The organism is Bacillus sp. JJ864, assembly GCF_036963045.1.
GTDB lineage: Bacteria > Bacillota > Bacilli > Bacillales > Bacillaceae_G > Bacillus_A > Bacillus_A pseudomycoides_C.
Genome location: NZ_JBALLY010000021.1, coordinates 1 through 56,887, shown reverse-complemented (window position 1 = coordinate 56,887; position 56,887 = coordinate 1). Strand labels below are relative to the sequence as shown.

59 protein-coding genes, 10 tRNA genes and 2 pseudogenes (1 of these 71 cut by a window edge) are annotated in these 56,887 nt (G+C 37.2%); 51 read left to right on the top strand and 20 right to left on the bottom strand.

The features are described from left to right. Positions 1 to 128 carry the 3' portion of a VOC family protein gene (locus tag V7024_RS05175; RefSeq protein WP_335516559.1) on the top strand. The gene continues 253 nt to the left of window position 1, outside the view, so the window shows 128 of its 381 coding nt (coding positions 254–381); its start codon lies beyond the left edge, outside the window; the stop codon is at positions 126 to 128. A gap of 251 nt (positions 129 to 379) precedes the next feature. Further along, a complete protein-coding gene (locus tag V7024_RS05170; RefSeq protein WP_335516591.1) occupies positions 380 to 1,156 on the top strand; it encodes a putative protein N(5)-glutamine methyltransferase in 777 nt (258 codons plus the stop codon). A gap of 77 nt (positions 1,157 to 1,233) precedes the next feature. Here the strand turns inward: V7024_RS05170 and mug are convergent, their stop codons facing one another. Then, positions 1,234 to 1,740, bottom strand: coding sequence for a G/U mismatch-specific DNA glycosylase (gene mug / locus V7024_RS05165; RefSeq protein ID WP_335516556.1), 507 nt, complete (start codon positions 1,738 to 1,740; stop codon positions 1,234 to 1,236). Between the two features lie 353 nt (positions 1,741 to 2,093). Here mug and V7024_RS05160 point away from each other — a divergent pair, with 353 nt between their 5' ends. Then, positions 2,094 to 2,693: an undecaprenyl-diphosphatase gene (locus V7024_RS05160; protein ID WP_335516553.1), complete on the top strand. Its 600-nt coding sequence runs from the start codon at positions 2,094 to 2,096 to the stop codon at positions 2,691 to 2,693. An 85-nt stretch (positions 2,694 to 2,778) separates the two neighbouring features. Here V7024_RS05160 and scfB read toward each other — a convergent pair whose 3' ends face one another. From scfB to V7024_RS05145, 3 genes are all read right to left on the bottom strand, one after another. After that, the gene (gene scfB / locus V7024_RS05155) at positions 2,779 to 4,170 is read right to left on the bottom strand and encodes a thioether cross-link-forming SCIFF peptide maturase (RefSeq protein WP_335516550.1); all 1,392 of its coding nucleotides are present in this window, start codon (positions 4,168 to 4,170) and stop codon (positions 2,779 to 2,781) included. Between the two features lie 114 nt (positions 4,171 to 4,284). Beyond that, on the bottom strand, positions 4,285 to 4,434 hold the full coding sequence (gene scfA, locus V7024_RS05150) for a six-cysteine ranthipeptide SCIFF (RefSeq protein ID WP_081625642.1): 150 nt from the start codon (positions 4,432 to 4,434) through the stop codon (positions 4,285 to 4,287). Positions 4,435 to 4,814: 380 nt separating this feature from the next. Continuing rightward, entirely contained in the window at positions 4,815 to 5,882 is a 1,068-nt protein-coding gene (locus tag V7024_RS05145) for a TRAP transporter substrate-binding protein (protein ID WP_335516546.1), read from the bottom strand. 88 nt (positions 5,883 to 5,970) lie between these two features. On the opposite strand from V7024_RS05145, the gene V7024_RS05140 reads away from it, so the two are divergent. The 4 genes from V7024_RS05140 (at position 5,971) to V7024_RS24350 (ending at position 10,421) form a co-directional block, all read left to right on the top strand. Continuing rightward, complete coding sequence (locus V7024_RS05140; protein ID WP_335516542.1) at positions 5,971 to 7,572, top strand: sensor histidine kinase; 1,602 nt, start codon at positions 5,971 to 5,973, stop codon at positions 7,570 to 7,572. Beyond that, positions 7,562 to 8,260 (top strand): response regulator, encoded by a 699-nt coding sequence (locus tag V7024_RS05135; protein WP_335516539.1) that lies wholly within the window; start codon positions 7,562 to 7,564, stop codon positions 8,258 to 8,260. The genes V7024_RS05140 and V7024_RS05135 overlap by 11 nt, the downstream gene beginning before the upstream one ends. A gap of 122 nt (positions 8,261 to 8,382) precedes the next feature. Then, positions 8,383 to 9,660 carry a C4-dicarboxylate transporter DctP gene (dctP, locus tag V7024_RS05130; protein ID WP_335516536.1) on the top strand — a complete coding sequence of 426 codons (1,278 nt, stop codon included), beginning with the start codon at positions 8,383 to 8,385 and terminating at the stop codon, positions 9,658 to 9,660. 389 nt (positions 9,661 to 10,049) lie between these two features. Then, the gene (locus V7024_RS24350; RefSeq protein WP_438824438.1) at positions 10,050 to 10,421 is read left to right on the top strand and encodes a hypothetical protein; all 372 of its coding nucleotides are present in this window, start codon (positions 10,050 to 10,052) and stop codon (positions 10,419 to 10,421) included. A gap of 61 nt (positions 10,422 to 10,482) precedes the next feature. On the opposite strand, the gene V7024_RS05120 is transcribed toward V7024_RS24350, so the two are convergent. After that, positions 10,483 to 11,127, bottom strand: coding sequence for a glycosyltransferase (locus V7024_RS05120; RefSeq protein WP_335516533.1), 645 nt, complete (start codon positions 11,125 to 11,127; stop codon positions 10,483 to 10,485). A 238-nt stretch (positions 11,128 to 11,365) separates the two neighbouring features. Between V7024_RS05120 and V7024_RS05115 the strand changes: the two genes are divergently transcribed. From V7024_RS05115 to V7024_RS05105, 3 genes are all read left to right on the top strand, one after another. After that, positions 11,366 to 11,890, top strand: coding sequence for a hypothetical protein (locus V7024_RS05115; protein ID WP_335516530.1), 525 nt, complete (start codon positions 11,366 to 11,368; stop codon positions 11,888 to 11,890). A 203-nt stretch (positions 11,891 to 12,093) separates the two neighbouring features. Further along, positions 12,094 to 12,417: a YbjQ family protein gene (locus V7024_RS05110; RefSeq protein WP_272190904.1), complete on the top strand. Its 324-nt coding sequence runs from the start codon at positions 12,094 to 12,096 to the stop codon at positions 12,415 to 12,417. A gap of 1 nt (position 12,418) precedes the next feature. Then, complete coding sequence (locus tag V7024_RS05105; RefSeq protein WP_335516526.1) at positions 12,419 to 12,655, top strand: hypothetical protein; 237 nt, start codon at positions 12,419 to 12,421, stop codon at positions 12,653 to 12,655. A 105-nt stretch (positions 12,656 to 12,760) separates the two neighbouring features. On the opposite strand, the gene V7024_RS05100 is transcribed toward V7024_RS05105, so the two are convergent. Next, positions 12,761 to 13,222, bottom strand: a complete 462-nt coding sequence (locus V7024_RS05100; protein WP_020060769.1) for a YusW family protein — start codon at positions 13,220 to 13,222, stop codon at positions 12,761 to 12,763. Between the two features lie 184 nt (positions 13,223 to 13,406). On the opposite strand from V7024_RS05100, the gene V7024_RS05095 reads away from it, so the two are divergent. Beyond that, complete coding sequence (locus V7024_RS05095; protein ID WP_335516522.1) at positions 13,407 to 13,988, top strand: TetR/AcrR family transcriptional regulator; 582 nt, start codon at positions 13,407 to 13,409, stop codon at positions 13,986 to 13,988. A gap of 52 nt (positions 13,989 to 14,040) precedes the next feature. After that, positions 14,041 to 14,844: a YhgE/Pip domain-containing protein gene (locus tag V7024_RS05090; protein WP_335516519.1), complete on the top strand. Its 804-nt coding sequence runs from the start codon at positions 14,041 to 14,043 to the stop codon at positions 14,842 to 14,844. A gap of 36 nt (positions 14,845 to 14,880) precedes the next feature. Here the strand turns inward: V7024_RS05090 and V7024_RS05085 are convergent. From V7024_RS05085 to V7024_RS05075, 3 genes and pseudogenes are all read right to left on the bottom strand, one after another. Then, a pseudogene (locus V7024_RS05085) lies at positions 14,881 to 15,036 on the bottom strand (ABC transporter substrate-binding protein); the annotation flags it as partial. A 2-nt stretch (positions 15,037 to 15,038) separates the two neighbouring features. Next, positions 15,039 to 15,848, bottom strand: a complete 810-nt coding sequence (gene proC, locus V7024_RS05080; RefSeq protein ID WP_335516516.1) for a pyrroline-5-carboxylate reductase — start codon at positions 15,846 to 15,848, stop codon at positions 15,039 to 15,041. 135 nt (positions 15,849 to 15,983) lie between these two features. Continuing rightward, entirely contained in the window at positions 15,984 to 16,835 is an 852-nt protein-coding gene (locus tag V7024_RS05075; RefSeq protein WP_335516511.1) for a GRP family sugar transporter, read from the bottom strand. Between the two features lie 325 nt (positions 16,836 to 17,160). Between V7024_RS05075 and V7024_RS05070 the strand changes: the two genes are divergently transcribed. Next, on the top strand, positions 17,161 to 17,703 hold the full coding sequence (locus V7024_RS05070) for a GNAT family N-acetyltransferase (RefSeq protein ID WP_335516508.1): 543 nt from the start codon (positions 17,161 to 17,163) through the stop codon (positions 17,701 to 17,703). Positions 17,704 to 17,726: 23 nt separating this feature from the next. Here the strand turns inward: V7024_RS05070 and V7024_RS05065 are convergent, their stop codons facing one another. The 3 genes from V7024_RS05065 to modA form a co-directional block, all read right to left on the bottom strand. Further along, positions 17,727 to 18,215 (bottom strand): NUDIX hydrolase, encoded by a 489-nt coding sequence (locus V7024_RS05065; RefSeq protein ID WP_335516506.1) that lies wholly within the window; start codon positions 18,213 to 18,215, stop codon positions 17,727 to 17,729. Between the two features lie 101 nt (positions 18,216 to 18,316). Then, on the bottom strand, positions 18,317 to 18,991 hold the full coding sequence (gene modB / locus V7024_RS05060) for a molybdate ABC transporter permease subunit (RefSeq protein ID WP_335516503.1): 675 nt from the start codon (positions 18,989 to 18,991) through the stop codon (positions 18,317 to 18,319). Positions 18,992 to 18,999: 8 nt separating this feature from the next. Continuing rightward, positions 19,000 to 19,800, bottom strand: a complete 801-nt coding sequence (gene modA / locus V7024_RS05055; protein ID WP_335516499.1) for a molybdate ABC transporter substrate-binding protein — start codon at positions 19,798 to 19,800, stop codon at positions 19,000 to 19,002. 165 nt (positions 19,801 to 19,965) lie between these two features. On the opposite strand from modA, the gene V7024_RS05050 reads away from it, so the two are divergent. After that, complete coding sequence (locus tag V7024_RS05050; protein ID WP_335516496.1) at positions 19,966 to 20,895, top strand: helix-turn-helix transcriptional regulator; 930 nt, start codon at positions 19,966 to 19,968, stop codon at positions 20,893 to 20,895. A gap of 62 nt (positions 20,896 to 20,957) precedes the next feature. Here the strand turns inward: V7024_RS05050 and V7024_RS05045 are convergent, their stop codons facing one another. After that, positions 20,958 to 21,059 carry a DUF3948 family protein gene (locus tag V7024_RS05045; RefSeq protein WP_306199820.1) on the bottom strand — a complete coding sequence of 34 codons (102 nt, stop codon included), beginning with the start codon at positions 21,057 to 21,059 and terminating at the stop codon, positions 20,958 to 20,960. A 324-nt stretch (positions 21,060 to 21,383) separates the two neighbouring features. Here V7024_RS05045 and V7024_RS05040 point away from each other — a divergent pair, with 324 nt between their 5' ends. Next, positions 21,384 to 21,995: a lysophospholipid acyltransferase family protein gene (locus V7024_RS05040; protein ID WP_335516489.1), complete on the top strand. Its 612-nt coding sequence runs from the start codon at positions 21,384 to 21,386 to the stop codon at positions 21,993 to 21,995. Between the two features lie 348 nt (positions 21,996 to 22,343). Here the strand turns inward: V7024_RS05040 and V7024_RS05035 are convergent, their stop codons facing one another. After that, positions 22,344 to 22,448: a DUF3948 family protein gene (locus V7024_RS05035; protein WP_098916082.1), complete on the bottom strand. Its 105-nt coding sequence runs from the start codon at positions 22,446 to 22,448 to the stop codon at positions 22,344 to 22,346. Positions 22,449 to 22,684: 236 nt separating this feature from the next. Between V7024_RS05035 and V7024_RS05030 the strand changes: the two genes are divergently transcribed. From V7024_RS05030 to V7024_RS05020, 3 genes are all read left to right on the top strand, one after another. After that, a complete protein-coding gene (locus V7024_RS05030) occupies positions 22,685 to 23,041 on the top strand; it encodes a YxeA family protein (RefSeq protein WP_335516589.1) in 357 nt (118 codons plus the stop codon). Positions 23,042 to 23,940: 899 nt separating this feature from the next. Beyond that, positions 23,941 to 24,699: a TatD family hydrolase gene (locus V7024_RS05025; protein WP_335516481.1), complete on the top strand. Its 759-nt coding sequence runs from the start codon at positions 23,941 to 23,943 to the stop codon at positions 24,697 to 24,699. Between the two features lie 350 nt (positions 24,700 to 25,049). Further along, positions 25,050 to 25,583, top strand: a complete 534-nt coding sequence (locus tag V7024_RS05020) for a transglycosylase SLT domain-containing protein (protein ID WP_335516478.1) — start codon at positions 25,050 to 25,052, stop codon at positions 25,581 to 25,583. Between the two features lie 18 nt (positions 25,584 to 25,601). Here V7024_RS05020 and V7024_RS05015 read toward each other — a convergent pair whose 3' ends face one another. Together V7024_RS05015 and V7024_RS05010 are read right to left on the bottom strand one after the other, a co-directional pair. Then, the gene (locus tag V7024_RS05015; RefSeq protein ID WP_335516586.1) at positions 25,602 to 26,333 is read right to left on the bottom strand and encodes a DUF4931 domain-containing protein; all 732 of its coding nucleotides are present in this window, start codon (positions 26,331 to 26,333) and stop codon (positions 25,602 to 25,604) included. 70 nt (positions 26,334 to 26,403) lie between these two features. Continuing rightward, a complete protein-coding gene (locus V7024_RS05010) occupies positions 26,404 to 26,709 on the bottom strand; it encodes a YciI family protein (RefSeq protein WP_335516475.1) in 306 nt (101 codons plus the stop codon). Between the two features lie 472 nt (positions 26,710 to 27,181). On the opposite strand from V7024_RS05010, the gene V7024_RS05005 reads away from it, so the two are divergent. From V7024_RS05005 to V7024_RS04975, 7 genes are all read left to right on the top strand, one after another. Beyond that, positions 27,182 to 27,316, top strand: coding sequence for an RAxF-45 family protein (locus V7024_RS05005; protein WP_090917231.1), 135 nt, complete (start codon positions 27,182 to 27,184; stop codon positions 27,314 to 27,316). A gap of 132 nt (positions 27,317 to 27,448) precedes the next feature. Beyond that, positions 27,449 to 29,308, top strand: coding sequence for a ribosomal protection-like ABC-F family protein (gene abc-f, locus V7024_RS05000; protein ID WP_335516472.1), 1,860 nt, complete (start codon positions 27,449 to 27,451; stop codon positions 29,306 to 29,308). A gap of 463 nt (positions 29,309 to 29,771) precedes the next feature. Beyond that, entirely contained in the window at positions 29,772 to 30,965 is a 1,194-nt protein-coding gene (locus tag V7024_RS04995; protein ID WP_335516469.1) for an ATP-binding protein, read from the top strand. Next, complete coding sequence (locus V7024_RS04990) at positions 30,962 to 31,624, top strand: response regulator transcription factor (protein WP_335516466.1); 663 nt, start codon at positions 30,962 to 30,964, stop codon at positions 31,622 to 31,624. Before V7024_RS04995 ends, V7024_RS04990 begins: the two co-directional genes overlap by 4 nt. Positions 31,625 to 31,762: 138 nt before the next feature. Continuing rightward, on the top strand, positions 31,763 to 32,695 hold the full coding sequence (locus tag V7024_RS04985) for an ABC transporter ATP-binding protein (RefSeq protein WP_335516464.1): 933 nt from the start codon (positions 31,763 to 31,765) through the stop codon (positions 32,693 to 32,695). 12 nt (positions 32,696 to 32,707) lie between these two features. Next, positions 32,708 to 33,904 (top strand): ABC transporter permease, encoded by a 1,197-nt coding sequence (locus V7024_RS04980; protein ID WP_335516461.1) that lies wholly within the window; start codon positions 32,708 to 32,710, stop codon positions 33,902 to 33,904. A gap of 12 nt (positions 33,905 to 33,916) precedes the next feature. Continuing rightward, positions 33,917 to 35,062, top strand: a complete 1,146-nt coding sequence (locus tag V7024_RS04975; protein ID WP_335516458.1) for an ABC transporter permease — start codon at positions 33,917 to 33,919, stop codon at positions 35,060 to 35,062. Between the two features lie 16 nt (positions 35,063 to 35,078). Here V7024_RS04975 and V7024_RS04970 read toward each other — a convergent pair whose 3' ends face one another. Continuing rightward, positions 35,079 to 35,279 carry a hypothetical protein gene (locus tag V7024_RS04970; protein ID WP_335516457.1) on the bottom strand — a complete coding sequence of 67 codons (201 nt, stop codon included), beginning with the start codon at positions 35,277 to 35,279 and terminating at the stop codon, positions 35,079 to 35,081. Positions 35,280 to 35,477: 198 nt separating this feature from the next. Next, on the bottom strand, positions 35,478 to 36,347 hold the full coding sequence (locus tag V7024_RS04965) for a Cof-type HAD-IIB family hydrolase (RefSeq protein ID WP_438824437.1): 870 nt from the start codon (positions 36,345 to 36,347) through the stop codon (positions 35,478 to 35,480). A 284-nt stretch (positions 36,348 to 36,631) separates the two neighbouring features. On the opposite strand from V7024_RS04965, the gene V7024_RS04960 reads away from it, so the two are divergent. The 9 genes from V7024_RS04960 (at position 36,632) to V7024_RS04920 (ending at position 48,611) form a co-directional block, all read left to right on the top strand. Beyond that, positions 36,632 to 36,742 carry a DUF3948 family protein gene (locus V7024_RS04960; protein WP_230317786.1) on the top strand — a complete coding sequence of 37 codons (111 nt, stop codon included), beginning with the start codon at positions 36,632 to 36,634 and terminating at the stop codon, positions 36,740 to 36,742. A 370-nt stretch (positions 36,743 to 37,112) separates the two neighbouring features. Then, positions 37,113 to 38,231 carry a 4-hydroxyphenylpyruvate dioxygenase gene (gene hppD / locus V7024_RS04955; protein WP_335516447.1) on the top strand — a complete coding sequence of 373 codons (1,119 nt, stop codon included), beginning with the start codon at positions 37,113 to 37,115 and terminating at the stop codon, positions 38,229 to 38,231. A 95-nt stretch (positions 38,232 to 38,326) separates the two neighbouring features. Then, complete coding sequence (locus V7024_RS04950; protein WP_335516443.1) at positions 38,327 to 39,283, top strand: fumarylacetoacetate hydrolase family protein; 957 nt, start codon at positions 38,327 to 38,329, stop codon at positions 39,281 to 39,283. Next, positions 39,249 to 40,418, top strand: a complete 1,170-nt coding sequence (locus V7024_RS04945) for a homogentisate 1,2-dioxygenase (protein ID WP_335516440.1) — start codon at positions 39,249 to 39,251, stop codon at positions 40,416 to 40,418. The genes V7024_RS04950 and V7024_RS04945 overlap by 35 nt, the downstream gene beginning before the upstream one ends. Positions 40,419 to 40,720: 302 nt before the next feature. Continuing rightward, on the top strand, positions 40,721 to 42,136 hold the full coding sequence (locus V7024_RS04940; RefSeq protein WP_335516437.1) for an amino acid permease: 1,416 nt from the start codon (positions 40,721 to 40,723) through the stop codon (positions 42,134 to 42,136). 147 nt (positions 42,137 to 42,283) lie between these two features. Further along, positions 42,284 to 43,558 carry an MDR family MFS transporter gene (locus V7024_RS04935; protein WP_335516434.1) on the top strand — a complete coding sequence of 425 codons (1,275 nt, stop codon included), beginning with the start codon at positions 42,284 to 42,286 and terminating at the stop codon, positions 43,556 to 43,558. A gap of 384 nt (positions 43,559 to 43,942) precedes the next feature. Beyond that, entirely contained in the window at positions 43,943 to 45,031 is a 1,089-nt protein-coding gene (locus V7024_RS04930) for a D-alanine--D-alanine ligase (protein WP_335516583.1), read from the top strand. Between the two features lie 61 nt (positions 45,032 to 45,092). Further along, entirely contained in the window at positions 45,093 to 46,469 is a 1,377-nt protein-coding gene (locus V7024_RS04925; protein ID WP_335516432.1) for a UDP-N-acetylmuramoyl-tripeptide--D-alanyl-D-alanine ligase, read from the top strand. Positions 46,470 to 47,051: 582 nt separating this feature from the next. Then, positions 47,052 to 48,611, top strand: coding sequence for a DEAD/DEAH box helicase (locus V7024_RS04920; protein ID WP_335516430.1), 1,560 nt, complete (start codon positions 47,052 to 47,054; stop codon positions 48,609 to 48,611). A gap of 189 nt (positions 48,612 to 48,800) precedes the next feature. Here the strand turns inward: V7024_RS04920 and V7024_RS04915 are convergent, their stop codons facing one another. Next, positions 48,801 to 49,364: a rhomboid family intramembrane serine protease gene (locus V7024_RS04915; protein ID WP_335516427.1), complete on the bottom strand. Its 564-nt coding sequence runs from the start codon at positions 49,362 to 49,364 to the stop codon at positions 48,801 to 48,803. A gap of 88 nt (positions 49,365 to 49,452) precedes the next feature. On the opposite strand from V7024_RS04915, the gene acpS reads away from it, so the two are divergent. The 6 genes and pseudogenes from acpS (at position 49,453) to V7024_RS04885 (ending at position 54,922) form a co-directional block, all read left to right on the top strand. Then, positions 49,453 to 49,812 carry a holo-ACP synthase gene (gene acpS / locus V7024_RS04910; protein WP_335516424.1) on the top strand — a complete coding sequence of 120 codons (360 nt, stop codon included), beginning with the start codon at positions 49,453 to 49,455 and terminating at the stop codon, positions 49,810 to 49,812. A gap of 156 nt (positions 49,813 to 49,968) precedes the next feature. Then, a complete protein-coding gene (locus V7024_RS04905; protein WP_335516580.1) occupies positions 49,969 to 50,916 on the top strand; it encodes a LolA family protein in 948 nt (315 codons plus the stop codon). A 158-nt stretch (positions 50,917 to 51,074) separates the two neighbouring features. After that, positions 51,075 to 51,805, top strand: a pseudogene (locus V7024_RS04900) (alanine racemase). Positions 51,806 to 52,041: 236 nt separating this feature from the next. After that, positions 52,042 to 52,329: an antitoxin EndoAI gene (locus V7024_RS04895; RefSeq protein WP_000004571.1), complete on the top strand. Its 288-nt coding sequence runs from the start codon at positions 52,042 to 52,044 to the stop codon at positions 52,327 to 52,329. Between the two features lie 4 nt (positions 52,330 to 52,333). Then, complete coding sequence (gene ndoA, locus V7024_RS04890) at positions 52,334 to 52,684, top strand: type II toxin-antitoxin system endoribonuclease NdoA (RefSeq protein WP_020063273.1); 351 nt, start codon at positions 52,334 to 52,336, stop codon at positions 52,682 to 52,684. 66 nt (positions 52,685 to 52,750) lie between these two features. Continuing rightward, positions 52,751 to 54,922: a Tex family protein gene (locus V7024_RS04885; RefSeq protein WP_335516422.1), complete on the top strand. Its 2,172-nt coding sequence runs from the start codon at positions 52,751 to 52,753 to the stop codon at positions 54,920 to 54,922. A 91-nt stretch (positions 54,923 to 55,013) separates the two neighbouring features. Here V7024_RS04885 and cmpA read toward each other — a convergent pair whose 3' ends face one another. Continuing rightward, positions 55,014 to 55,127 (bottom strand): cortex morphogenetic protein CmpA, encoded by a 114-nt coding sequence (gene cmpA, locus V7024_RS04880; protein WP_020063275.1) that lies wholly within the window; start codon positions 55,125 to 55,127, stop codon positions 55,014 to 55,016. 107 nt (positions 55,128 to 55,234) lie between these two features. Between cmpA and V7024_RS04875 the strand changes: the two genes are divergently transcribed. From V7024_RS04875 to V7024_RS04825, 11 genes are all read left to right on the top strand, one after another. Continuing rightward, on the top strand, positions 55,235 to 55,681 hold the full coding sequence (locus V7024_RS04875; RefSeq protein WP_335516417.1) for a SprT family protein: 447 nt from the start codon (positions 55,235 to 55,237) through the stop codon (positions 55,679 to 55,681). Between the two features lie 123 nt (positions 55,682 to 55,804). Then, positions 55,805 to 55,879: transfer RNA gene (locus V7024_RS04870), tRNA-Asn, on the top strand. Between the two features lie 8 nt (positions 55,880 to 55,887). Beyond that, positions 55,888 to 55,978 (top strand) — tRNA-Ser (locus tag V7024_RS04865). Positions 55,979 to 55,985: 7 nt separating this feature from the next. Beyond that, a tRNA-Glu gene (locus tag V7024_RS04860) sits at positions 55,986 to 56,060 on the top strand. A gap of 4 nt (positions 56,061 to 56,064) precedes the next feature. Continuing rightward, positions 56,065 to 56,140 (top strand) — tRNA-Val (locus V7024_RS04855). Positions 56,141 to 56,295: 155 nt separating this feature from the next. Then, a tRNA-Gln gene (locus V7024_RS04850) sits at positions 56,296 to 56,370 on the top strand. A 5-nt stretch (positions 56,371 to 56,375) separates the two neighbouring features. Further along, positions 56,376 to 56,451 (top strand) — tRNA-Lys (locus V7024_RS04845). A 14-nt stretch (positions 56,452 to 56,465) separates the two neighbouring features. Beyond that, positions 56,466 to 56,551 (top strand) — tRNA-Leu (locus V7024_RS04840). A gap of 85 nt (positions 56,552 to 56,636) precedes the next feature. Then, positions 56,637 to 56,710, top strand: a tRNA-Arg gene (locus tag V7024_RS04835). A 7-nt stretch (positions 56,711 to 56,717) separates the two neighbouring features. Beyond that, positions 56,718 to 56,794: transfer RNA gene (locus tag V7024_RS04830), tRNA-Pro, on the top strand. A gap of 1 nt (position 56,795) precedes the next feature. Next, positions 56,796 to 56,866: transfer RNA gene (locus tag V7024_RS04825), tRNA-Gly, on the top strand. Positions 56,867 to 56,887 lie beyond the last annotated feature (21 nt).

The following is a 56,887-nucleotide window of genomic DNA, read 5'->3' as shown; positions in this document are numbered from 1 at the left end:
ATAATTTATATAGTGACTTATCAAACAAAAACGTTACAGTCGGAGAAATTGTAAATATGCCTTCAGGTAGAGTATTTAATTTTGCAGATAGTGAAAATAATTACTTTGCAGTAATGGAAAAAAAGTAAATTACAAAATTAAAAACACACCGAAAGAGATATCATGATGACATCTCTTTTGGTGTGTTTTTTTGTAAAGTGTAATAAGAAAAATTTCAGTTCCAACTGTCAGATGAAAATAAAGGTTAAACTGAACTGCAATGTAATTCACTAAGCTAACGAGCAGATTGTGAAGATGGGCAGGAGGGGAATATATGGATTCAAGGAAAGCATCTTTGAGTTTCGAGAAAGCCAAATGTGATGGTTTTCATGGAGGAGCCATGTATACAATCATCGTCAACAGGCTTCAGGCTGCTGGTTGTGTTTTCGCCGAAGATGAGGCCCGGTTGCTTATTTCTGCGGCCATGACGCCGGCGGAGCTCGCCGCTATGGTGGACCGGCGAGTAGCTGGTTTGCCCCTCGAACACGTCATCGGATGGACAGAGTTTTGTGGGTTGCGGATAGCGGTGGACCCGGGAGTCTTCGTACCCCGCTATCGCACAGAGTTTCTCGTCCGCCAGGCTGCCGCCCTTACTAGGCCAGGAGCTGTCGTGGTTGACCTGTGCTGTGGTTCGGGTGCGTTGGGCGCTGTACTAGCCGTAATGCAGGAACGGATTGAGTTATACGCATCTGACATTGACCTCGCTGCGGTGCGGTGCGCTTTGCGCAACGTCACTGCAGCCGGTGGTCGTGTGTACGAAGGTGACCTCTATGAACCATTGCCCGCCATACTGCGGGGCCGCGTTGATGTCCTAGTTGCGAACGTACCCTATGTACCCACCGAGGCAATCGGACTGCTCCCCCCAGAGGCTCGCATATACGAGGCGCGTGCGGCGCTCGACGGGGGAACGGACGGGCTTGATATACAGCGGCGGGTGGCGGCTGAGGCGCCACTTTGGCTGGCACCTGGCGGGCATCTGCTTGTTGAGACGAGTGCGAGGCAGGCGCCTCATACTGTCGAGATATTTACTCGTAATGGGTTGATACCGCATTTGGCCAGTTCTGAAGAGCTGGACGCCACCGTGGTCATCGGAGCGAAGAAGATAAGTGGGGGATAACTGGTCGTAAAAGCCCGATTGGGCAGGATTTCCATCAGCGGGGAGATGAAGAAAGCTTCACTGATGGAAGTTTCACTTTATTTGCATACTAACTCCGCAAGCTGCTTATAAACCTCTACGATTTCTTCAAGCTTTATTCTTACTAACCCACTTGAGGATGGAGCAACAAAATCAATTGTTCCAGGTATGACTGGTTTAGGCTGCTGTCCCCACGGGGCTACTTTTTGCCCGCTATATTCTTGATAAACACCTTTCCCAACAAAACAAACTACTTTTGGCTTTAATCGCATAATTTTTTGTTTTAAAATCTCTTTTCCTTCTTTATACTCTTCTTTTGTAATTTCATCCGCTGCCTTAGTTGGTCTTGCTACTATGTTTGTAAGACCCATATCCAGATCCAACAGTTTATAGTCTTCCGAAGCATCATATTTCTTAGGGGTTAATCCTGCCTCATAGAGAATTTTCCAAAAGCGATTATTCGGATTGGCGAAGTGATGTCCTGTCTCGCTTGAGCGAATGCTTGGATTAAAGCCGACGAATAAAATGTTTAAATCTTCTTTAACATGATCATTAATTGGGTTCAAGGTTAAACCTCCTCTTTTATGGAATTTAAACGTATAAAGTTTTTTTATTTTACCACAAGTTCTGGATTACACTTCTTATTCAAAAGATATAAGGGGCAGTTCAAACAATTCATGATGCTCTGGTTGTTATCTTAATGGTGTTTTCGCACGAGGGAGAAGTACTTTTCCTCGTGTTTTTTTATTTCCTGTGAAGAAATGAGCTTTTGCAATTACATTTTCTATTTCTTAATTAAGAAATAGTTAAGGAGTAGTTAAGTCCCATTTAAACCTTTTTTCCGATAATAAAATTAGAAGCATACAAGAAGGTATATGGCAATCAGTCAATCACCTTACGATAAAGGAGGGGTTTGAAAATGTCTTTTTCTCAATTCAATATTGATGTTTTTCGAGCAATTAATGATTTAGGTAAACAATATTCGTTCTTAAACTCAGCCATGGTATTTTTGGCGGAATATATGGTATATATTTTAGGCTTAATTATTATCGCTTATTGGTTTATTGGGTCTAGAAAAGGTAGGATGATGGTTATTCAGGCGATGATTGCTTTTGTAATTGCTGAGGTAATTGGAAAAATAGCAGGGAAATTTCATTTCAATTATCAACCGTTTGCAGTGTTGCCGGGTGTTAATAAACTTGTTGACCATGCTGTAGATAATTCGTTTCCTAGTGACCATACGATTCTCTTTTTTTCGATTTGTTTTTCGTTTTGGCTTGTTCGTAAAAAGATGGGGTGGTTATGGCTTCTGCTTGCATTTTGTGTAGCGATCTCTCGTATTTGGGTAGGAGTTCATTATCCTTTTGATGTTGTAATAGGAGCTTTAATAGGATGTATTTCAGCGTTATTTTCGTATTGGTTCGTACCGAGATTTTCTATTATCACACAATTGCTGACCCTATATGAAAGAGTAGAGCAACATGTTTTACCATCCAAAAACAAATCAAAGGGATTTTGAGTATACAAGTATAAAAATCTTTAAAGAGGCTGAGCATAAGTCAAACGTTCGACTTATGTCTCAGCCTCTTATTATATCCTTGTATTTATTCAGCTTTTTCCATAGCTCTCATGGATTCAGCCACTTTAACCATCATGGAACATTCAACTCTCTTATGGAAGATGTCACAACTGAAATCATAGATTCCATTGATGGAGCCAGTTGCGTGCAGCGCGTTGGCAGGGCAGCCGCCGCTGCAGTAAAGCTTGGCCCAGCAGTTCTGACATTCGGGCTTAGAATAGCAGTTGCTTTCTTTAAATTGGCACTGCGTTTCTTGTTTTGTAATTCCATCCCAGACGTTTCCCATACTGTATTCTTGATCTCCGACGAACTGGTGGCAAGGAAAGAGTTCGCCCCATGGTGTGACAGCGAGATATTCGGTTCCTGAGCCGCAACCTGAAATTCTCTTTTGAATGCAAGGACCTTCAGAGAGATCAAGCATATAGTGGTAGAAGGTGAAGCCATTGCCTTCTTCCTCACGCTTTAGCATTTCCTTGGCGAGAATTTCGTACTGGTTGTAAATCTCTGGTAGGTCCTCTTCGGTAAGTGCATATGGTTCCTGAGGATCACAGATGACTGGTTCCATCGAGAGTTTGTCGAACCCAAGATCTGCGATATGAAAAATGTCATTGGTAAAGTCGACGTTGTTGTGAGTGTAGGTTCCACGCACATAGTATTCTTTATCTCCACGCTTTTCGATGAATTCTTGGAACTTCGGAACGATATAATCGTAGCTTCCCTTTCCAGTTACTGTTTTACGCAGGTGATCGTGGACTTCTTTTCTTCCATCAAGACTTAATACGACGTTGTACATTTCTTTATTTAAGAAATCAGTGACCTCATCGTTTAAGAGCATGCCATTTGTAGTGAAGGTGAAGCGAAAAGTCTTTTTGTACTCTTTTTCTTTGCTTCTTGCGTAAGTGACAATTTGTTTAACAACTTTCCAGGCCATGAGCGGTTCTCCGCCGAAGAAGTCGATGTCGAGGTTTCGGTGGTGACCGGAGTTTTTCAATAAATAATCGATCGCTCTTTTGCCAACCTCATAGCTCATGATTGCTCTATTTCCGTTGTATTTTCCTTGGCTGGCAAAGCAGTATTCGCATGATAGGTTACATGTATGTGCGACATTGAGGCAGAGGGCCTTTACATAAGTTTGGCGATTTCTTAAATCAATTGAGAGATTCTTATATTCATCCTCAGTAAAGAGTTGTCCATCATTTTTCAGCTCTTCGATATCTGCAATTGTTTCTCGAATGTCTTGCTCAGAGATGCCTGCATCATGTGCGTATTTTTTCAGCATCATTGTTACGATTTCTTCCGCGGGAGTAGTCTCATAAAGCGCGATAATTTCATAGGCAAGATCGTCGACAACATGTACCGATCCACTATAGGTATCGAGTACGATGTTGTAGCCGTTTAGTTTATATTGATGAATCATACTTGATAATCAAGCTCCTTTTATCTATAAAGTGAAACTTCTGTTATACCTGTTAATACGGGATAAAAATGGCCGCCCATCTGGGAAGCAGCTGGGCGGTACATGTCTTGTTTCCTATCTGTTCATTGTGTTTTCACACTTTTGATTTGCAACTCCGCAAGACGTTTTGCAAGCGGATTGGCAAGATGTTTGGCATGCACCACATCCACCATGTTTTACCGTATCCATTAGTTTACGAGTGCTCAGTGTTACGATTCTTTTCATAACGTATAACTCCTTTTTAAAAGTATTTTGTAAGAAACAAGGTTAGTATTTGTGAATGTTTTCACATTAAAGGTTAGTGTTTGTGAATCACTTCACATTCACAAACACATTTTGTGAGTACTTTCACATTAATTCCAGTAATAATTTTAACAATACCTTTGATTTACGTCAATTACTCGTGTTGTTTTGATACTGCGGAAATTCCACTTCATTATGCGTTTCCTATTTTATCACGATGTGAAGAGTCTCGAGGGTTTGAAAATTTCTCATATCATTATAATTTGAGATTTCTTATTATAATAGTCAACCCATCCTTTCTTCAGATAGTCGAAAGTATTACCTGAAGAAAGAGCGGATTTTTTATTTTGCGAGTTTGGCAATTATGACCCCTGCACACGATATTTTCGCTGTAATTCCTTCAGCTCTGCTACCAAATCTTCTCCAATCGTAGGAGCAAGTTTATCATATATAGGTAATAGTGCTGTTTCCCAATCTTTTCGTTGTTCATTGTTTAGTTCATGAATCTGAATCGATGAATTTTGTTTAATAAGTTCAAGTTGTTCTTTATTTATTTGTGCGGCTTGTTGATCATTCCAAGCGGTAGTTTCTTGAAGTGCTTCCGCTAATATTTGCTTTGTTTTTTGGGTTTGTTGGTTCCAAGTTTTTTGATCCATCATGACAACATATCCTAAATATCCATGGTTACTAATTGTCAAATAGTTTTGAACGTTATAGAATTTTTTAGAGTAGATATTTGAAATGGTATTTTCTTCACCGTCAACTTTTCCTGATTCAATTAATTGATATGTAGCATTGAATGAATCTTGATGCGCTTTAACCTTTAATAAATTGAATTGGGATTGGATGACATTACTTTGCATAATGCGAAAAGATTGTCCTTGTATATCTTTTGGTGTATAAATAGGTCCTTTGTTTGAAGTGAGTTGCTTAAAGCCGTTGGACCAGTGGGCAAGCCCTTTTATTCCATCTTTTTGTAAGGATTGAAGTAATTGTCCCCCAATTTTTCCGTTTAAGCCTTCTTGTAAGGCTTCATAATTTAAAAAAGCAAATGGTAAATCAAGTACACCCCATTTAGGGGAGAACGTTCCAAGTTTTGATGTGGAAGGAGCAATCATTTGTACTTGTCCAGATTGTAAAGCACGAAATTCTTCTATATCAGAATATAAGCTTCCGTTAGGAAAGACCTCAATTTTTATTTTACCATTTGATTTTTCATTCACGAGTTCCGCAAATTTGTTGGCAGCGAGCCCTTTCGGGGTGTTTTCTGCAACAACATGGCTAAATTTAAAGACAATCTGGTCTTTTAGTCCTTCTTGATCATCGTCATATGCGAATTCATTTTGAGGAGACTGCTTCTGATAATAAATAAATAAAGCGCTTGCAATAAAGGCGATAAAAAGGAGTATAAAAGTAGTCGCTTTTTTCATCTTCGTTCTCCTTTTGAAGTTGTTAATGTAAGCATACCGAGAAGATTTCTATTCGTAAAGATGCTTTTAGAGGAAAGGAGGTCCAAGTGTGAGGAATTTACCAATCCGTTGGAAGATTACGATTCTTTCTTATGCAGTTGTTATCGTTTCACTCATGATTGGTGGCGGGATTATAGTCGCCAATATTCAACAAAAAGAAGAGAAAGAATTAAGAATTAGATCTATGAATACAGCGCGAACAGTAGCCGAAATGTCAGATGTAAAGAAGTCTCTTCAAGAAAAAAATGGGTGGGTAACGTTAAATTCTGTTATTGAAAATATTAGGGTTATTAATGAAACAGATTATATTGTTGTTATGAATATGGAACGAGTTCGGTATTCGCATCCCGTGAAAGAAATGATTGGAAAAGTTTCAAAAGGAGCCGATGAAGAGGCGGCATTTGCAGAACATATTTATTTTTCAAAAGCAAAGGGAGAAATAGGTACTGTTATTCGTGCTTTTATGCCTATTAAAGATCAAAACTTAAACCAAATCGGCGTTGTTGTTGTAGGAAATAAGATACCAAACTTTTTTGAGATTATGAGTGAATTAAGGGGAGAAATTCTTTTTATAGTCATCTTAACTTTAATACTTGGATTGATAGGTTCATTAATGCTCGCTAATCATATAAAAAAACAGATGTTTCAGTTGGAACCATATGAGATTAAAAGAATACTTGAAGAAAGGACAGCAACCTTTCATTCCATGAATGAAGGGGTGATTGCGATTGATAATCAAGAAAAGATTACGGTTTTTAACGAGAAAGCGAAGCAAGTTTTTCATGTAACTGGAGATGTTGTCGGACAGCCTATTCGTAAAATATTACAGGATACAAGGCTTCCGGAAATCGTGGAGAAAAATCAAGCGGTATACAATGAAGAGATAAAGGTAAGTGGCAAGGTCATTTTAAGCAATCGTATACCTATTAAGAAGGATAATGAATTAATAGGAGCTGTGGCAATTTTCCAAGATCGTACGGAGGTAACGAAGCTTGCGGAAGAATTAACTGGGGTGAAGAACTTTGTTGAGGCACTGCGCGTGCAAAGTCATGAGCATATGAATAAGCTTCATACAATCGCAGGCTTAATTCAGCTCGGTAAAGCCGGTAAGGCATTACAACTTGCCTATAACACTTCAGAAGAACAGGAGAACGTAGCAAACTTTTTAAATGAGACAATTAAAAACGATGCCGTTGCAGGGCTTCTTTTAAGTAAAATAAGTAGAGGAAAAGAGCTCGGAATTCAAGTGAATATTGATCAAAATAGTTATTTAGAAGCTTTTCCGTACCAATTAGATCACCATGATTTTGTTGTATTATTAGGCAATTTAATAGAAAACGCATTTGGGTCATTTGAACAAATTGAGGCAGCGAATAAGAGAATTGATATTAGTATTGAGCAGTCAGAGGATGTGTGTGCGATATTAATAGAGGATAATGGATGCGGGATACAAGAAGAACATTTACCAAGGTTATATGAAAAAGGGTTTACTGTGAATAAACGTGACGGGACGGGTTATGGTCTTTTTCTAGTAAAACAAATTGTTGAAAAAGGAAGAGGAGAAATTAGAATTTCATCTTTTGAAGGTGAAGGAACTAGCTTTATCATTACTTTTCCAATGGGGATGGAGGCGGAATTGTATGGCGTATAAAGAGGAATTTAAAGTAGTGCTAATAGAGGATGATCCAATGGTTCAGGAAGTAAATAAAGAGTTTATAAAAAGTGTAAAAGGGTTTCAAGTAATTGCTATCGCCAGCAATGGCGAGGAGGGGATTCGCTTTGTAAAAGAAATGAATCCAGATCTTGTTATTTTGGATATCTTTATGCCTAAAAAGGATGGTATTCAAGTATTGCAGGAATTTCGAAAACAGCAATTAGAAACGGATGTAATTGTTGTTTCTGCTGCTAAAGATAGGGAAACGATTAAACTTATGCTGCAAAATGGAGCAATAGATTATATTATTAAACCTTTTAAGTTGCATCGCATCCAGCAAGCATTAGAGAAGTATCGCCAATATAGAATAAGTTTAAGAGATTCTGGTTCTATTTCGCAGGAGCAGCTGGATTTATTATTATATTCTGGGCGCTCTGAGAGAACGACGAGCAATTTACCAAAAGGTTTGAACGAGTTTACATTAAATGAAATTGTAACGTATGTAAAACAGCAAGAAGAACCCCGTTCTGCTGAAGATGTGGCGCGTGCTATTGGGATCGCTAGAGTGACGGCTCGTCGTTACTTAGATTATTTAGAAAAAAGAGGTGTCATTCACTTGGCAGTTCAGTATGGCGGAGTTGGAAGACCGATTAATCGTTATGTGTTTCGAGAAACAAAAAGTTAAGACCAAAATGAACAAAATATTCGTTATGACCATAAACTTCTCACTTTTCCATGTAAACGCTATCATTATGTTAGAAATAAACAGAGAGAAAATTTAGAAAAATCAAGGGAGTGAGAAGAAAAGTGAAACGACTCTTTAAAAATTTAACCTTTCAAGTATTAGCAGCTATTGTACTTGGGGTGTTAGTTGGATTACTTTGGCCAAGTGTTGGTAAAGAAATGAAACCGATAGGCGACACATTTATCAATGCTGTAAAAATGGTAATTGCACCGATTATTTTCTTAACAATTGTACTCGGTATTGCCAAAATGGGAGATATGAAAAAGGTAGGTAAGGTCGGCGGAAAAGCTCTTATTTATTTTGAGGTAGTGACAACCTTTGCACTTATTGTTGGTTTAATTGTTGTAAATGTTATGAAGCCAGGAGAAGGCCTTAACTTTAATGAGCTTGCAAAAGGAGACGTATCAAAGTATACCCAAAACGGGGGACATGGCCTTAACTGGATTGAGTTTGTAACCCATATCGTTCCGTCTAATATGGTTGATGCGTTTGCGAAAGGTGATATTTTACAAGTATTATTCTTTTCCATTTTATTTGGCGTAGGATTAGCGGCTCTTGGGGAAAAAGGAAACTCAGTCATTGATTTCTTAGACAAACTTTCACACGTATTCTTTAAAATTATTGGTTATGTAATGAAAGCTGCACCGATTGGGGCATTTGGTGCTATGGCATATACAATCGGTCACTTTGGACTTGCTTCGCTTGTACCACTTGGGAAATTAATGATGTCAGTATATATAACGATGTTCTTATTCGTTTTTGTTGTTTTAAATATTATTTGTAAGATGTATGGATTTAGTTTATGGAATTATTTAAAGTTCATTCGAGATGAGATATTAATTGTATTAGGAACAAGTTCTTCTGAATCTGTATTGCCAAGAATGATGAATAAGATGGAGCGATATGGCTGTTCAAAATCTGTTGTTGGTCTTGTTATTCCAACAGGTTATTCCTTTAATCTTGATGGTACATCTATTTATTTATCCATGGCAGTTGTCTTTTTAGCACAAGTATTTGGTATCGACTTAACAATTGGACAGCAAGTTACCATTATTTTAGTGCTTATGTTAACGTCTAAAGGTGCTGCAGGTGTAACAGGAAGTGGATTTATTGTATTAGCGTCTACGTTAGCTGCGTTAAAGGTTATTCCTTTAGAAGGATTAGCGTTACTTCTTGGGGTCGATCGCTTTATGAGTGAAGGAAGAGCCATCGTAAACTTAATTGGAAACGGGATTGCGACAATCGTTGTCGCAAAGAGTGAAAATGAATTTGATGAAGCAAAGCATGCAGAAGCCGTTTCTGGTATAAAAGCATTAACAGGGGCGAAGGAAGCTGTATAATGCATAAATAGAAGGAACTATCCACTAGAATAGGTGGATAGTTTTTTATTAGTTTATTGAATCCATTCTCCAACCATGTCCAAACTTTCTTTTTTAAATTACATATACTAATTAACAAAAAGGAAGGAGAGATACTAATGGAAGAAAACGTGACTGGTAGTCCTTATATAAATACTGAACAAGGTGTCTATCATTCTGCAAAGCTGTAGCAGGCAATTGATCAAGCTTTTCGAATTCCTGTATTTTTAAGTACAGTAAATACTTTAAATCGACTGCAACAACAATTTTTAGATCGACTTATTTTAGAAATTGAACAAGCTCTTCTGTTTCCTCGTACAATCCCTCGAAGTGATCAATATCCTGAAGCGCCATTAACAAGTATACGGAGAATGGTATTATCTAGTTATGGATTAATAGCGGTCAATTTTCAAAGATTTTTTGTTCAAGGTTTAAGAACAAATGTTGGGCCGTTTGAACCACAAACACCATTTTGGGAAGGGACTCCGTTTTCACAAATCGAACCATCAATGGGTTATCAATACGGATTACCATTATTATTAATTCGAGAAACCGGAACGGATGTTAATAGGGGGATTTGGCAATTAGGAAATGCTCCCTTTTTAATATTAGATTGGAATTCGGAAACACAGTCTGTAGACGCATTTTTTAATAGTGTTTCATGGAGAGAATTCTTTGCTAACTGGGTAGGGCATGTTAGGAATGGTTATTATCTACAAACAGAACCACAATTTAAGTATTGAATTGTTACAATAGCGGGCTAAAAGCAAAGCTCCTTCCTATTTAGGAAGGAGCTTTGCGCTGTTAAAATTTATTTGGAAATTGCTTTATAATACCTTCTGCAAGTATGTCGGCCATTTTAATAATATGGTCTTCTCCTTCATCGAAAGCAAGAATATCTGCATCCCAATCTTTTTTAATTCTTGCTACAGCCTCATCTGTAACAAATTTTAAATGTGTATACAATAGGTCTTTTAATGCAGCATTTGGCCAATTTGGATTGGCGCTGCTAAGAAACTGAGCGATGTCATCAGCATTTTTATACCACTCTGTGTTAAACTTTTTTAAATTTGCTTGATTACCGCTTTTTGCTGCAACTACTACTTTTCCTGCAAGAAGAATGTGTTCTCTTAATAGTTTGGCCAGCTTATTACCAGCTGCTTCCCCATAATATGGCTTTATTGCATTTCCAATATCATCTTGGTTTTTTAGTCTTGCTAGTACCTTATCTTGATCTTTCAGCCCTGCTAAGGCGCTTATAATATAATTCCTTGTCCATATTGTATGGTCGATCCAAAGTATTCTTAAATCATCTTTCAGTTGTATTGCTGATTGGCTAGGACAAGGATTTTGTATGCGTGCTTTTTCTTCTGCGCCTACTTTTACTGGCGACAAGAGGAAAGTACAAGACATAAGCAACAGCGTGAATTTCAAGAGTAGCTTTTTCATGGGCATCTTCTCCTTTTTGATTTACATAAATGTTCTATTGTTAGTTTGTATTCCTTTGCTAGTTTTATTCTTCTTACCTACAAAAGGGGATTGTCATATAAGCAATGTGGATAAAGTGACGATATTGTGAACAGAATATCGCTGTAGGTAGAAATGAGAGCAGATACGTGTAAATTTTTACTTGTTATCGCTATAATAATGATAGAAGACATACAGTGAACAAAAGGAGCAGTTTAAAATGAAGCAAAAAGCTTGGGGCGCGATTCTGCTTAGTAGTGCATTACTATTAACCGGATGTACTAGTAATAAAGAAGCAAAACAAGAAACGAAAGAAAAAGTAGAGCAAACAAACCATAAAGAAGACAATCCTGAAGATTTGAAAGTGTATCAATCTGTACATAGTCAATATGAAGACAAAATTAATAATGAAGTAAATGAGGCTATGAAGCTTTGGAAAAAAGCGGAAGAGCAATCTGGAAAGGCAATGAAACTCCCGGAGTTTAAAGAAGACGTACAAAAGGTAACGGACAATACGTTAGCAGATATTGAGAATGTGCGTAAAGAAATTCGGGTTCCAAAATCAAAAGAAAGAGAAAATGAATTATACGTAGGTTTTTTAAATGAAACAGAACAAGCGGTGAAAAAATTAGACCGATTAGTGAAAGAAGGAGACACTTCATTCATTCGCGATATTGAGGTGCACCTTTCTACAGCAGTTAATTATTATGACCGTTTTAAAAAAGAAGAGAAATCAGCGAAATAACTTTGTTTTCAAACAAAGTTATTTTTTATTTCATAAGGTGTATCTAGTTAGTTTATCCCGCTATTCGTGAGCAGTAAGACCCCCACTGATTAAAGTTTCACTTTATAAATATTTAACCGAAATTGAAGAATGTTTGACATTCTTTGCATATATTATTATTATCATTATTGATAATGATAATAATATTAAAGGAGTTGAATGAAATGATCGTTGTAACAACGGAGAGCTTACCAGGTTATGAAGTGAAACAGACTTTGGGAACGGTATTTGGATTAACGGTGCGAGCAAGAGGATTAGGGAAAGATATTATGGCTGCATTCAAAGGGTTATTTGGAGGAGAGATTTTACAGTATACAGAGATGCTTGAGGACGCAAGAAAATATGCGTTAGATCGCATGGTTGAAAATGCCGCAGCAATGGGTGCAAACGCGATTATTATGGTTCGTTTTGATTCAGGAAGCCTAAGTCATAATATGAGTGAGATTGTAGCGTATGGTACAGCTGTTATTGTAGAAAAGGTTGAATAGTATGTGGAAAGGTATTGTAATATACTTTTGTGTACAGATCATTATTTTCCTTATTATTTTACTAATGGCTAAGAGAAAAGATAAAAGATTACAAGATAATCATGGTACAGAAGTACCCAAAGGGTATTTATTTACAGGAGAAATATACTTTGATCCAACTACGAGAGAGAAATATGAAGTATATTATAACAAAATGGATGGGAAAAGATTTCATAGAAAATGTTTTAATGAAAAATAAAAAAATTTATAAAGTAGCCCTTTAGACGAAAGTTAAAAGGGCTACTTTATTTCTATCTGTTCGGATTTTCATGATACATATAGGTGTACTTTTAGAGTTCACCTTTTACTTTGGCATTTTATATTCTTTTTTCGTTCCATCTGTAAAGACAACTTCTAAGTCGAATTTTTCATAGTCTTTGTCCAGTTGGAATACATCTACTACTTGATTAATGACATCTTCATCTTTTGTGTCTTTATCAAATTTTAGTTGTTGTAATAGTGGAGTGAGCTTTGTTAATGCTTCATCTCCAGCTAGCTTTTCATTTGTTTTACGATCTTCTAATTTTACCTCAGGCTTGTCGCTTGCTGTTTTATGTTTATAGTCAGCTTCGTAGTCTTTCTTTGTATCTTTGTAGTTTGCTTTTAAATCAAATTCATTAAAGCTTAATTTTAAATCTTGGTTAGCTGCTTGTTTTCCACCTTCTGTCGTTTTCTTATCAGTAGTTGTATCCTGTTTCTTAGGTGTACAGCCTGTCATTGCAGGTAATAGCATGAATGCTAAAAGGATTGAAAATAAGATTCTCATTTTGTAAAGCCTCCTTAGTTGTTTTCAAATAAAGTTTTTCCAATATTTATCTTTTTATGTAAGAAAGAGTAATTATTTTTCCGAGTATCGTTCTTAAAAATTTCCAAAAAACGGATTGACAATAATTAGAAAAGTTATATAATCTAAATGTAAGTGATTACTTGCATTGGAAAGAGAGGATTATATGGCGCGCTCAAAGACAGCAGAGAAAATTATTCAAGCAACAATTGAGTTAGTGAAAGAAAGAGGATATAAAGCGGCAACAACGAAAGAAATCGCAATGCGCGCTGGCGTCAATGAAGTAACCATATTTCGTAATTTTAAAAACAAAAAGGGCATCATTGAAGCAGCCGTTTATGAATTTTCATATGTACCACATTTAAAACAGTTTTTACAAACAGAAATTGTGTGGGAATTAGAAACAGATTTGAAGAATTTAGCGAGGCACTATCATAAATTTTTGAATGAAGTGAAGGATATGATTTCTATTGGTATACGCGAAACAGGTGAATTTCCTGAATTAGATGATGAAATTGCTAAGATACCAAAAGGCTTAAAAGAAGAATTGATGATTTATTTTGAAAAGATGCAGCAAAAAGGGAAAATTATCCATACAAATATTGAAGCACAAGTCATGAATTTTATATGGATTAATTTTGGTTATTTTCTATCCAAATTACGTTTTGACAATCGAATCATGAAAATCAATGATGAGAATTTTATTGAAAATAATATTACCTTATATGCTAGGGCATTAAGACCCTAGTATTTATTTAAAAATAAATGCAAGTATGTACTTGCTTGCTAAGGAGGAGAAGATGAATACATTTAAACGGTTTTTAAAAATACCAGGTACGTATATAGGAATTGTGGTAGCGTTGGCATTCCAACTTATTTTCTTTTGTGTTTGGCTAACAGCGTATGACGGGGTATATGAAAGAGCAGATCAAATCCGTATTGCTATTGTGAATCAAGATGCGAACATGGGAAGTAAAATCGCACAAGGTTTACAGAACAACCTGCCTTTTCAAGTGAAGAAAGAGAAGTCTATGGAAAAAGCAAAAGAGGAAATGGATAAACATGTATACGATATGATTATTGAAATTCCAGCTTCTTTTTCAAAAGATATAAGTGAAAAAGGAAAGGCGGATTTAAATTTCCATATTAACCAAGCAAGCGCTATGATGGCAAAGCAGATGATGGAAGAAGCTGCGAAGCAAGTTCGTGACAATGTAAATAAAGAGGTATCAAGCTATAAACAGCAAGCAGTTGCTGGGAAGTTGCAAGCTATGGAACCAAGAAGCGCAGAAGCAATAAAAGGATTAACGGAAGATTCAGTTGGATTTACGATTCATAAAGTAAATGATGCGAAAGGATTTTCCGTCAACATGGTACCGCATGTCATGCTATCACATACGTATCAAACAATTGGAACATTACTCCCTGCGACATACGCAGCAGATGGATATTACACAATTATATTTGGAGGAGAGAGTCTAACAAGAAATATTATGTATTTATGCATGATTATTGCGGTGACTCAAATAATCGCTGTGGTTGGATATAAAATATCTATCTCACTCAAGAGAAATCAAGCTGTAATAAAAGGGAATGAAGCATAAAGAAAAAGGTATCCTTTTGGGGATACCTTTTGTATATTACTTTTCAATTTTTGTCCATTTGAAGTTTAATGGACCTGCAAAATCAACTTCAACGATACCTTTTACATAAGAGCGCTGTAAATAAGATTTTCCGTTTTGATATAGAGGTGAGATTACAGCATCTTTAAATAAGATTTTTTCTGCTTGTTTTAAAATTAAATTGCTTTTCCACTAGCCTTTTTATTTGTTGCTCCAATTGCTTCTTGAATTATGTTCATGAAATTATTTTCATATAACACTTCCAAACCAGCTGCAGTTGCGCCGCCTGGTGTGGTTACTTGTTCACGAAGTAGAGCAGGATTGTTTTCGCTCTCTAGCATAGAAGCAGATCCGGTAATCATCTTGATCACGAGATGTTTTGCAGTCATTTCATCGATACCATACTGCTTTGTTGCTTCAATTAAGCTCTCAGCAAAATAGTAGAGGAAGGCAGGAGCGCTTCCTGTGACAGCTGTTAGTTGATGAATTTCTTCTTCTGTACATAATTGTGCGTCTCCAATACCTTTCACTAACATTTGCAAGATTTCAATATGCTCTTTGCTTACAAAAGAGCCTGCTGTGTATAAAGAAATGGATTTCCCAATTGTAGCAGCTGTATTTGGCATAATCCAAGCAACGGCAGTACCTTTAGGAAGCTTTGATTCTAAATAAGAAGGTCCAATACCGGCTGCAACTGTTACAATAAATTGATTGCTGACAAGTGGAGAGAGTTCAGTTAACAGTTGTTCATGCGCTTCTGGAGGCATTGCTAAGACGATAACGTCAGCATCTGCCACATATTGTTTCCAATCCGTTGTCGTAGAAACAGCATACTTTTCATGCAGCGCTGTGAGTCTTTCTTGATTTCGTTGATTGGATACGACAATCTCAACAATATGCTCTTTACTTGTATGAAGGAGTCCGGCAAAAAGGGCTTCAGCCATACGACCTGCACCAATAAATAACACTCTTTGTTTCTTTTGCATATTTTTTGATCCTTCCTGTAGGAAATGTATTGCTAAAACGATAACATTGATAAAAGAGAATTGTAAAAAGAAAAGACTTGTATACAAAAAAATCCTAGTCTCAGAAAGTAGCATTTCCGAAACTAGGATGTACCATTAAGCTTTTGTCATACCAAGAAGAATAGCCCCGCCAATAATTAAAGCACTGCCAAGCGCGATAAATACCATTTGACGTTTTGTTTTCTTTTCACCTAAGAAGACAATTGCACCAAACGTTGAGATGATAATCCCTGTTTGCGATAATGGGAAGCTTGTTGCAACACCAACTCGTGGTAAAGAAAGAAGTAAGAATAAGTTACCTGTTCCCCAAAGTAGACCAGATACGATATTACGAATTGCATATTTGTTAAATGGTTTATGCTTAAATGTCAGTACAAATGCTCCAACAAACATACCAACCGCTTGCGGTAAAATAGCCGCCCAGCCATCGATGTTGTACCAACGAATAATGATTACATACATAAAATAACCGCAAGTAGAAACAATTAGAGTCAGTAACCCTTTTTTCAATTGTCCCGGCGGTTGTGCATTTTCTTTATCATCTAAAGAAGTAAAAACAACACCGACTACGATTAAAAGGATTGCAATCGTTCCCATGATGATTGTAGTAGTAGTTGTCCACTCATGAAATGCAATAACCCCAAAGATAGAAGTAGCTACAAGCTGCATACCTGTTGAAATAGTAACTGTTGTTGAAACGCCTAATGTTTGAACTGTTTTTAGTTGATTGACTTGTCCTAAAGCCCAAAATAAGCCTGAAACAAAGCCAACAATTAATATAGTTAAAGATAGTGCCGGTGTTGTAAATACATACATAATTGTTGCGAAGAATAGAGCACCAATTGTCATACCTACCGTTTGGCTATATGCACCGCCACCCATTTTTACACTTACTAATAAAACATTTCCCCATGCTAATGCAGGAAGAAGTGCTAATAAAATGTCCATTACAAGACTCCCTTCTTGTTATATCAATAAAATATATGTAGTTCTAACGATTATCGTTAAAACGATGAAGTAGTGATGTTTATAAGGGGAACGCTGTCATTATATAAATGTGTTTTCATATCTCCTTTTTTGGCACCTTCATATAATAACAGGAAAGAGTCTCTTTTAGAAAGTAAATTCAAATAGAATGTATATTTCTATGAATATGAAAATTGTAATAGTTTATGTGGAAATTTGAATATATAATAAATTGTAACAATTTGGATTTTTATCCATTTGAATTGGTGTAGTAGGGGGAAAATAGAATATAAAGGGGATGTAGGGTGTGAAAGATTATGTAGTGCAAGAACAGAAAACAAATAAGATTCAAGTGGTAAGAGCAGATACAAGTCATATCGAAGGGATTGCCAAGGTTTGTACAGATGGATGGTTAGCGACGTATGATGGTTTGCATAGTCAGGAATATATCGATCGTGTGATTGAAGAATACTATAATCACGAGCGTATTCATAAGGAAGTACTGACGAATAACGAAAATTGGTATGGATGGTTCGTCGCATTGGAAAACGAGAAAGTTGTTGGAGCAATTGGTGGAGGCACAACAGGTGAAAAGTGTGGAGAAATTTTTGTCCTGTATTTAAATCCGAATCGAAGAAGAGAAGGAATCGGGACATTGTTAGTAGATTATTTTACAGAAATTCAAAAAGAAAAAGGGATTGTAGAGCAGTGGGTGTCGGTTGCCGAGGGGAATGAAAAAGGAATTCCCTTTTATGAAGCAAAAGGATTTGTAAAACAGTTTGAACGCCCAAGTCAAGGAAGTACAGAAGAAGAACCGGCAGTATCTTGCAGGTACTGCCGAAATATATAGCAAAGTAGCCTCTGCTAAAGAGGCTATTTTACATTTACATGTTCCTTTTGTTCGTAGTGCACAAGCTGATTGTTGTAGAAAACAGAAGTATGGTCATATACGCCATCATCTTGTAAAACCGTGGGTAAAAAGTGCTTTGTTAAAGAGTTTATCCCTCTATTTTCTTTAGATAAAATCCAAGAAATATGCTTCCAATCTAAAATACCTTCAGCTACTTTTTTTGGCGTGTGATAAGAAATATGAGCTGGAAGATTAGCGGTAAACAGGTATAATCCACCGGAATTTGTATTGTCGATTGTCCATGATAATGTTCCTTTATAGATGACTTCTTGCTCTGTTAAATGTAGTCCTGTTTCTTCTTCAATCTCACGTAGAATACATGCCATTGGCGTTTCTGTTTCTATTATTTTACCACCAACGCCATTCCACAAGCCTTGCAGCGGTGCTTTTTCTCGATTTAGCATTAGTATTTCATCGTCGTTTCGGATAAAACAAAGTGTTTGGTTATACATATAATTCCCCCTTATTTTCTATAATTCTACATAAACGTCTAATTTCCATTTCATTTCGCGGGAAATAATATAAAAAACAGTAGCTTTGTCGAAAGCTACTGCTAGAAAGAAATTACCTTTTTATTGATAAATTGAATGAGTAATAAAAAGACAATTGACATACCGACAGTTGTAAGAACGAGTGCCCAGGCAAGCGGCATGTTACTTGCATCAATTGCCATATAAATTGCGGTTGGAATCGTTTGTGTTTTACCGGGAATATTACCAGCGAACATAAGCGTTGCACCAAATTCTCCTAGAGCGCGGACGAAACTTAAAATCATTCCGCCTAGTAGAGAAGGGAACGCGAGTGGTAATGTTACATGTAAGAACACTTGTAATTCATTTGCTCCAAGGTCTCTAGCTCCGTCTTCAATTTGTTCATTTGCAATGATAAAACCCGTTTTTGCTGATTGGTACATAAGCGGAAATGCAACTACAGTTGCAGCAATCACAGCAGCCCAAGATGTAAACATAATCGATTGTTGAAACAAAGTTTCGATCCACTGACCGATGGGACTGTTTTTTCCAAAGATGATAATGAGAAAAAATCCAATTACAGTGGGCGGCAGTACCATCGGTAATAGAAAAATGGTTTCTAATAAAATTTTATAGCGCTTCGAAGATCGAGCTAAAACACGGCCAATTACCGTTCCGAATACCATCACAATGATCGTAGAAAGTGCAGCAACTTTTAGTGAAAGAATGATAGGTGACCAAAATGTATCAAATATCATCGTTACGATTACAGCACTGTAAAACCATATTTTTTAAAGATAGCTATAGCATCTTTAGATTGTAAATATTCATAAAAAGCAGTTGCCTCTTTTTTATGTTTCGTTGCTTTTACGATACCTAATGGATAGTGGATTGGTTCGTGTGAATTTGCCTGTGCTGTGTTAGCGATTTTTACTTTCTGTGAAATAAGGGCGTCTGTTTTATAAACAATCCCTGCATTAACGTTTCCTGTTTCTACGTATGTTAATACTTGGCGCACATCTTTTGTGTATACGATTTTATTTTGAAGGTCGTTCCAAAGATTTAAATGAGTAAGCGCCTCTTTTGCGTATTTTCCAGCTGGAACAGATTCAGGTGTACCTAGTGCGATTTTTGTTACTTGCTCATCTTTTAACGATTGAAAATCTTTTAGATTATTATCTTTAGGAACAACTAATACTAGCTCATTGCCGAGTAGATTTTTCCCTTCTTTCTGATCAATAAGTCCTTTTGTTACGAGCATTTGAAATTTATCTTCTGCGGCAGAGAAGAATAAATCAACGGGAGCTCCTTGTTCAATTTGCTGTTGAAGCTTGCCAGAACCGTCGAAGTTAAATGAGAGCTTTATATTTGGTTCTTTCTTTTTATATTGTGTTTGAATCTCTTTTAGTGCATCTTGTAAACTAGCTGCTGCAGAAATGGTAAGTTCAACCTTTTCTTCTTTAGCAGTTGTTTTTTCTTGTTTATTTGTGCTTGTACATCCCGTACTTATTACGAGAAGTAGTGTGAATAAAATACTGCAAATAAAACGAAATATGTACTTGTTCATCTTCATTTCTCCCTTCTTTCATCCCTAGTTTAATTATAACTAAATATAATTAATTATAAATAGTTATATTTAGTTATGTTGTGATTTTTCTCACGATAGTGAAAATAAATAGAAGCAAAACTGTTATTTTTGTTACAATGAAGGCAGAAAGCGAGGAATCGGTTTATGGATCATCATTCCTACACAACAGAAGAAGTAGCGAAGCGGTTAAAAGTATCGAAATTAACAGTGTATGATTTGATTAAAAAAGGTGAATTACCCTCTTATCGAGTTGGTAGACAAATGCGTGTTGATGCAAGTGATTTAGAGCAATATATTACAGAGATGAAAACAGGAAAAGTACAGGCAGTTTCTTCATCTATGCAAGTAATGAACCGGCCAAGTAAATCTGATTCTTGTATTATCAGTGGACAAGATTTATCTTTAGATATGTTAACGAAACATGTAGAGAGCCGTTTGAAAGCTTCTAATATGCTGCGGGCATATCAAGGGAGTTTAACAAGTTTGGTTCAGATGTATCAAGGAAAAGGAGACATTGTTAGTCTTCATTTGTTCGATGGGGATACGGGAGAATACAACATTCCGTATGTAAAACGAATTTTAGTTGGACAGCCTTGTGTTGTTATGAATTTATTATCAAGAACATCAGGTTTTTATGTACAGAAAGGAAACCCAAAACAAGTGCAGACATGGAATGATTTATGTAATACATCCATTCAATTTGTAAATAGGGAAAGAGGATCTGGTATTCGTGTTCTTGTTGATGAACAATTGCGTATAAACGGAATATCGAAAATGGGCATTTATGGCTATGATTGGGAAGAATCAAATCATATTGGCGTTGCTTCTCAAGTTGCAAATGGAAAAGCTGATGTAGGAGTAGGAACAGAAAAAGTAGCGCAAATTGTAAATGTAGATTTTGTTCCGCTTATACAAGAACGTTACGATTTGGTAATTTTAAAAACAGAAGAAAACATGGAGCTGATTGAAACAGTAAAAGAGGTATTACAGTCTCCTGAATTTCAAAATGAACTGCGTGCTATTGGTGGTTATGATATAAGTAAAACAGGTCAAATTATATATGAAACAAATTAAAAAATGCTGCTTGTAAGATTACAAGCAGCACTTTTCATTTATATAAAGGGGGGAGTGCATTTTCATACAAGGACATGTGCGAGTGCGTAAACAACTGCTGTAAGAAGAGCCGCACCGCTTACAAGTCCCATGTAATCAAATTTGTTAAAAGTAATGTTATTCATAGTTATCTCTCCTTACTTATGTAATCAGTAGCAACAATTTTTGTATCGATAAGGGGGATAACACGAGCCGCATCGTAGTTGCGACCCTTGTTTAGTATGTGAGTGACTTTTCGATGTGTTTTTGTTGTCCTGTTTCTGTTTTAAGTATATGACAGGTGAAAGGGGGTAACTATCGAATTAGCTTACAGTAGGATTACAGTTTTGTAAGGAAAAGATTTTAAAAATTGTCACTTAATTTTATTACCAACTATTAATACTTAGTGTTATAATTAAGGATAAATAATACAGTTATAAAAAATTAAATTGTAGAAGGGAACAGGTCGAATGTATACATTCATTGTAAGGCTGTTGAAATATATATTTAAAACATTTGGAAAAGTAGAAATATATGGAAAAGAAAAATTACCGCAAGGCGGAGCATATGTTGTAGCTTGTACACATACAAGTTGGATGGATGTTGTCATGTTAGCAACGGGAATGTTACCAACGAAAATTTATTACATGGCAAAGAAGGAACTGTTTCAAAGTAAATTTGGGAATTGGTTTTTTAATGGGGTAAATGCGTTTCCGGTTGATCGTGAAAACCCGGGACCGAGTACGCTGAAAATTCCATCTAGGTTATTAAAAGAAGGAAAAGTTGTTGGGATTTTTCCGAGTGGAACGAGATCAGCAGAAGCGACTTCATTGAAAGCCGGAGCCGTTACAATTGCCTTTCGTTCTAATGTTCCATTAGTTCCGGCTGCATACGTTGGGCCTAACAGTTTAAAAGAATTGTTTCGTGGAAAAAGAGCGCAATTAATTTTTGGTGATCCGATTCAAGTGGAGCAGTCGGCGCAAATGGATCGTAAAGAAGTGATGCGACTGATGACAGAAAAATTAAATGAGACGTTTACACAGTTAAAAGAAACGTTGCAAGAAGATAAAGTGAAACTTTAATCAGTGGGGGGGGCTTTATCACCCACTGATTATTAGTTGAATCAATCGGGCTTTTACAGGCAGTTTAGCTCCCAACTAACTTCTTCAGAAAAGCGGAAGCGGCTCGCTCAGAATCGCAGGACGCTCACGCCCCTGACAGAGAGGCGCTTTTTGCCTCGTCCGAGGGGGTGAAACGACCGAACATTCTAGCCACTGGAACTGGAAAATGCTTTCGCTGAATTTTGAGGTGGAGGTATTACTGCCCACGAATAGCGGGATAAAACAGCATAATAGTAATAGGAAAAGACGACCTGGCATAGAAGGTCGTCTTTTCAAATTTATCTATATAAGGGGAAAGGGGACACAAAATTATATAAGAATTACTGCGGCAACGTAAATGAATGCTGTAAGAAGAGCCGCACCGCTAGCAAGTCCAACGTAATCAAATTTGTTAAAAGTCATTTGGTTTTCCATTATGATCTCTCCTTACTTGTTTGATTTAGTAGAAACAGTTTTTTTATTTGTTGCTGCCCTGTTTCTGATTTCATTGTACGAAATCAGGGGCGTTTTAACCATCGAGTTAGCTTACAGAAAGCTTACATTTTTGTAATAGAAGTGTAAGGCAGTTCAATGGTAGGTGTTCCTTTTTTTTTCTAAACTGAGAGAAAGGTTACGTATAAAGTGCAAGGGAGGAAACCAAAGTGGAAAAAATACGGAGACGTGTATTTTTGGGGGTACTTGCTAGTATTGCTATCGTTGTCTTACTATTACCAACAAAGCTTGGTCCAGTAATCGATAAATATAATCCGTTTTATCAAACGAAAGCGTATTACACAATCGTAAAAGGTATTGGTCAACATATTGGAGATGGCTGGTATGAATATGAGTTTGTTGGATACGATGAAGATGGACGGGAACAGAAGATTACAAAAACGATTCAGAAAATGTTAAAACAAAATGAACTGTTAGAAATCATTGCAAAAGGACGTTATGCGGAGAGATTAGTTGAAATAGATAAAGAGGATATTCCGTTGAATGCGAGAGGGAAACTTTTAACGATACAATAAAAAGAAAGACATAGTGTAACTACTCAGTCACTCTATGAAAAACCGACAGAAAAGCATTTTTTTAAATAGTCGAGAGGGACTGGCTATGTATAGGAGCGGTCAGGGCCTTTTCCTGCCACGCGAAAAGTTTTAAAACAAAGAAAGGTAGCAAGGTGTAGGTCCATTTTTATCTTCATGGCAGCAACCTATATGCTGAAAAATGAAAATAACATTCTATAGGTAATAAGGGGCGTATTTTCACTGGAATAATACCCCTTGCCAAACTTCTAAATGAAATTTATAGCTGAGTGATTACGACATATTACAATATTGTAAGGTAGGTGTAATGTAATTCGATAGTTGTGATCACGAACATAACCTATACTAAAAGCAGAAAGAACGAAATACATCTTTCTGTCTGAATCAATAATGTGATGAAAAGGATTAACAACCAACTAAATGTGGGTCTCATCTCAAAAGAGATGGGACTATTTTTCTATCTTACAAAAATGTAAGGTTTACGTAAGCAAATTCAATGGCTCTTTTGTCATATTTCTCTCATAATAGAAATAGATATAAAAGTTAGGGAGATTATAGAAGGGAGACGAGTGAGATGCAAAAAGAAGAAGTAGTTAAGTTTCCGTTAGTAGAGTGTTTTAGCTACTTTGGTGTTGCGATTGTATGTATTGGGATTTTTGATATAATTACAAACTTTATTGTTTAATAAATAAATGAACAAGAAGGCAAGCCTTCTTGTTTTTTTTATTTTATATACATTTTAGAAAGTTGTACTATATAAATACAAGTTGATGACATAAAACCTTTTCTTCTTAGGGGGACGAGAGCATCTGGCCATGCATAGAAACGGCTTATATGTTGGAAAATGAATCTATATACAATGCCAAGAAAAGGTGATAAAAATGAAATGGATTGATAGTCATATACATTTGGATCAATATAAAAGAGAAGAGCAATTCCAGTTAATTGAAGATATAAAAAAGACGAAGGAAATAGCAGGACTGATCGCGGTGTCGATGAATTATCGTTCTTGTCAGCAAACATTGGAGTTAGCGAAGGATTATTCATTTATCTATCCAGCTCTTGGGTATCATCCTGAGCAAGACGTTGATTTCAAGCAATGCGAAAAAATTTGTAAATTAATTGATAAAGAAGCGTATCGTATTGCGGCGATTGGAGAAGTTGGTTTACCTTATTATTTACGCCAAGAAAATCCGACATTGTTGCTAGAGCCATATATTGAAATGCTAGAAAGATTTGTACATATGGCTCAAAAATATAATTTACCAATTGTATTACACGCTGTATACGATGATGCGGAAGTTGTTTGTGATTTACTTGAATCTTATCAAATACGCCATGCTCATTTTCATTGGTTTAAGGGAAGTGAACAAACGATGGAGAGAATGATAGGGAATGGGTATTATATTTCGGTTACCCCTGATATTGTATATAAAGAAAAAATTAAAGATATTGCTGCTTTTTATCCGTTATCACATCTTATGGTGGAAACAGATGGACCGTGGAAATTTAATGATGAAATGACGCATCCAAGTATGATTTTGCAAGTGTTAAAGAGTGTAAGTGAAATAAAAGGACTATCGCTTGAAGATGCAGCGGAAACGATCTATAAAAATACAGTTCAATTTTATAATATATAAATTCAAGTTAAAAAAGGACATAAAAACCCTTTTCTTTTAGGTGGGCGAGAGCGTCTGGACATGCGTAGAAGCGGTCAGGGCCTTTTCCTGCCACGTACGAAGGGAGCAAGTAAGTGCAGGTCATGATGTATTCTGCATAGCAGCAAATTATATGTTGAAACATTAAACTAGTTTCAATGATTGATAGAAAAATGTTACATTTTTCTATTTGTTTCGTATCTTCTGCATCGCAAAATCAGACTTAAGAAGGATGTTGGAGCTGTATATTATTGGTATGATAGATAATGAAGCAGTTGTATATACGTAATGCTGAAAGGGGACAAATTTCAGCGAAAGAAGAGGTAATATACATGAAGAAATTTTTTATAGGGTTCTTAGTTGTTTTTGGAGTATATATGTTTTTTCGAGGCGAATCAGAAGGTGCGGGAAAACCTGTAAGCCAAACGAGTTATGTTGATTCAGAAGAAGCAAAACAGATGAAACAAATTATTGGCGAAGAGGCTAAGAAATATAATCTCCCAGAGTGGATACCTCTTACAATTGCCGAGCATGAGAGTCGTTTTAATCCAAAGGCTGTTGGAGACCGTGGAACATCGTTTGGGTTGTTTCAACTGCATCGCGGTGGTGGACTTGCTCCTGAGAATGTAACAGATGAGGAGTTAAAAGATCCGCGCAAAAATGCTGAAATTGCTATGCCTCATTTGGCAAAAGGGTATAAAAGAGGTATGGAAAAAGGGTTAACAGAATTTGAGTTACTTAAATATGTAGCGAACACATCCGGCTGGCCTGGTACTCTTGGAACAGAGTGGACGGATAAAAATATGAAATATAATATTGGATTAGAGAATGTGTATTACCAAAATAAAGGTGTTATGAAAGAGTAGGTTACGTGATGACCTACTCTATTTTTCTGTAAAATATGTCTCTAGCTGTTCTTTTACTGCTTGTAATTGCGTAGAAACTTGAGGGATGTTATAGCCAACGTATAGTGGTGAAACGACAAACCGTGGAACGATTTTACATATAATGTTTCCATCTAAGTTATAAAAGAACATGTTATAACTATTACACCGTTTATGAAAATCGTGTAATACGTAGCGTACCGTTTTTTGAATATAATCAGCCATTAGGTTAATTTGAGTTGTATTTTCTATTAGAATGTTAAACTCTGTGAACCCGATAATGGGATGAGTAGAAATATTTAGTTCAATTCCGTGTTCTTTGCTTACAACGATTCCTTTAAAATGTTCCGTTCTTACATTTTGTCGATAGTCGACCTGTTCCATACCAATAATTTGCATGTGTGCATGGTGGATTGTTCCCCCTGATAGAGGCCCATGGTTTTTATATAAAATAACAGATTGGAATTTTCCGCTTTCTTCTAACGATAACCAGTGCCCAACTGAAAATCGGATAAGCTTTCGCATATGCTCTTGTGTATAGGTTGCAATATGATCATGACAATTATTAGTTTCGATAATGACTGTTTGTAATGTATTTTGTAATGTCGGATATTTATTTTTTAGCCAAATAATTGTTTCGTCCGTTTCTAAAATATCGCTTAGTTGTGTGTGATCACAAAATGGGCAAGTTGTTTTTTTATTTTGCATGCTGTTTGGTTTTTGTTGACTAATCTAATTTACAAAGTATAACTGTTGTTGTGTCTCCATTTTTCTCCCCCTGTAGCCATATGTATATGAGAAATTACCTTGTATTCGGAGTGTTGTTAAGAAATACTTGAAAAGGTTCTGCATATTTTGTCGGTGTAAATTCGATTATTTCGTAACGAGCAATGTTATGAATATAAAATGGATCTTCCGCTATAATTGCTTCTGCCTCTTGTTTCGATGCGGTATTTATTAAAATGATTCCACCAACGCGAGGATTGCGGCGGCCTGAAAATATGAACTTGTTTAGGTCGTAGTATTTATCTAAAAATTGAATGTGCTTCTCTAGATAGTGCTCTACAACTTCAAGTGGTTGGATATAATTTACCATTGCTAAAAACATATTTCTCCCCCTATTTGTCATATTCCAACTAGTACATATTCGTGAAAAGTCATTTTAAATCCTTTATAGTGGAATTAGGAAAAATGGGAATATTACTGGTGTAGGTACACATGAGGAACTGATGGAGAATCATGCATATTATAAAAAAATTGTCCAACAGCAATTTGCTATGGAGCAAAATAAAGACGAGATATCCTGCTTGAGTTAGGATATCTCGTCTTTATTGTTTTCGTTACCGTTTCATAAATTGTTAATTTCATCAACGATTGGTTTTGCGTCAACTAAAATGTGAATAACGGTTTTTACAATATCTATCATGTGTTATTCCTCCTTTTATTTTTGAGCCACAGCTGCCTTTTGTGTGTGAATATGTCTATTTACATTATTTTCAGAAAAATGACTATCCAAACGTATTTTAGGAGAGTATAATGAAAAGGTAAGTATAAAATTCCGTACGAAAGAGGTGAAAGAGATGAATCGTTCTATAGTTATGCGCACGCAATTTTTAGATTTTATCTACATTTGTCGTGCAATTTTTCATCGTGTAGTTGCTAACGGGATACGTATGCCCTTTTTTAGCAATTTCATAATAACTATTGAACGATAGAAGTCTCTTCACCCATTTTATAGAAACGTGTGAAAAGGGAACTATGGTGGTTCCCTTTTCTATTTTGAAATGAAAGCCGTGGGTAAGGTTCTTTACTCATGGCTTTTTTACGTTGAAAGGAGTACGGAAAAGATGATGATTTGTAGTGTAAATAATATAGCGAAGACGTTTGGTGGAAATATCATATTTGAAAATATATCATTTGAAATAAAAGAAGGCGAACGCATTGGTTTAGTTGGGCGAAACGGCAGTGGGAAAACAACAATTTTTCAACTGTTAACAGGAATTGAGCATGTGGATGGCGGTGCGATACACATGAAGAAAGGTACGCGTATTGGTCATGTTGCTCAAATTCCGAAGTTTGCGGAAGGAATGACTGTATATGATGTATTACGTTCTGCATTTGCGAAAGAGCAAGCATTAGAAAGAAAGATGCGGGAACTTGAAGAGAAGATGGCCGTAAACGTTACGGAAAAAATAATGGCGGAGTACGGAGAAATACAGGAACAGTTTTCGTTTCTAGGTGGTTATGAAATAGAAGCGAATATGATGAAAGTGGCTAATGGTCTGCAAGTAACGGAATTATTTTCGCGCAGCTTTATAGAACTAAGCGGCGGTGAACAGACGAAAGTGAGTCTTGCATATATGCTCCTTAAAAAGCCGGACTTATTGCTCCTAGACGAACCGACAAACCATTTAGACTTATTCGCAGTAGAATGGCTTGAGCAATTTTTAAAGGAATACGGTGGGACAGTCGTTGTCATTTCACATGATCGTTATTTCTTGGATGAAGTCGTAACGAAGATTTTTGATTTAGAAGATGGAGAATTACATGTATACCATACGAATTATTCACAGTTTGTAAAGGAGAAAGAAGAAAGATTATTACAAGAGTTTCAAGCATATCAAGAGCAGCAAAAGAAAATAAAGAAAATGAAGGAAGCCATTAAAAGGCTTAGGGAGTGGGCCAATCAAGCAAATCCGCCAAACGAGGGATTGCATAAACGTGCTCGCAATATGGAACGCGCTCTAGAGCGAATGGAGAAATTGAAGAAACCAGTTTTAGAGCATAAGCAAATGGGTCTTCAGTTTGAAGGACAAGAACGAAGCGGGAAAGACGTTGTAATCATGAAAGAAGTGGGAAAGAATTTTGATGAATATGTGTTATTTCAAAATGTAGAATTACATGTTCGTTTTCAAGAACGTGTTGCGATTGTTGGACGGAACGGTACAGGAAAGACAACGTTATTGAAATTATTATTACAAGAAATGAATCCAGATACAGGTGAAATTCGCGTTGGTAGCGGAGTAAAGCTTGGCTATTTGTCTCAACATATGCAAGTGAACAGTAAACAAACGGTATTAGAAATGTTCAGGGAGCAGGTAGCAGTAACGGAAGGAGAAGCGCGTCATATACTTGCTCGCTTTCTATTCTACGGACCAGCTGTATTTAAAAAAGTAAATCAATTAAGCGGGGGCGAACGAATGCGTTTACGATTGGCCCAGCTTATGCATCAAGATATTAATTTTCTTGTACTCGATGAACCGACAAATCACCTTGATATTGAATCGAGAGAAGTGTTAGAAGAAGCGCTTGAACAGTATAATGGAACGATTTTGGCTGTTTCTCATGACCGTTATTTCTTAAATAAATTGTTCCCTAAAACGTATTGGATTGATAATCAAACAGCGTATGGATTTACTGGGAATTACGCTTGGGCACGTGAAAAGTGGCAAGAGAAAAGAGAAAAAGAACAACGAAGCGTTGTGAAAAAGGAACGAGTAGCAGCCGTGCCAGAGCCTATAAATAAGGAGATTATCAATCTGGAAGAGCAGCTTATGAATGTAGAGCAAAGTATATACGAGTTAGATTGCCAAATGGCTAAAACGAAAAATATTGCAGAGCTGGAGAAGCTGCATCATGAAAAAGAGCAAAAAGAGTTGGTAAGAACAAAATTATATGAGGATTTGGAGAATAGTATAGATATGTAGAGCTAAAAAGCTGGTGTATACCAGCTTTTTAAATTGTGTGTATGTATTTTATATATAAATTCATTTAAGTTATTACTTTGTTGTTGTATTATACGTAATCTGCTTAATGTTTAGAGGTTGATTCTTTTTTTGTAGAAAATAACCACATAAAAAATTCATAAAAGACTACAAAAAATACGGATTGTATAATATTCTCAATCCATTTAAATTGATTATAATTTTTATAATCAAATAAAACGAAAATAATATATAAGGGAATCAATAAAATTAAAGGTCTTTTAAGTTTTAGATTCATAAGTATCATTCTCCTTTACATATTAACCACAATGCCACTTTAACATAAAACACTTGTAGTTTCTATATATTGGAATTTTGTTGCAACATTCCTATTTTTAAAAGGAGGGGATAAAGGGGGTAAGAATATGGATTCTATATATTTTGTTTGAATACGAGGTGAAACTGTATGCTAGGATATGCCCGGCTACTTACGATTGTGCTCATTTGTGTTATATATGCACTGCAGATTCCACATGGGGAACTAGGTTTGCAATTATTTGTTGGTGCTGCCTGTTTGATTTATGTTGTGAATCATTGTTTGCTTATGCCATCACATAGCGGAGAGCGACGAATATGTTTTATATTGTTATCGAATGGGATTGTAACGGCTATATTGGGATTCTTATTTCCAAAAGTAGATTTGTATTTAGTTTTGTTCGGTGTAGATGCGATAACTTTATTTATTAATATTCAATCGAAAGTGATAGCCCGTTTTTTTATTGGATTTTTCTTTATCTGTTGGTTTGCTATTTTAATATATTCATATCAATATTTTGGAACGATTAATATTGGGGGAAATGCTATTACATTTATGTTTGTTGTATTTAGTGCTCTTTCTGGAGGGTTAATTAAAAAACTAAAATTAGCTCGCCAAACGGTAGATGAACAGTATGAAAAGTTAACTTCATCACATGAAGCGCTTCAAGAAGCACATGAGCAATTGCAGCTATATGCAAAAGAGGTAGAAGAATTAACGGCAGTGAAAGAGCGAAATGATATTGCCCGTGAAATTCATGATACGGTAGGTCATAATATGACGGCATTACTTGTTCAATTGCAGCTTGCTGAAGAATTATGGAAACAGAAATCAGATCAGACTGAAACGATTTTGCGAACATGTCATGAGCTAGCGAAAAAATCGTTGCAAGAGGTGAGAGCCTCTGTTCGAACTTTGAAGGAAGAAGAGAATGCAGGAGATTTAGTCGGTAATGTTAGGCGGATGCTAGGTGAATTTTCGAAGGCAACAAATGTGAGAACGATATTTAAACTGAGTGGTGATCCAACCGTTATTCCGTTGTCATTACACCCAACGATATTACGTATTATGCAGGAATCGTTAACAAATGCAAAGCGTCATGGTAAGGCAACTACATGTGAAATGAAACTTTCTTGTTTGGAGGGAAAGGTGCATATATCCATTTCTGATGACGGAGCAGGAGTAAATGAAGTGAATCCTGGTTTTGGGCTCATGAATATGAAAGAGCGGGTAGAAGAACGCGGAGGAATGATTCGGTTTGAAAGTGAAAAAGATAAAGGATTTCAACTAAACGTAGAGTTCCCACTAAGGGAAAAGACGTGGATAATAGGGGGAGCGGTATGATTCGAATTATGATTGTTGACGATCAGTCGTTAGTTCGTGATGGATTAGCGATGTTATTAAATTTACGTCCAGAACTTGAAGTGGCTGGAACGGCAAGTGATGGAGAAGAAGCAGTACAAAATGCTGAACACCTTCAGCCTGAAATTATTCTAATGGATATCCGTATGCCGCATACAAACGGTGTCGAGGGAACACGTTTAATAAGGGAGCGTTTTCCTCATATAAAAGTACTTATGTTGACTACGTTTAATGATAGTGAACTTATTTTTGCAGCACTCGAACAAGGAGCAAGCGGCTATTTATTAAAAGACATGGAGACAGATACGATTGTGCAGGCAATCTTAACTGTGCATGCAGGAGGAGTTGTACTCCCGCAAGATATGACCGCAGAAATTGTAAAAGAATTGAAGAGAACGAAAGTAGATAGCATTGCTGAGCAACATGCTCCAAAACAAATAGAGCAGTTAACAGAACGAGAAGTGGAAGTGTTGCGGGAATTAGGATATGGATTAAATAATAAAGAAATTGCCGAGAAGCTATTTATTACAGAAGGAACGGTAAAAAATCACGTCTCTAATATTATTAGTAAATTGGAGCTTCGCGACCGAACACAAGCAGCTATTTTTGCTGTGCGGTACGGTGTGACAGCTTACATATGACTTTTGGCATAGATAAGTATGAAAAAGCAGCAGATAATGCTGCTTTTTTGTTATGCATTTTCTATCTAAAGAGCGATGGAAAGATGAGGGGATTCTTTTACAATCATAGTGAGATTACATTAAAGGGGTTGAATCGACATGCTAGTCGTAGATCATATTACAAAATCTTTCGGGAAAAAAGAAGTCGTGAGAGGCGTATCATTTTCGATTGAGAAAGGGGAAACATTCGGACTGCTTGGTCCAAATGGTGCAGGGAAATCAACAACCATTTCCATGATTTGCGGGCTCTTTCCGTATGATAGCGGGGATATACGTGTTGACGGGAAGTCTGTGAAGGAATATCCAATGGATACGAAGCAGAAAATTGGGGTTGTCCCGCAAGATATTGCGTTATATCCGACGCTTTCAGCGAAAGAGAATTTAATTTTCTGGGGGAAAATGTACGGCCTGAGCGGAGCGGCAGCAAAGAAACGTGCAGATGAGGTGTTAGCATATGTTGGTTTAGAAGACCGCGCTAAAGATAAGGTTGAAACATTTTCAGGCGGTATGAAGCGCCGTGTAAATATTGGGGCAGCACTTATGCATGAACCTGAACTATTAATTATGGATGAACCGACAGTTGGAATTGATCCACAATCAAGAAATCATATTTTAGAAACAGTGAAAAAGTTAAATGAAAAGGGAATGACAGTTATTTATACGAGTCATTACATGGAGGAAGTTGAGTATTTATGTGAGCGCATTGCAATTGTAGATCACGGCAAGGTCATTGCACTTGGAACGAAAAGCGAACTATGTAATCGTCTTGCAGATGGTTTTATGGTGAAGCTACAGGTCAATCGTTACGATCAACAATTATTGCAGAAATTACAAGCACTTCCTGTTGTTGAGCGTATTGTAGCGGATGAGGATTCGAATACCATTGATATTGCGCTAACACATAGTGATGCAGTTGGGATGGTCGTTTCAGAGGTTGTTGGAAATCGTGTACAAATTGCAAAGCTTGAAGTACAAGAGCCGAATCTAGAAGCACTCTTTTTACAACTAACAGGTCGTTCACTTCGTGATTAAGGGGGAGAGAGTATGAAAAGCTTTATTATCGCATGGAAAGATTTTAAGATACGTTTTACGGATCGGCGTGGTTTCACGATGATGTTGCTTATGCCGCTTTTATTAACAGCTATTTTAGGGTCAGCTTTAAGTGCGATCCTAGACGAAGGCGGATTACCGAAAACAGTAATTGGATACTATCAAGAAGATGAAGATACGTTTGCTACTATGTTTCGAACAGATGTATTAGAGGCAAAAGAAATAAAAGATGATGTGAAAGTCGAGAAAGTTTCTTCGCGAACCGACTTAGAAAAGATGTTGAAGGAGAAGAAGATTGATGAGGGGATTATTATTCCGAAACAGTGGGGTGAACACATACAGGAGGGGAAACTGAAAGAAGTTGTATTACTCACTGATCCTGCAAAAGACATACAAGCGAAAATTGCAGATTCATTGATTCATTCTTTTACTGAACGAGCGCAAACGGTAGCTTTTGCTACAAAAAGTGTGGTAACGGATTTAGCGCAATCTCAGCAAGGAAATGTGCAAGAAGTAGCAAAGAATATGGGAAGCGATCTGCCAGCTATTGCAACTTCACATGAAAATGAAATTAAAACAGGCACAATTGGTAAGAAGACGGTTGTTGCCATGCAATATTATGCTGCGGCGATGTTAGTTATGTTTCTTCTATATAACGTAACAGTTGGTGCAAAATCAATTGTAGGAGAACAAAGAACAGAAACGTTAGCAAGGTTGTTAAGGACACCGACAAGTTCTTATTCTATCTTGTTAGGTAAATTTTTCGGAACATTATTATTCGCGTGTATTCAATTTGGCGTATTTGTCATTGCAACCCATTATGCATTCGGTGTGAATTGGGGGGATGACATTGTACAGCTTATTGCAGTGGGAGTTTCCTATGCAATTTGTGTGTCGGGTTTATCGATGCTGATTGCTGCATTTATTCGAGATGAAAAAACAGCAGATGTTATGGGCGGGATTGGTATTCAACTGTTAGCAATATTAGGCGGTTCTATGTTACCAATTTATGCATTCCCGGATACGTTGCAAAAGTTTGCTAATATTGCACCAAATAAATGGGCACTTACGAGTTTTCTAGATATTATGTCAGGAACGTCTTGGAATACGCTATTACCAATTATTTTAAGTTTATCTAGTGCTGGCATACTTTCCGTTATCATTGGAACATTACGGTTACGTACTAGATAGGAGGAGAGAGCAGTGAAAAAAATTTGGACGATTTGTTCACTAGAGTTAAAGCAAATATTGATGAAGCCGCAAAGTTATTTTCTTATGTTAGGTATGCCAATTCTTTTTACATTAATTTTTGGTGGGCTTCTAGGTGGAAGTGGTAATGATAAGGTGAAAATTATTTTGGTTGATGAAGATCAATCAAAATTGTCAGCTTCCTATTATGAATCATTAACGTATAGCGATCTTGTAAGTGTGGAAAAAGGATCATATGAAGAGGCAAAGAAGAAAATTGAAAATAAAAAAGCCTCTGGTATTGTAACGATTGGAAAAGACTTTCAACAGCAAATGTTAGATGGGAAAAGTGATAAAGTTATCTTCCAATCTAGTGCTGATTTTACAGGCGGCGCTTCTGTAGAGCACGTGTTACAAAATACACTGAAAAAAATGGAAGTAGAAGTAAAAGGAGCAAATGTATGGAGCCAAAATAGCGGAAAGTCTTGGGAAACAATGTACGAAACCATTCATACGAAAGCAGAACCTGTTCAAATTCACAAAGAATCTATTGTAACAGGTAAGAAAACAATTAATGGTGTATCGGCTAGAGCAGCAGGATTTTCGATTTTATTTGTAATGATTGTTATGCTTAGTGCCACAGGAACAATTTTAAAAGCGAAGCAAATGGGTGTATGGCATCGCTTGCTAGAAACACCTGTTACAAGAGCCCAAGTATTAGCTGGATATATTCTATCATTCTTCTTAATTGGTTGGGTTCAATTTGGAGCACTTATGATATTAACGAATCTATTATTTGATGTACAGTGGGGGGATATGTTAGGGATTATTGCGCTTGTGTCGGTGCTATTACTTGCTGTCATTGGGTTAGCTTTATTGTTAGCCAGTGTTGTGAAAACGACAGAGCAACAATCGGCATTAGGAAATATCGTCATTATTTCAACTTGTATGATTAGCGGACTGTATTGGCCAATTGAAATAGAACCGGAGTTTATGCAAAAGATTGCCAACTTTGTCCCGCAAACGTGGGCAATGCGCGGTTTTACAGAATTAATTGCGAGAGGAGGAGGACTGGCAGATATAACAGGATATATTGGAGTGTTACTTCTATTTGCCGGTATCTTCTTTGCCATCGGTTTAACAAGAATACGTTATGATTGAAAAAAGAAAGCAGAATTTACAGCTCGGCACGCTGCATTCTGCTTTCTTTTTCTTGTTTTTCCGTTGGTCTAAGTGAAATGATAATCGCAATCCCGAACATGAAGATAAGCACTAAAAAGAGGACGAACGTCGGGAAGAACGGGAATAAGAGTAACGCTCCTAATATAACGAGCATTAAACAAATATAGTTCAAGACGTGTAGGAATAACTTGTCCATATTTTCTCCCCTTTATTAAGAATCTGCTATTATCGTATGCTCGTTTTACAAAAAATAGAATAGATTTTCATACACATGGCCATTTGCCACGAATATTTGTAAGAAAGAAGTATTGGAAATTCTAGCAATGCCCAGAAAACAAAAAAAGAAGATAACCCTACTATATATAGTAGGGTTATCTTCTTATCTTCTTGTTTATTACCTTTGTATTGTTTTAGATAAAATATGTTGCCGGATGGCGTAAGCTACACCATTCTCATCGTTTGTCGCTGTTACGATATCGCAGAGCTGTTTGACAGCGTCCTCTGCATTTCCCATTGCAATCGACAAACCTGCTACTTCTAACATCGGTACATCATTAAAATTATCTCCAATGGCAATTGTATCTTGTAAAGGGATATGAAAGTATTTTGCCATTTCTTGCAATCCATTGCCTTTATGCCCGTGTTTGTCCATAATTTCTAAGTTTGTTGGAGCAGATGCTGTCACCATTACTGCTGCATCTTTTTCTAATGATTGTAGTAATTGTGTACGATTATCTTTATTGAATGTAAGGATAAAGAATTTGGAAATTTCAATAGTTGAATCAGATATTACATCTTCGATACTTTGGAATGTTGTAATTAAGTTAGCCTTTAGCTGTTTTTCAGTAATTCGCTCAATTTCTTCAATTGTAATGTCAAGAGACTCTTTGTTTAGTTGAAAAGATTTCGTAACTTGTTCTTTCCAATTATATGGTGCATACACACCCTTGTTTGTATAGAGTTTATACGGAAACTCCTCCGCTTCGAGCTGCTTGGCAATTTCATATACTTTTTCTTTTTTCAAAGTACGTGAGTGAATGACCTTTCCATCAGCGTATACTACTGCTCCATTACTAGCCCCAAGTGGAAGGGATAATTGGTATTGCTCAAGTAGTTTTAAAATATCTTCTTTGGCTCTGCCAGAACAAATCATAACGATGTATCCTGCTTCTTCAGCATTTCTGATTGCTTCTAAATTTTCATTGGAGATTTCTAGATTGGATGATAACAGTGTGCCATCCATATCAAGTGCGATTAATTTCAAAGTGATCACCTCTTCGTTTCCATCATACTAAATTGCGCGGTATATCGAAACTGTTACACATATATTGGAAAGAAATAATAGCATTATAGATTCCTAAAAAAAATTTGTAATAAATTCATAGAGCTATTGCTTAAATAAAATAGTTATGTTACATTAATGTTACAAACGTTACAGTTATTGCTTCAATGTGACGTTAAGTCAAAAACTATGAATAAACTATTTCTTGAAGATGACATAAAATTTTAATTACATATAAATATTTATAAAAAAGGAGAATGAGAGCAATGGAAAACAAAGAAGTATTACAATTAACAAAAACGGACTTATTAGGATCAGCAGGAGTAGCAATGGGTTTAACAGCACTAATTATGTTTCTATCAAGTGCTTTAGTATAATTTAAGTAGATAAATTTGAACGTGAAAGACAAGAGGGACTTCGAAAAACGAAGTTCCTTTTTTATTTCGCTATTATATAAATACAAATTAAAAAACGACATAAAACCCTTTTCTTTTAGGTGGACGAGAGCATCTGCTCATGCGTAGCAGGGATGTATATAGTAAGGAAAACGTTACTTCGTATAGGATAGATAGAAAAAAGTCGAATTTTCTATGTGAGAAAAAGGAAGGTATTTGGCAGAAAAGATAGAAAATTTAAAATTGACAAAAATAAGTCGTGGCACAATTTGTTTTTTAAATTACATTTGGAAGCGTTTACGGTTTTGGGAGAAGGTATTAGAAATTTATATTATAGGGGGATGAAGAAGTTATGAAACAAAAGTCTATGGATACTTTAGCGGCACAGATGGAGGATTTTTTCCCAGTACGTGATGTTGATCATCTTGAATTTTATGTCGGTAATGCAAAACAAACAAGTTATTACCTTGCGAGAGCATTTGGGTTTAGCATAGCTGCATATTCTGGTCTAGAAACAGGAAATCGCGATAAAGTATCTTACGTACTTGTACAAAAAAATATGCGTTTTGTAGTGTCGGGTGCTTTAAATACAAATAGCCGCATTGCTGAATTTGTAAAACAGCACGGTGATGGTGTAAAAGATGTGGCACTTCTAGTAGAAGATGTAGAGAAAGCATATGCAGAAGCTGTAAAGCGTGGTGCAGTTGCAATTGCTCCGCCAGAAGAGCTATCTGATGAAAACGGAACGCTTAAAAAAGCGGTCATTGGCACATACGGTGATACAATTCATACACTTGTAGAAAGAAAAAATTATAAAGGTGCGTTTATGCCAGGATATGAACCACTTGAATCTATTGTTCCATTTGAAGAAACAGGTTTAGTTGCTGTTGATCATGTTGTTGGAAATGTGGAGAAAATGGAAGAATGGGTAAGTTATTACGAAAATGTAATGGGCTTTAAACAAATGATTCATTTTGACGATGATGACATTAGTACGGAATATTCTGCGTTAATGTCGAAAGTAATGACGAATGGAAGTCGTATTAAGTTTCCGATCAATGAACCAGCAGAAGGGAAAAGAAAATCACAAATTCAGGAGTATTTAGAGTTCTATAACGGAGCAGGTGTACAACACCTCGCATTATTAACGAATGATATTGTGAAAACTGTTTCCGCACTGCGTGCAAATGGTGTCGAATTTTTAGATACGCCAGATACGTATTACGAAGAGTTAACAGCACGTGTTGGTCAAATTGATGAAGAGATTGAAAAATTAAAAGAGCTAAAAATTCTTGTCGATCGTGATGATGAAGGATACTTATTACAAATTTTCACGAAGCCAATTGTAGATCGTCCAACTTTATTTATTGAGATTATTCAGCGTAAAGGATCAAGAGGATTTGGTGAAGGTAATTTTAAAGCATTATTCGAATCGATTGAAAGAGAACAGGCGCGTCGCGGAAATCTGTAAAGTAAAAATTCTACTGCCTGTTAGAGCGGGATAATGGTTAGGAGAGATGCTCCTTCTCCCCCCGCGCCTTACTTTTTAAGCGAGGAGAGAAAATGATGAAGTTTATTACATTTCGTCTTCCTTCACAAGAAATGCGAGCTGGCTGGCTTGAAGGTGACAAAGTTATTGATATGCATATAGCGAGCCTAGGGGCACTTCCGTCCACAATGATTTCTTTTTTAGAGAAATCCGATGAATATATGAAAATCATCAGTAAGATGGGTACGCCAGAAAGAGGGATTTATCATATTACGGATGTAGAGCTTTGTGCACCTTTACCAAACCCGGGAAGTATCCGTGATTTTTATGCGTTTGAACAGCATGTAAAGACAGCGCGCGGCCGCCGCGGTTTGGATATTGTTCCTGAGTGGTATGATATTCCTGTTTTCTATTTTACGAATCATCGCGCTGTTATCGGACCGGAAGAAGCTATTGTTTGTCCAGGCGCAACGAAGAAACTTGACTATGAATTAGAGATTGCTTGTGTCATTGGCAAAGAAGGTAAAAATATTTCGCGCGAGCAAGCGCATGAATATATTTTCGGATATTGTATTATGAATGATTGGAGCGCTAGAGATTTACAAGCGCATGAAATGAAGGTCGGACTTGGACCGGCAAAAGGAAAGGATTTTGCTACATCGCTTGGGCCGTATATTGTGACGAAAGATGAGTTAGACGCATATCGAAATGAGGATCGTTACAATTTAGAAATGACAGCTCATATTAATGGTGAACAATGGTCAAAAGGTAATTTTCAAGATATTTATTATACGTTTGCTGAAATGATTGAACGAGCATCTCAAGGCGTTACGTTGTATCCAGGAGATGTACTTGGTTCTGGTACGGTTGGAAGCGGCTGTATTTTAGAACTTGGAACAGAGAGATGGCTGAAAGCTGGCGATGTGGTAGAGTTGAAAATTACTAGTTTGGGAACATTGCGTAATACGGTAAAAGCAGAAAAGGAAGCGGGGGATGAGCATGTATTATCGTCGCATGGGGGAACTTCCTCGTAAACGACATATACAGTTTCGTAAACAAGACGGAACGCTTTATCGTGAGCAAGTTATGGGGACGAAAGGTTTTTCTGGTACGCAATCTATTTTGTATCACCACTACATGCCAACAGAAGTTGGGCATGCTTCTTTAGCACGGTCTTGTCGTGTGCAGTACGAAGAAGATGTGGCGTTAGCGCATCGTCATTTTCGGACGAGAGAATATAGAAAAATAGGAGATGCCGTGAACGGAAGGAATTTTCTATTAGGAAATGAAGACTTACTAATTGGAGTTGTAAACGGGGCGGAAAAGATGGATTATTTTTATCGCAATGGCGATGGAGATGAAATGCTATTTGTTCATTACGGATCTGGAAAAATTGAGACAATGTTTGGTACGATTCATTACCGAAAAGGAGATTATATTATCATTCCAATCGGTACGATTTACCGGGTAATCCCTGAAGCGGGAGAATCAAAACTTCTCGTTGTTGAAGCAAATAGTCAAATTACAACGCCGCGTAATTACCGCAATGAGTACGGACAATTGTTAGAACATAGTCCGTTTTGTGAGCGTGATATTCGTGGTCCAGAGACGCTAGAAACGTACGATGAAAAAGGTGAATTTGTTGTGATGACAAAATCTAGAGGATACATGCATAAACATGTTTTGCAGCATCATCCTTTAGATGTTGTTGGGTGGGATGGACATTTATATCCATGGGTATTTAATATTGAGGATTTTGAGCCAATTACAGGACGCATTCATCAGCCGCCGCCAGTACATCAAACATTTGAGGGACATAACTTTGTTGTTTGCTCATTTGTTCCGCGTCTATATGATTATCATCCAGAAGCAATACCGGCACCGTATTATCATAGCAATGTGAATAGTGATGAGGTGCTCTATTATGTGGAAGGTAATTTTATGAGCAGAAAAGGTGTAGAGGAAGGGTCTATTACGCTTCATCCAAGCGGTATTCCACATGGACCGCACCCTGGGAAAACAGAAGCTAGTCTTGGTAAAAAAGAAACAATCGAACTAGCGGTTATGATTGATACATTCCGACCATTACGCGTTATAAAAGATGCGCATGATATGGAAGATGAGCGATACATGTATAGCTGGCTAGAACAAGGCACATATACCGTATAAGATGTAAAGAACAACAAGCACACTCATTTGAAGGGTGTGCTTGTGCTCATAAAGGAATCGACTTATATAAAATACCAAAAATATTTGTAAAATGATATAAAAATATAGAAATATAAACCATTATTATGATTTTCATTTTGCTTTAATTAGTAATACAATAACGAACTGCACTACTTTGGATTATTCAAAATAGTGGTGGAAGGACAAATTTCCCATTAAGTTATTGACGAAAAAAGGTGAAATAAGTAAAATGAATGTAAATATTAAAATTTCAGAAAATTATAAATACTGAGGTGCTGAGTATGAAGCAAATCTTTCAAAAAAAGCCGATTGCACAATTGTTGCAAGAGGGAAGTCAGAAGAAATTAGATCGAACATTAGGAGCCTTAGATTTAACGATGTTAGGGGTAGGGGCAATTGTTGGGACAGGTATTTTCGTCTTGACTGGGGTAGTTGCTGCGAAACATTCTGGACCTGCTATTATTTTATCTTTTGCATTAGCCGCGCTAGCTTGTGCCTTTGCTGCCTTTTGTTATGCAGAATTTGCTTCTAGCGTACCGGTATCTGGTAGTGTGTATACGTATACATACGCAACGATGGGAGAAGTGTTTGCCTTTTTAATTGGATGGGATTTAATGCTTGAGTACTTATTAGCAACATCAGCTGTTGCTAATGGATGGTCCGCTTACTTTCAGTCCTTATTAAAGGGGTTTGGAATTCAAATTCCAACGATTTTAGCTTCTGCTCCTGGGGCAGGAAAAGGTGGAATTATTGATTTACCAGCTGTTTGTATTATTTTAATTATGACGATTCTTTTATCACGAGGTGTTCGTGAAAGTGCCCGCGTGAATAATATTATGGTATTTATTAAATTAACCGTTGTACTATTGTTCATCTTTGCTGGGTTTAAGTATGTAAAACCAGAAAACTGGACACCATTTATGCCGTTTGGTTTTGATGGCGTAATGGTAGGTGCAGCGACAGTATTCTTTGCTTTTATTGGTTTTGATGCTGTTTCAACAGCGGCGGAAGAAGTAAAACGTCCGCAGCGTGATTTACCAATTGGTATTATAGCATCGTTATTAATTTGTACCGTTTTGTACATTGCTGTTTCGCTTATTTTGACAGGTATTGTACCGTATGGACAATTAAATATATCAGATCCAGTAGCATTTGCACTTCAATTTATTGGACAAGATGGTTTAGCAGGCGTTATTTCAGTAGGTGCTATTACAGGGATTACAACTGTTATGTTAGTTATGATGTATGGTCAAGTCCGAGTGTCGTATGCAATGAGTCGTGACGGTTTATTACCGAACCGTTTTGCGAAAGTACATCCGAAGTTTAAAACACCGTTTTTAAATACGTGGATAACAGGTATTGTAGCAGCGCTTATTTCAGGACTTGTTGACTTAAGTGTGTTAGCTCACCTTGTCAATATCGGAACTCTATCTGCGTTTGCACTTGTAGCAGTTGCGGTTATTATAATGCGCAAAACACATCCGGATTTACCTCGTGCATTTAAAGCGCCGCTTGTACCGTTTTTACCAGCATTAGCTGTAATCTTCTGTGTATATTTAATGCTTCAATTACCGGCAATTACATGGAAAAGCTTTGGGGTTTGGATGGTAATTGGAATAGCGGTCTATTTCTTATATAGCAGAAAGAATAGTGCGTTACACAAAGAAGCAGATAGTAAAAAAACCGTGAATCTATAAAGTTGAAAGCCGTTCGTAGAAAAAGAACGGCTTTTTATTTTTGAAAATTTACATTTTTCTAAAAATGATATAAGATGAAAATTGGTCAATAAAGTGAAGTTTCGGGTGCTTACTGGTCAAAAGTAGTGAGGGAAAAGGGGGGAGAACATGAAGAAAACATGGCAAGAATTAAAGCAGATGGATCGTAATGTTTGGATTCGATTTATTGGAGAAACGTTAAATGGAATTGCAATGATGATGTTAATGCCATTTTTTGCATTATATTTAAAAGATAAAGTAGATTCACTGCTACAAGTGGGAATTATTATGGCACTGTCTCCAATTGCGGCAAGTTTTGGTTCTCTTATAGGTGGCCGAATTGCCGATATTTATGGAAGAAAGCCAATTATGATATTTTCAATGGCTAGCAATGCGATTTTAATGCTGGGGTTCTTATTTATAGATGGGTTTATACCATATGCTATTCTATCCGTTTTTTTAGGACTTAGTAATTCGTTGTTCCATCCAGCAGCTTCTGCGATGGTAGCTGATGTAACAGAACCTGAAAAGCGAACAGAAGCATACGGTTTGCTGCGAATGGGGCATAATATCGGAGCGGCAATTGGGCCGATTCTAGGTGCTTCAGTTGCATTGCTTTCTAAAACGGTTATTTTTATGATTGCGTCATCTTCTATGCTATTTTATGCATTACTAGTTTTACTACTTATTCAAGAGACACTGCCAAAAGGTGCAATAACACAAATGAATAAGGAAGGGGAGACGAAACAATCTGTATGGAAAGTTGTGTTGCAAGATAAAATTTTACTTATTTATTTGTTAGCTGGAATTGTTATTTCGATGGGATTTTCGCAAACAGAGGGTATGCTTCCTCTTCATTTTGATAATGAACTGAAAGGGATATTTGGAACGAATAATCCATATCCTTATTTAATGGCTATGAATGGGCTTTTGGTGGTTTTGTTTCAATTTCAAATTTCGAAATGGGCGACAGATAAACCGGTAGGAAAAACGATGCTATATGGTGCTTGGTTATTTGGAATCGGTCTTCTTGCCATCGGATGGCTTCCGAAATGGTTTGGCGGAATGGGAACAAATGCTACTGTAGTTCTTGTTACGCTATTAATTGTATATGCGATTTATACATTGGGAGAAATGGTTATGTCTCCTGTCCAAATGACGTTTGTGGCAAATTTAGCACCAGAGCACCTGCGAGGTACGTATATGGGAGCGGCTAGCTTACAATGGATTACAGGTAGTGCGTTTGGTCCGCTACTTGGAGGCTTTTTACTTGATCGTTTGTTAGGTCACGTTTTATTTACGATTTTAGGAATCGGATGTGTGATAGCAGGACTTATTTACATATCATTAGATCGACTTGTAGAGCAAAGACAAAAAGACAACATGGTAAAGCAAACGTCATAAAGTGAAACTTTAATCAGTGGGGGGCTTCATCCCCCACTGATTATTAGCCCTCACCAATCGGGCACATGCCAGCAGTTTAGCTCCCACTTAACTTCTTTAGAAAAGCGGAAACGGCCGGAGATTCTAGCTGCTAGAGCTGGACAATGCTTTCGCCTAATTTTGAGGTGGGGGTATTACTGCCCGCGAATAGCGGGATAAGGTTTTCATCATACACAAATAGATGCTTTTTCTCATATTATTAGGTATATAACTAGAAAAATTGTTATGTCGACGCGGCTACCTTACTATTTGTGGACAGTTTCACCTTGTACGAAAATAGGAACTATCTATTTTCGTAAAAAGTGCTACAATAGAAAAATGAAAACAAACGATTAGGGTGATTTCATTATGAAAATTAAATTAGGTTTATTATATGGTGGAAAATCAGCGGAGCATCAAGTTTCTTTACAAACGGCTCTTGCTGTTAGTAAAGCGTTAGATCAAGAAAAATTTGAGGTTCATCCAATTTATATTACTGAACAAGGACAATGGGTTCGCGGTGAGCGTATTGAAGGTGAAGTAAACAGCGTTCAAGCGTTGCAACTGAACGGAGAAGAGAACGCAATTTCTCCTTTATCATTAAGTTCAGAGATTATCCCGATGTCAGCTTCTGATAAAGAGAATGCCATCGATGTAATTTTCCCGTTATTACATGGGCCAAATGGTGAAGATGGAACCGTACAAGGTTTGTTAGAACTTATGAATATTCCATATGTAGGGAACGGTGTATTAGCATCGGCTGCTGGTATGGATAAAGTTGTTATGAAAAATATTTTTGCGGAAGCGGGCTTACCGCAAGCAAAATATGTTTCGTTCATTCGCAGTGTTTGGGAGAAAAATCGCACAGAAGCGTATGAAAAAGTGGAAGAAACATTAGGTTATCCATGTTTCGTGAAACCAGCAAATCTTGGTTCGAGCGTTGGAATTAATAAATGTAAAAATCGTGCTGAGTTAGAGAGTGCATTTGAAGAAGCGTTCCAATTCGATCGTAAAATCATCGTAGAAGAGAATATTGTTGGTCGTGAAGTGGAAATTGGTGTATTAGGAAATGATGAACCGAAATGTTCGGTTGTAGGTGAAATCGTAGCTAAAAAAGAATTCTATGATTATAAATCAAAATACATTGATGGCGATACAGCGATGGTTATTCCTGCTGAAATTCCGGAAGCGGAATATGAGAAGATTCAAGAGTATGCGATTCGTGCATTCCAATCTTTAGACGGTGCGGGATTAACGCGAGCAGATTTCTTCTTAACGAAAGATGGTGATGTATTTATTAATGAAGTAAATACAATGCCAGGATTCACGCCGTTTAGTATGTTCCCGCTGTTATGGGAAAATACAGGATTGGCGTATCCAGAGCTTATTCAAGAATTAGTGCGCTTAGCGATTGAACGTCATGAAGAAAAACAAAAAATTAAATATACAATCTAACAAGAAAGGAGAAGCACTATTCAAATGAATAGTGTTTCTTCCTTGTAAGGAGTGTTTTTATATGATACAACGAACAGCGAAGCAAGTTGAGCGAATGGTATGTGGAACTAGTTTAGCAGAGCAGTGGCATGATGTAGCGATAAAAGGTGTTTCCATTGATACAAGAAAGATTGAACAAGGAAATTTATATGTTCCAATTCAAGGAGAACGTTTTGATGGTCATACTTTTGTGAGGAAAGCGATCGAAAATGGTGCTGTTGCAACGCTATGGAAAAAAGGGGTGGCCAACCCGCCAGAAAATGTACCAGTTATTTTTGTAGAAGACACATTACAAGCATTGCAGACATTAGCGAAAAACTATCGTGATCAGTTAAATGTGAAAGTAGTTGGTGTAACAGGAAGTAACGGAAAAACATCAACGAAAGATATTGTGACAAGCTTACTTGGAACAAAATTTAAAGTACAAAAAACAGAAGGGAATTTCAATAACCATATCGGACTTCCGTTGACCATTTTAAATTTAGAAGAAGATACAGAAATAGCTGTATTAGAAATGGGTATGTCGAGCCGTGGTGAAATTGAATTTTTGTCAAAGCTTGCTCGTCCTGATGCAGCGATTATCACAAATATTGGAGAAGCACATTTAATGGATTTGGGCTCTCGTGATGGAATTGCCGAAGCAAAATTAGAAATTGTGACAGGCTTACAAGATAATGGTGTATTTGTTTATAACGGAGATGAGCCATTGTTAACTACACGTGTACCAGGCATGAATTTATCAGCAAAGACAATTACATTCGGTGATGCAAGAGCAAATGATTACTACCCAGTTTCTGTAAAATTGGAAGCAACAGGTACACAATTTAAAATGAATCAAGCGCAGGATGTAGTATTTTATTTACCCGTTCTTGGGAAACATAATGTATATAACGCATTAGCATCAATGGCGGTTGCTGAGTTCTTTGGCGTAACGTGGGAAGAAATGAAACAAGGTTTAGTGAATTTGAAAATGACAGGCATGCGTATGGAAGTTGTAAAAACGGATGCTGGGTTAACGATTATTAATGATGCATATAACGCGAGTCCGACAGCGATGGAAGCAGCGTTCCATTTAATGAATGAATTAAATGGATTTTCTAAAAAAATTCTCGTTATTGGCGATATGTTGGAGCTTGGTGACCAAGAAGTGCAATTTCATTATGAAGTTGGAAAACTAATTGATCCAGCCCGTATTGCATATGTGTTTACGTACGGTGCGCTCGGGGAACAAATGGCAGAAGGCGCAAAAATTAATTTTCCTAATGAGCGAGTAAAGGCTTATGACAATAAAGAAGAACTCGTTAAAGATTTAAAAGAAGTCATTGATGTGAAAGACGTTGTATTAGTAAAAGCATCTCGTGGCATGAAGTTAGAGGAAATTATTACGATGATAAAGTAATGGGGCTTTGTTGCCTTTGCATATGGTTTACTCTATTAATTGATTACTGGAACCCCTTACAATGAAGGGATTCAAAATCTAGGATGAAGGTGGAAAAGTTCATATATAAAATATGGGGAGAGTTGGGTTTGCTTTTTACACATACAAAACTTATAATTGATAGGGTGTAATAACGTTGTAGAGTATTTTTGTGATAAATGTAGGCCCGTTTATATATGTGAACATAAGGGAAAGGGCATTTTCCACGAACACGGAAAATGTCTTTTTTGAATGAATAGCTAGGATAATTACTCCTGCCATTTAAAAGTTATAATTGCTTGAAGTTGGGGCTTTACTGCCCAAGAATAGCGGGATAAATTTGTCTCGGGACTACTTTTGTCTAGCTTTACGTTTGGATGTTTAAAGTGCGTATACTTGTTACATTCATTTTTCAAAAGCTAGTTTTATTATAATTGTCAGGCGATCTTGCGCTGATAACGCATTTTGTCTGAAGAAGACTTAGCCCAACCTTACTTGGATATCCTGTGAATATGAGAAGAAGGAATAATCTGGGCTATTTTAGATAGAAAAGGAGAAGTAAAATTGACAACATTTCGAGAGTTAGGATTAAGCAATTCTTTATTACAGTCTGTTGAAAGCATGGGGTTTGAAGAGGCAACACCAATTCAGGCAGAAACAATTCCAGTAGCCTTACAAGGTGTAGACATCATTGGTCAAGCTCAAACGGGTACAGGGAAAACAGCTGCATTTGGATTACCACTATTAGAAAAAGTAAATACACGCCAAGATACAGTTCAAGGTATCGTTATCGCGCCAACTCGTGAATTAGCAATTCAAGTAGGTGAAGAGCTATACAAAATTGGTCAACATAAGCGTGTGCGCATTTTACCAATCTATGGCGGTCAAGATATTAACCGTCAAATTCGTGCGTTGAAAAAAGGTCCACACATTATTGTGGGTACACCAGGACGTATTTTAGATCACATTAAACGTAAAACACTTCGTCTGCAAAACGTAGAGACAGTTGTTCTTGATGAAGCAGATGAAATGTTAAATATGGGCTTCATTGAAGATATTGAAGCGATTTTAACGGATGTGCCTGAAACACACCAAACATTATTATTCTCAGCAACAATGCCAGACCCAATCCGTCGCATTGCGGAACGCTTTATGAGCGAACCTAAACATATTAAGGTTAAAGCGAAAGAAGTAACTATGCCAAACATTCAGCAGTTCTATGTAGAAGTGCAAGAGAAAAAGAAATTTGACGTATTAACACGTTTATTAGATATTCAATCTCCAGAGCTTGCAATCGTATTCGGTCGTACAAAGCGCCGTGTTGATGAATTATCAGAAGCATTAAACTTACGTGGCTATGCAGCAGAAGGAATTCATGGTGATTTAACACAAGCGAAGCGTCTTTCTGTATTACGTAAATTTAAAGAAGGTTCAATCGAAGTTCTTGTTGCGACAGATGTAGCAGCACGTGGCCTTGATATTTCAGGTGTAACACACGTATATAACTTTGATATCCCACAAGACCCTGAATCATACGTACACCGTATTGGTCGTACAGGTCGTGCAGGTAAAACAGGTCTTGCGATGCTGTTTGTAACACCACGTGAAACAGGGCAATTAAAGAATATTGAGCGTACAACAAAACGTAAAATGGATCGTATGACTCCACCAACATTAGATGAAGCTTTAGAAGGACAACAACGTTTGATTGCTGAAAAACTTCAAAGTACGATTGAAAGTGAAAACTTATCATACTACAAACGTATTGCGGAAGAGTTATTAGAAGAGCATGATTCTGTAGCGGTTGTAGCAGCTGCTTTAAAAATGATGACAAAAGAGCCGGACGCAACGCCAGTTTCTTTAACATCAGAACCGCCGGTAGTTTCAAAAGATCGTTCTAGAAAGAGAAACGGAAGCGGAAGTGGAAGTGGAAACGGAAGAGGTGGTTATCGTGATGGTAACCGCGAAGGCAATCGTAATCGTGAAGGTGGCCGTAACCGTGATGGCAACCGTAATCGTGGTGGTCGTAAAGGAGAAGGTCAAGGACGCGAAGGTCGTTCTGGAGCTCCTAAAGGGCGCAGCGGAGAAAGAAAGCATACAGGCCGTAAACCACAATCTAATTAAACTTATAGAAGAGAGACAGTCTTTTTCAAAGGCTGTCTTTTTTGCGATATATAAGAGGAAGTGTTCCGGAAATACACTGTATGATAGAGGGAAAATAAAAAGACGAAGCGCTCTTGCAGTTGATGAGAGATATGACTGATAAGGTGGGGTGGAAATAATAGATGGTGCAAGCTTTTGGGTGAGATAAGCTTATGCACCATCTGTTTTTTTTATGAATAATGGTCCTAAACAAGCTCCTGTAAGTAATCCGGCTAGGTGGCTAATTGAATTTGTTGTTGTATCGAGAAATGTAAATGCAAGGAGAATACATAAAATGATAACAAAGAGAAGAATTTCTTTTCTTCTAGTAGGCTGAAATTGCATATAGAATAGGTAAAGCTGCACTCCTAATAGTCCGAAAATAGCACCAGAAGCTCCTGTATGGGTATAGTGGATCGGAAAGAAAAAGTAAGAGGCGATATTTCCGGTAATTCCAGACGTAAGAAACACAAATAAAAATCGAATGCTATGCAGTTGTTTTTCTAATGAAAATCCAAGTGCAAAGAAGCAGATGCTATTGGATAGAAAATGAGAAAATGTTGTATGAACAAATAATGAAGAAATGAGTCGCCACCATTCTCCTTCAGCTATACACTCGTTACAGGCGATTCCGATAGAGAGCTTCCCTAATGATAGTAAAACAAGTTGTATAAAAAGTAGTGCTGTAGTAACCGGTGGGGAAGAAGAGAATGAGTATTTTAATGGAGTATTCATATTTACACTCCTTTTGCTGTTAGCGTATTGTCTGTTATTCTTACAATATGAAAGTGAGAAAGAAAATAGAAGGAAGGAACGGAAGGATATGATTGTAGGAGTTGGAATCGATATTATTGAAATTGAAAGAATTGAAAAGATGATAGAAGGGCAACCGAAATTTATAGAGCGTATTTTAACGGAAAACGAGCGCCAAGTGGCATGCGCGTTAAAAGGAAAAAGACGTAGTGAATTTGTTGCAGGGCGCTTTGCGGCGAAAGAAGCGTATTCGAAAGCGCTTGGTACTGGAATTGGAAAAGAGGTTAGTTTTTTACATATTGAAATTATGAATGATGAAAGAGGAAAACCTATTTTACTTGCCAATACAAATCATACGATCCATCTTTCGATTAGCCATAGCCGAGAGTTTGCGGTAGCGCAGGTTGTTTTAGAAAGCTCGTCAAGCTAGTCTGCATATTTCATCTCTTTGTCTCATATATTTGAGTAGCGTTAAGGAAGATGTTTTCTTCCACTTACTTATTGAGACAAAGGGGCTGAACGTATGAAAAGGCGGCTATTTTTGTTTATTGCGGGTTTGTTGACCGTTTTTCTGTTAGCAGGTTGCATGGAGAAGAAGAAAGAAGATGTTGTGCAAGACTTGAATGAAAGAGTAAAAGATATGAAAAGCTATCAAGCAGAAGCAAAACTATCGATTAAAACGGGGAATGAACCACAGGTGTATGATGTTGAGGTTTGGTATAATAAACCATCGTATTACCGAGTGAACTTAAAAAACGCAAAGAAAGATCAAAGTCAAATTATTTTACGAAATGATGAAGGTGTGTTTGTTCTTACTCCATCTTTAAATAAAAGTTTTCGCTTCCAAAGTGATTGGCCGCAAAATAGCAGTCAAGCATATTTATATGAATCACTTGTCAGGGATATTTTGAACGATAAGGACCGTTCGTTTAAGAAAACTGACAAATATTATGTGTTTGAAACAAAAACAAACTATCATCATCAAAATATGTTGCCAAAGCAACAAATTACATTTAATAAAAAAGATTTATCGCCTGTTTCAGTGAAATTGATGGATAACGATCAAAATGTTCTTGTGCAAGTAGATTTTTCAAAGGTAAAGTTTGATGCGAAATTTGATAAAGGTGCATTTGATACGAAGCAAAATATGTCTAGAGCACAAGTGGATATACAAACGACAGCTCAACAAGAAAAACCATTTGCTGTGTTGTATCCAAGTGATACACCGCAAGGCATGACTTTAAAAGAAGAGAAAGAGTTTAATACAGATAACGGAAAACGTAGTATTCTTACGTACACTGGTAATAAGAAGAGTTTTACGTTAATACAAGAAAAGGCGAAAGTGGCACCAACTATTGCGACACAAAGTGTAAGCGGGGAGCCTGTTGATTTAGGTTTCACTATTGGGGCATTAACAAAGGATTCTGTTACATGGTCACATAATGGAGTGGAGTATATGCTTGTATCAAAAGATTTGAAACAAGAAGAATTATTAATGGTAGCGCGTTCTGTGACTCAGAAACAAGTAAAGTAAACGACTAAGACGTGGTGACTACAGTGGACACCACGTTTTTTAGCACGTTTTCATGTATTGATAAAAATGTTTATGTAATCTGATGAAATAAAGGTGAGAAAAAAGTGAATATAAAAGAATAAGCTTTGCATATCGTATAAAGGAAGTGTTTTTTCTAGATGGAAAAATCGCCATTTTATCGTGATACGTGGGCCTGGGTAAATTTAGATGCGATTTATGAGAATGTAGCTCGTATTAAGTCTATTATCCCTAAAGACGTAGAGATTTTTGCTGTTGTGAAAGCAAATGCATATGATCATGGATCAGTGCAGGTTGCAAATACGGCATTAGCGGCGGGGGCAACGAGGTTAGCTGTTGCTTTTTTAGATGAAGCTTTGGTTTTGAGAAGAGCTGGAATTAAATCTCCTATTTTAGTATTAGGTCCTTCACGTCCGGAAGATGTTAATGTGACAGCGGAGAATGACGTTACATTAACTGCATTTCAAAAAGAGTGGATAGAAATAGCGAAAAAGGTGATGGGATTAGTTATAGCGCCACTTATCGAACGGAAAAAGAAGAATGGATTGCTACGTTGCCTGTTGGATATGCTGATGGTTGGTTACGGAGGTTGCAAGGGTTTGAAATTCTTGTAAATGGTATAAGAGTGCCAATTGTGGGGAGAATTACAATGGATATGCTAATGCTTCGTATGCCATATGAAGTATCGCCTGGGACAAAGGTCACTATAATTGGAAGACAAGACAATCAGTATATTAGTGCTACAGAGGTTGCGGAGTATTTAGGGACAATTAATTATGAAGTGATTACAACAATTGGGTTTCGTGTTCCGCGCGTATATATGAAAAATGGAAAAGTTGTAGAGGTGGTAAATTATTTGCATGATATATAAGAGGGGCTTCCGAGGTTTAAATGTACGTTTATAATAATGTTTTTTACTAGATGGTAATTTGAGAAACTCGCTTTAGAAGAATAACAAAGAAAAGTACAGGGAAATGAATGTTTTATTTCCAAGTTGGAAAACATAAAACAAGACATTAGGAAGTCTTTGCAACAGGCCCTATACAATGGTATTATTACAATAGGTGTTATATATGTGTGTGTAGTTGACGGTGGAGGTGTATTTTTGTGTCCGAATCAAGTGTAACTACTGAAATCGTTGTTCGGTTGCCAAAACAAGTGGTAACAGAATTAGACGGAATTGGAAAACAAGAGAATAAGAATCGCCATGAACTTATTTGCCAGGCAACACAATTGCTATTGCGCCAACATAAAACGAAGAAGCGCTACCAGCATGAATCAATGAGACGTGGGTACATTGAAATGGGAAAAATCAATCTTGGTATTGCATCTGAAGCTTTCTTAGCAGAGTATGAAGCAGCTCATACAGTAGAACGCTTAGTTAGCGGGGGGTAATCTTTTGATTGTAAAACGCGGCGACGTGTATTTTGCAGACCTTTCCCCAGTTGTTGGTTCTGAGCAAGGAGGCGTTCGTCCGGTTCTTGTCATTCAAAATGACATTGGGAATCGCTTTAGTCCTACTGTAATTGTGGCGGCCATTACTGCGCAGATTCAGAAAGCAAAATTGCCCACCCATGTGGAAATCGATGCAAAAAAGTATGGATTTGAGAGAGATTCGGTTATCTTGCTCGAACAGATTCGAACAATCGATAAGCAGCGCTTAACGGACAAAATCACTCAGTTAGACGATCTGATGATGAATCGTGTAGATGAAGCTCTGCAAATTAGTTTAGGACTGATAGATTTTTAGTTCAACGTTGAAGTTGCTCTCTTGTAAGAGCAACTTTTTTTATTATTGAAGGAGGTTTTGTTGCAAATGGAAATGGTAGATAACCGTCAAGGGTTAATGAAAATGTTAGCGAAAGAATTGAATTTTTCAGAGAAGCAAGTTCGTCATGTTATTGAGTTAACAGAGGAAGGTAATACAGTCCCTTTTATTGCTCGTTATCGAAAAGAATGGACAAACTCATTAGACGAAGTGCAAATTCGCTCGATTTTAGAAAGATGGCAATATATTACTCAGCTTGAAAATCGTAAAGAAGAAGTGTTGCGTTTAATTCATGAAAAGGGAAAGCTTACAGAAGAATTGCGTCGTAACATTACATCTGCAACAAAACTACAAGAGGTCGAGGATTTATATCGTCCATATAAAGAAAAACGAAGAACAAAAGCGACAATTGCGAAAGAAAAGGGATTAGAACCTTTGGCAGATTGGCTATTAACGTTTGCGAAGGATGATGCGCTAGAAAAAGCAAAAGTGTTCGTAAATGAGGAGAAAGAAGTTCAGTCGCCAGAAGAAGCATTACAAGGAGCAAAAGACATTATTGCAGAATATGTATCTGATGAAGCGTCTTATCGTAGTTGGATTCGCAATACTACCTTTAGAAAAGGGACAATTTCAGCAGTTGTAAAAGACGAAGAAAAAGACGAAAAGAATGTATATGAAATGTATTACAGCTATGAAGAACCACTGCAAAAGGTTGTTCCACACCGTGTATTGGCTATGAATCGTGGTGAAAAAGAAGAAATTTTAAAAATAACAATTGTTCCTCCGGTTGAAGACATTCTTCAATTTTTACATAAAAAAGTCATTCATAATTCATGCGCGCCAAGTACGAATTATGTACAAGAAGCAACGGAAGATGGTTATAAGCGTTTAATTCAACCGTCTATTGAAAGGGAAATTCGTAAAGAGCTAACAGAGATAGCAGAAGAACAAGCAATTCATATTTTTTCAGAGAACTTACGGAATTTATTGTTACAACCGCCGATGAAGGGGAAAGTAGTATTGGCTGTAGATCCGGCTTATCGTACAGGATGTAAACTGTCAGTTGTAGATGATACGGGGAAAGTGCTTCATATCGATGTCATCTATCCGCATCCGCCTGTTAAGAAATATGAAGAAGCGAAAAAGAAATGTATTTCAATTTTAGAAAAGTATGAAGTAGAAGTAATTGCAATCGGCAATGGTACGGCTTCTCGTGAAACGGAAGAATTTGTAGTAGATGTGCTACACGCGGCTGTGCATGATGTGTTTTATATTATTGTCAATGAAGCAGGTGCGAGTGTGTATTCCGCATCAGAATTAGCGAGAGAAGAGTTCCCGAATTTGCAAGTTGAAGAAAGAAGCGCAGTTTCTATTGGGAGACGTTTGCAAGATCCGCTTGCAGAATTAGTAAAGATTGATCCGAAGTCTGTTGGGGTAGGACAATACCAACATGATGTATCACAAAAACGATTGAATGAATCATTGACATTTGTTGTTGAAACAGCTGTAAACCAAGTTGGGGTGAACGTAAATACTGCTTCTGTTTCCTTATTACAATATGTTTCTGGTTTATCGAAAACAGTTGCGAAAAACATTGTAAAAAAACGTGAAGAGAGCGGGAAGTTTACGAAACGTGCTGAACTGAAAGATATACCGCGATTAGGTGCAAAGACATATGAACAATGCATCGGATTTTTACGAGTTTTAGAAGGTGAGAATCCGCTTGATCGAACAAGCATTCATCCAGAGCAATATAAGAATGTGGAATTGTTATTGAAAAGTTTAGGATTATCTATTACAGATGTTGGACAACTTCATTTGCAAAAAAGCTTAGAGGAAGTAGAAATTTCTTCGTTATCGGAGCAGACAAACATTGGCGAACCTACGCTGCGAGATATTGTTGATGCCCTTATTCGTCCGGAGCGAGACCTGCGTGATGAATTACCAAAGCCGCTTCTTAAAAAAGGTATCTTAAAACTAGAAGATTTAAAACGCGGTATGGAATTGGAAGGTACAGTTCGAAATGTTGTTGATTTTGGTGCTTTTGTTGATGTCGGTGTAAAACAAGATGGACTAGTTCATATTTCGAAAATGAGTAAGCAGTTTGTAAAACATCCATTAGATATTGTGTCTGTTGGACAAATTGTAAAAGTGTGGGTCGATGCGGTTGATATGAAAAAAGGACGCGTTGCCTTATCCATGTTACCGTTAGAAGGTTGAAAAAATAAACGATTGGGTGCCACGCCCATGGATAAATTTATTGATAGTTGAATGAAAAGGGAGTGGAATAGTGATCCATTCCCTTTGTTTATTAGGGATGTTGCTTTTTTTTATAAAAAAACCAGCATTCGTTAAGTAATTTGATTTGATAGCGGTTTTTTTCATAATAAGCACGCCGCATTTGTTTACGAAGCCATGCTGGCATATGAATCCCTCCTTTTGCAAGAATGAGGATGGGTATATGTACTATTTAATGTATGCATGAGACAAACGAGACGTGTAGATTTATTTTAATGGGTAGGGGAGATAAGGATGCATGAAGTAGATATTCAGAGATTAGTGGAGGAAGTATCGATAAAATATTTTGCGAGACCTTTTTTGCATAAGGCAATGTTTAATAAACGGTTACGTACGACAGGTGGGCGATATATATTAAGTACTCATAATATAGAACTAAATTATCATTATTATGTAGCGTATGGGGAGAAGGAATTAATTGAAGTAATTAAACATGAGTTGTGTCATTATCATTTGCATCTGATGGGGAAAGGGTATCAACATCGAGATAAAGATTTTCGTGAATTATTAAAGCAGGTAAATGCACCGCGTTTTTGTAAAAGAATTGCAGGAAGACAAGTAGAGATAAAACAATATGTGTATGAATGTATAACGTGTCATTTTCAATATGGAAGAAGGCGTAAAGTGAATACGATTCGGTATGTATGCGGAAAGTGTAAAGGTAAATTGAAGCAGGTTTAAAAACTCCTTGACACTAAAAAAACAATCCAGTATAGTATAAACATGTCACGCCACTACAGAATATTGTAGGAAGCGCTTGACTTAGAAAATGAATTTTTATAAGATATAAATTGTCTTAAATATTCCGCAGTAGCTCAGTGGTAGAGCTATCGGCTGTTAACCGATCGGTCGTAGGTTCGAGTCCTACCTGCGGAGCCATATAGTATAGAGAAGTACCCAAGTGGCTCAAGGGGCTCCCCTGCTAAGGGAGTAGATCGCTTACGCGGTGCGAGGGTTCGAATCCCTTCTTCTCTGCCATAATTTTGGCCCGTTGGTCAAGTGGTTAAGACACCGCCCTTTCACGGCGGTAACACGGGTTCGAATCCCGTACGGGTCACCACTTCGGAGGATTAGCTCAGCTGGGAGAGCACCTGCCTTACAAGCAGGGGGTCGGCGGTTCGATCCCGTCATCCTCCACCATATAAAATTATAAGTATTGTCGTCGCGGGGTGGAGCAGTCCGGTAGCTCGTCGGGCTCATNNCGGTCGGGACCGCCATTTAAACTTCTGGCAGATGGAAGTTGTTTTTTTGTTAGAGGGATGGAAAATTGTTTTTTTTTCATTATCTTAAATTAATGGGCTATAGCCAAGCGGTAAGGCAACGGACTTTGACTCCGTCATGCGCTGGTTCGAATCCAGCTAGCCCAGCCATTTAAGAGCCATTAGCTCAGTTGGTAGAGCATCTGACTTTTAATCAGAGGGTCGAAGGTTCGAGTCCTTCATGGCTCACCATTTATTTTAATTTCGCGGTCGTGGCGGAATGGCAGACGCGCTAGGTTGAGGGCCTAGTGGGGGCAACCCCGTGGAGGTTCAAGTCCTCTCGGCCGCACCAAAAAAAGAAATAAAAAAAGCACTTGCATTAATCTCACCATGATGGTATATTAATAAAGTCGCAAAAAACAAACAACATATATTAAGCGCCCGTAGCTCAATTGGATAGAGCGTTTGACTACGGATCAAAAGGTTAGGGGTTCGAGTCCTCTCGGGCGCGCTATTTACGGGAAGTGGCTCAGCTTGGTAGAGCACCTGGTTTGGGACCAGGGGGTCGCAGGTTCGAATCCTGTCTTCCCGACCACGCGGGTGTAGTTTAGTGGTAAAACAAGAGCCTTCCAAGCTCTGGTCGAGAGTTCGATTCTCTTCACCCGCTCTTAAGTTCTTTGAAAACTGA

Excerpts from the sequence above, each read along its gene's own strand:
- V7024_RS24350 (WP_438824438.1), top strand. The coding sequence starts at position 10,050 with ATGGTATTATCTAGTTATGGATTAATAGCGGTCAATTTTCAAAGATTT.
- V7024_RS05050 (WP_335516496.1), top strand. The coding sequence starts at position 19,966 with ATGGATCATCATTCCTACACAACAGAAGAAGTAGCGAAGCGGTTAAAA.
- V7024_RS04950 (WP_335516443.1), top strand. The coding sequence starts at position 38,327 with ATGAAGTTTATTACATTTCGTCTTCCTTCACAAGAAATGCGAGCTGGC.
- scfA (WP_081625642.1), bottom strand. The coding sequence starts at position 4,434 with ATGAAAAGAATCGTAACACTGAGCACTCGTAAACTAATGGATACGGTA.
- V7024_RS04995 (WP_335516469.1), top strand. The coding sequence starts at position 29,772 with ATGCTAGGATATGCCCGGCTACTTACGATTGTGCTCATTTGTGTTATA.
- acpS (WP_335516424.1), top strand. The coding sequence starts at position 49,453 with ATGATTGTAGGAGTTGGAATCGATATTATTGAAATTGAAAGAATTGAA.
- V7024_RS04935 (WP_335516434.1), top strand. The coding sequence starts at position 42,284 with ATGAAGAAAACATGGCAAGAATTAAAGCAGATGGATCGTAATGTTTGG.
- scfB (WP_335516550.1), bottom strand. The coding sequence starts at position 4,170 with ATGATTCATCAATATAAACTAAACGGCTACAACATCGTACTCGATACC.
- V7024_RS04970 (WP_335516457.1), bottom strand. The coding sequence starts at position 35,279 with ATGGACAAGTTATTCCTACACGTCTTGAACTATATTTGTTTAATGCTC.
- V7024_RS05090 (WP_335516519.1), top strand. The coding sequence starts at position 14,041 with ATGAATACATTTAAACGGTTTTTAAAAATACCAGGTACGTATATAGGA.
- V7024_RS05035 (WP_098916082.1), bottom strand. The coding sequence starts at position 22,448 with ATGGAAAACCAAATGACTTTTAACAAATTTGATTACGTTGGACTTGCT.
- cmpA (WP_020063275.1), bottom strand. The coding sequence starts at position 55,127 with ATGCCAGCATGGCTTCGTAAACAAATGCGGCGTGCTTATTATGAAAAA.
- V7024_RS05045 (WP_306199820.1), bottom strand. The coding sequence starts at position 21,059 with ATGAATAACATTACTTTTAACAAATTTGATTACATGGGACTTGTAAGC.
- V7024_RS05110 (WP_272190904.1), top strand. The coding sequence starts at position 12,094 with ATGATCGTTGTAACAACGGAGAGCTTACCAGGTTATGAAGTGAAACAG.
- V7024_RS04990 (WP_335516466.1), top strand. The coding sequence starts at position 30,962 with ATGATTCGAATTATGATTGTTGACGATCAGTCGTTAGTTCGTGATGGA.
- V7024_RS04885 (WP_335516422.1), top strand. The coding sequence starts at position 52,751 with ATGGAAATGGTAGATAACCGTCAAGGGTTAATGAAAATGTTAGCGAAA.
- V7024_RS05005 (WP_090917231.1), top strand. The coding sequence starts at position 27,182 with ATGAATCGTTCTATAGTTATGCGCACGCAATTTTTAGATTTTATCTAC.
- V7024_RS05065 (WP_335516506.1), bottom strand. The coding sequence starts at position 18,215 with ATGTATAACCAAACACTTTGTTTTATCCGAAACGACGATGAAATACTA.
- V7024_RS05010 (WP_335516475.1), bottom strand. The coding sequence starts at position 26,709 with ATGTTTTTAGCAATGGTAAATTATATCCAACCACTTGAAGTTGTAGAG.
- V7024_RS05095 (WP_335516522.1), top strand. The coding sequence starts at position 13,407 with ATGGCGCGCTCAAAGACAGCAGAGAAAATTATTCAAGCAACAATTGAG.
- modA (WP_335516499.1), bottom strand. The coding sequence starts at position 19,800 with ATGAACAAGTACATATTTCGTTTTATTTGCAGTATTTTATTCACACTA.
- proC (WP_335516516.1), bottom strand. The coding sequence starts at position 15,848 with ATGCAAAAGAAACAAAGAGTGTTATTTATTGGTGCAGGTCGTATGGCT.
- V7024_RS05135 (WP_335516539.1), top strand. The coding sequence starts at position 7,562 with ATGGCGTATAAAGAGGAATTTAAAGTAGTGCTAATAGAGGATGATCCA.
- V7024_RS04915 (WP_335516427.1), bottom strand. The coding sequence starts at position 49,364 with ATGAATACTCCATTAAAATACTCATTCTCTTCTTCCCCACCGGTTACT.
- modB (WP_335516503.1), bottom strand. The coding sequence starts at position 18,991 with ATGATATTTGATACATTTTGGTCACCTATCATTCTTTCACTAAAAGTT.
- V7024_RS05025 (WP_335516481.1), top strand. The coding sequence starts at position 23,941 with ATGAAATGGATTGATAGTCATATACATTTGGATCAATATAAAAGAGAA.
- V7024_RS05105 (WP_335516526.1), top strand. The coding sequence starts at position 12,419 with ATGTGGAAAGGTATTGTAATATACTTTTGTGTACAGATCATTATTTTC.
- V7024_RS05020 (WP_335516478.1), top strand. The coding sequence starts at position 25,050 with ATGAAGAAATTTTTTATAGGGTTCTTAGTTGTTTTTGGAGTATATATG.
- V7024_RS04980 (WP_335516461.1), top strand. The coding sequence starts at position 32,708 with ATGAAAAGCTTTATTATCGCATGGAAAGATTTTAAGATACGTTTTACG.
- V7024_RS05115 (WP_335516530.1), top strand. The coding sequence starts at position 11,366 with ATGAAGCAAAAAGCTTGGGGCGCGATTCTGCTTAGTAGTGCATTACTA.
- V7024_RS05100 (WP_020060769.1), bottom strand. The coding sequence starts at position 13,222 with ATGAGAATCTTATTTTCAATCCTTTTAGCATTCATGCTATTACCTGCA.
- V7024_RS04925 (WP_335516432.1), top strand. The coding sequence starts at position 45,093 with ATGATACAACGAACAGCGAAGCAAGTTGAGCGAATGGTATGTGGAACT.
- V7024_RS05160 (WP_335516553.1), top strand. The coding sequence starts at position 2,094 with ATGTCTTTTTCTCAATTCAATATTGATGTTTTTCGAGCAATTAATGAT.
- V7024_RS04945 (WP_335516440.1), top strand. The coding sequence starts at position 39,249 with ATGTATTATCGTCGCATGGGGGAACTTCCTCGTAAACGACATATACAG.
- V7024_RS05170 (WP_335516591.1), top strand. The coding sequence starts at position 380 with ATGTATACAATCATCGTCAACAGGCTTCAGGCTGCTGGTTGTGTTTTC.
- hppD (WP_335516447.1), top strand. The coding sequence starts at position 37,113 with ATGAAACAAAAGTCTATGGATACTTTAGCGGCACAGATGGAGGATTTT.
- V7024_RS05075 (WP_335516511.1), bottom strand. The coding sequence starts at position 16,835 with ATGGACATTTTATTAGCACTTCTTCCTGCATTAGCATGGGGAAATGTT.
- V7024_RS04940 (WP_335516437.1), top strand. The coding sequence starts at position 40,721 with ATGAAGCAAATCTTTCAAAAAAAGCCGATTGCACAATTGTTGCAAGAG.
- V7024_RS04875 (WP_335516417.1), top strand. The coding sequence starts at position 55,235 with ATGCATGAAGTAGATATTCAGAGATTAGTGGAGGAAGTATCGATAAAA.
- V7024_RS05145 (WP_335516546.1), bottom strand. The coding sequence starts at position 5,882 with ATGAAAAAAGCGACTACTTTTATACTCCTTTTTATCGCCTTTATTGCA.
- V7024_RS05040 (WP_335516489.1), top strand. The coding sequence starts at position 21,384 with ATGTATACATTCATTGTAAGGCTGTTGAAATATATATTTAAAACATTT.
- V7024_RS04985 (WP_335516464.1), top strand. The coding sequence starts at position 31,763 with ATGCTAGTCGTAGATCATATTACAAAATCTTTCGGGAAAAAAGAAGTC.
- abc-f (WP_335516472.1), top strand. The coding sequence starts at position 27,449 with ATGATGATTTGTAGTGTAAATAATATAGCGAAGACGTTTGGTGGAAAT.
- V7024_RS04905 (WP_335516580.1), top strand. The coding sequence starts at position 49,969 with ATGGAGAAGAAGAAAGAAGATGTTGTGCAAGACTTGAATGAAAGAGTA.
- V7024_RS04960 (WP_230317786.1), top strand. The coding sequence starts at position 36,632 with ATGGAAAACAAAGAAGTATTACAATTAACAAAAACGGACTTATTAGGA.
- V7024_RS05120 (WP_335516533.1), bottom strand. The coding sequence starts at position 11,127 with ATGAAAAAGCTACTCTTGAAATTCACGCTGTTGCTTATGTCTTGTACT.